Consider the following 55163-nt stretch of genomic DNA (forward strand, 5'->3'; position numbering starts at 1 on the left):
TTGCATTTCAGGGCTGCTTTCACTTGAGCCGGAATCCGGCTGCGAACTCGTCCGAGCCGTGAAAGCCCGAGCTCAACCCCTCCTTGTCATCGGAGGCGACCTCGCCGCCACGAAATCCTGATTGGGGCAAACTTTCCAATGGGGCGAACGAAGCGGGAGGATGCCGGGCTCGAAGCGAGTCCGGAACATCCATCGGTCAGGTGGCTGATCAGGATTGGGCGCAATGGGCGAGTGGACCGGAGAATGGCCAGGAACCACGATGTTCTTTGGCCACAACGGTGAAGCAGAAACACTGAAATATCTGGCTGATGCGGGATTGAGCGTTCGCAATTCTTCTGTCGAGAGGCAGGACAACGAGGAAGCCGCGGTTCTTTGGATCGAGGCAGTCAAAGACTGCTAACCACCTCACCCGACAAAGACATTCAGAGAGCCGGTCTCCAACCACTCGTCGTTATGGCACGACGGTTGAGATCCAGCCGCAAAGCGGACGTTCCGCAGGGCGGGCTTCACTGTTGATGCCGGAGCGCGGCAGCCGTGGATGTTCTGGCTGCAGCGACGTAAAAGGCGCCCAGCTACAGAGGAGCGTTGGCCGTGCTCGCGCGGGCTCAGGGCTTCCGACCGATAGAAATCGAGGAACTACCATGAGTGAATGCAGCCAGCTTTGGAGGGCGCCTCTACAGGGCGGCGGCCGCTGGCAATACGAAGGCAATGTTGAGATCGCTCACGGTGCCTGGGTTGGCAAAAGCCCGGATGGCCAAAGGCGGAGTGGTGTTACCGTTCGCGGGGTTATGGCTTCCGGAGGGGGCAATTCAAAGGTTGTTATGCAGATCGGCACCGATGACTTCCTGAATCTGTTCCGAGCTATGTGCGCCGAAGACCGAGAGGCAACGATCATCGCCTTTTCCCAGGCGATTAAAGAGTGCGTCAGCCCCGGAGAGACAGAAGCTTAACCGCTTCGTCCCGGGCCAAGGCGCCCGCTTGGGCGTAGAAACAGTCCAAAGGCAGCGCCTCGCCGCTTGGCGAACTCTGATTTCCACACGTCTCGGTCGTTCGGCGTCAGAAGCGGCCGAGTTCCGGCCCGCGCCACCTGCCGACATTGGGACATTGCCGGGAAGCAGACATTGCCGAAGGCGGGCCTGACTTCTGCTCCCGCCCCGTAGCGGACTGGAGGCGTGTGCCATGAGGAATTGGGTGCGCGGCTGGTCGGTTGCGGCGCTCCCAAATCGCTACATTTTACGGTCGCCACGTGATCCGGCCATGTCCCCATAGCGGTCAGTTGGGACTCTGCTCCGGCCGCAGGCTGATGTCGCGGAGGTCACCAGGTGCGAGTCGAGGACTGGGCCGCATGCTGGCGCGACATAAGTCCGGATGCGGGCGGCTCACACCGAACCGCAGGGTTTGGCGCGAGATGGCAAGACTTGCCTCCGTGAGCCGATGCGAGATGGCGAGACGGAAGCGCTGTCGCCGGGCGCTGCTGTGGGGCCGTCGGCGACGGGATCGATTTCCGACCGACTATCCCAAAGAGACGGGCATCGACGTTACGGCAGCCGCCCGGTATCAATGTGGCGTAACAATTATCTCCGACCATACTGATGCGCGGGCTGGGTGAGGCACCGCATCCTGAATTGCGACAGAGGATGAAAAACCATGAAACGCTACCTGAAATTGGCCGGCGCTACTGTGGTCGGTGCCCTCGCGCTGCCCTCTGCCGCTGCCGTCGCACAGGTTCCACAAGACACCGTTCGATCTCTTGGCGCGCCCGATACGGCACAGACGCGCATCGGCACGCTGGAGTTCAAGGACGGTGCACCGACCGCCGAAACTGCTCGCAAAGTATATGACACGCTCGATTTCACCCGCGCGCTCAACGTCTACAACAACAGCTTCCGCGGCGCCTCGGCCTTGGCGATCGTCAAGGGCTTTGAAAGCCTCGGCGTCAAGCCAGGCGACGTCGCCATCTTTTCCGATCTCATGGATTCGAGCTCGCTGTTCCTGACAGCGAATGCCGACACGATCTACTACCTCACCGCGCTCGATCTGAGCAAAGGCCCGGTGGTGGTCGATCAGCCGCCGAACGCCGTCGGCACCATCAACGATATGTGGTTCTCCTGGATCATCGACATCGGCACGCCAGGTCCCGATCGCGGCCTCGGCGGCAAATATCTGATCGTGGGTCCCGACTACGACGGCCCGCTGCCCCAGGGCGGCTACTTTGTCGCCCGTTCGAAGACAAACCACGCGCTCTATGCGGCCAGAGCCTATCTCGTCGACAGCGACCCCAAGCCCGCCGTCGAGAACGTCAAGCGAAACCTGAAAATCTATCCTTACAAGCCGGGCTCCTTCGGAACGAGCATTGCGCAGGCCCTCGAGGGCAAGGCGCACATCGCCGGCGAGCCAAAGATCCCCGAGATGAAGTTCATCGAGGCCAGCGGGCGATCGTTCAACACGATTCCGCCGAGCGGCTACGACTTCTTCGAACTGATCAATGAGAACGTCCAGAACGAGCCCGCCACCAGTTACGACATCGAGCTGGCAGGACAGCTTGCCGCCATCGGCATCGTGCATGGGAAGAAGTTTGCGCCCGACGAGCGGATGAAGAAGATCCTGTCGGACGCGGCCGTTGTCGGCCAGGCGACCGGTCGGGCGCTCAATTGGCGTTACGCGATGAAACACCCGGATTGGGCCTATTACGAAGGTTCGCGCTGGGGCAGCATGCTTTGGGAAGGCGGCGCGTTTTTCGAGACTCCTCCGCCTATCTTCAAGGACGGCATGTTCAAGCCGCTAGCGCCGACCGGCGCGCGCACGCTCGACTCTCGCACCGCCTTCTACTACGGCTACACGCTCGATTCGCCCGGCATGATCATGCGCATTCCGGGGGTGGGCTCGCAGTACCTCATGAGCTTCCTCGATACCGAGGAAGCTCCCTTTGACGGTGCAAAGACCTACAAGGTGACGTTGCCCAAGGGCATTCCCGCGGAGGCGTTCTGGTCCTTCACGCTTTACGACAACCAGACGCGCTCAATGCTGCAAACGCCGCAGAAATACCCCCGTGCCGGCAGCCAGAGCTATCCCTCACCCGCCGCCGAGGCAGCTGCCGATGGCACGACCACGGTCTATTTCGGCCCTGCCCAGCCGAAGGGCGTGGCACGCGGCAACTGGATCCAGACTGACCCCGGCAAGGGCTGGTTCACCATCTTGCGCCTGTACAGCCCGTTGCCGTCGTTCTTCGACAAGAGCTGGCGGCCAAGCGAAATCGCACTGGTGAAGTGATCAAAGGCCGGCCTGCGATGTTCCGCAGGCCGGCTCGCCGGTTCTGTCCGCGCCCGCGGCGGCACTCTGACGACATGGAGATGCGCGACTGGTTGAAGGCGCTGGCAAGCGACGCCGTCGGTTGGGCCACAGGTCCCATGGACGACCGCGTGATTGTCGAACGCCTTGATGTTGCTCTTCCGGATCGCCTACATCAGACAAGGGGCGGAAGCTGTCATGGACAATCCCGGCCAGCTGTCTCCCTGCATTCTTGGAGAAACGCTATCATCGCGTCCAACGTCTCCGAAGGCAAAATGACCGGATAGCCGTCGAGATTGCCGCCCATTTCGTCGGCGCGAGGCATCATAAACACCAGTTTCGTATCACCTTTTAGGCGTACCAAATGAACTAACAGTCCTCCAAAGTATCGTTTAGTGATGATCTCAGCGCTATGGAGTGGATTTAGAAAACCAAGAATGCGACTAAGCATCGAATGACCTCCGCCCAACTCGGGCGCCTTGGCAAAGGGCGGGCCGGTGCAAAGATCTTCTGCAACGACAGGTTAGGGTGGCGAGCAGGCGTTTGAAACTGCGGGCCGGCAGCATCAGCGTCCCGGTGGAGCCCCCGCCATCATTCCCTTCGCTCTGTTGAACCGGGCGGCACCAAGGGGAACACGGTGCGCTGTGTTGGCGCGCGCGCGTTCCAAAGCAACCAGAACAGGCCGCACACGACTACGACAAGAAAGAAGCCCGCTGTCCAAGCAAGTGGCACCCACCAACCGTAGTCGTAGGTGCTACCCAATTCTTCGGCTCTACTGCGGCTTATGCCAATGCCACGCGCAGCAGCAGGTGAGCTAAACGCCAGCACAATAGATTGTGTCGAGGCCCGGACCATCGCTGTCTCCCTGGCGCGCCTAAGAATTGGCTTGCTGATATGCTTTCGGCAATAGGGAGAGAGGGCAATGTCTGAGATGGGTCGACGCCGGAAATAGCGATGACGCGCCGCCGATGTCTGAGTTGGGTGGAGAGCGACACGAGCGATCTGCCAGTAATCGGACATCATCTGCCTGCCGGCTCGCAATCAGCCGCGGTACGTAGCCAGGCAGGCGCCCCAAAACAGGCTGGAAAAGAACCATGTTGGCGGCCCAAACCCGGCAGCCTCCAGCAAAGCAGCGATCTCGTTCTCCGACACGGGCGGATCGGCGCCCTGCAAAATCTTGGTGCGCTTCGCCTCGACTTCGGCGGGCTTGGCTCCGTGCATGCGCCAGCGCTCCGCCCAGGCCGCCAGCAGCAGAGGTTCGGCGGCGTAGGCAAAGCGATTGCCGGCAAGAATGAGGGGAGCGCCTGGCTTCAGCCGTGACGCAATGGAGGCAAGAATGTCGTCCTTGGCCTGCCTTCCCGGGAGATGATGCAGCACGCCGATCAGCGTCGCGGCGTCGAAATCGCGCCCGCCGGGAAGCTCCTCGACATAGCCGATCGCGATCTCCGTCCGCTCGAGGAAGCCGAGTTGCTGCAACCGCCCCGCCGTAACATCCATCATCTCTGCGGATGGGTCGACGGCAACAAATCTCCAGCCCGGTTCAAGAGATGCGGCGCTGACAATCTCCTGTCCGCCGCCACCAGCCCCAACGGCGAGCACACGAGCGCTGTTGCCCGGACCCAGCGTCGCCGCCAGCATGCAGGCCGAAAGCTCATGACAAGCTTCGTAACCTGCCAGCGCAATGCGGCTCTGGATGAGGTACTCCCCGGCGCGGTCGGCGTCGAATTTTGCGACGGAGATGGACGTCGGTTCAGCAGAGGCCATGGCTACCTGGCGAAGTCTTGCGAGTGCACGCGCAGGGTCAGGGTGACACGATGCGCTGCGGCTTCAATTACTCATGCAGGCCGCCACGGCAAGATTTCGACAGCCAGGGGCCGGGCGCGTCGTGCGCATGGCGCTTCTGCCTGAGAGCGGACGCCGGCAATGCCCGAGATGGGTCGCCAGCGATGGTGCTCACCCCGTCTGCGAATGTCCGTTTGCGGGCAGGGCGCCAGTCGGCATTGGCGATCGGCTCGCACTTCGCCGATCACGCACGAAATCGATCATGCGCCGTCAGCCGCACCGTCAGCGGCTCGGCCTCTGCCCAGCCATAGATGTCGGTGCGGAGATAGCGGAGCTCCTCGTCATGGAGCTCTTCGTCGATTTCGATCCACCAGGCCCTGGGCCGTCCGTCGCTCCCATCCGACCATCGGTAGCCTCGCCCCTTGAGGTGATCCTTCATGTCGAAGGGGGCATTTTCCGCGTAGATGCGGATTCTGCTGCGCGCGCTCGAGCGCAACAGCTCGGAGAACGGTCGGGTTCCACTGGCTCCCACCGGTCGCGCCAGGACCTCCAGGAGGGCATTGCAGTCATCGGTTGCGCGGTGGCCGTCGTGGAACAGTCCGGACTGACCGACGAGATATCCCAGCTTGTTGCCTTCAAACCCCAGATCGGCCCAGCGAATTTCCCTGACGGAGCAGGCCCAGGCTTTCGAGGCGAAGACTGGCGACAGCCGCTCGCAAAACGGGCGATCGAACCCGGCATTATGAGCGATGACGAGATCGGCAGGTTCGATGAAGGCATCGAGCGCCGCGATATCGATGTCGTGACCGGCAACCATCTCATCGGTGATGCCGGTCAGCCGCGTAATCTCCGCGGGGATGGGCAGCGATGGCTGGCGCAAGCCGCTATAGATGCCGACAACATCCCCGATCACGCCCTCATCATCATAGGTGAAACCAACGGCGCCGATTTCGATGATCTCGTCCCGGGCATGCTGCAGGCCCGTCGTCTCCGTATCGACCAGCACCGCGAGGTGCGGGAAGGCGCTCTGCGCGCGCGGGACGATGGGGCGAGGCACGAGCTTTCGCAGCACCTTGAACCGGCCGGTCTGCTCCAGCCTTCGGGCAGCCTCTTCATCATTGCCGCCGGACGGCAGCGGAACGATCTCTGGCTTGCGCTTTCTCGGTGCCGGTCGTGGCGTCTGCCGGTATCCCGGCGCGTCATCGAACAAATCAAACTGGGAGGATGCCATCTTCATGCCGCGACCCTAGCCGTCTTCTTCGTCGCCGACTGCCCACCAGTCGTTCACCAGGATACAAAACCTGGTGACAGGGAGCCACCGGGGCTCGCAAGACCCGGTTCAATGTCCACCGCTTTGACGAGCGGGAGGTCACCGGAAGCGGGTATATTTCGACATTTGGGAGCCGGCTGGCGTGCCAGCGTCGCAAGCCTCCGGTGGCCGCCTTGTTTGGTGCTGAGTGCAATGCGCCAATGTCCTCAATGGCGCGTTGCGACTGCCGCGCGTTGAGCGCCGCTCAGCGCGCGCAAGGCCCGGACCATCGTCGCAGCCCGCCGCAGCGTGGTCACGGCAGCTCCTGTCGCGATCAGCCAGAGCGCGAAGACCAGGACCTCGTTATGGCCGCGCCAGAGCGGCTCCAGCGGGGAGAGCACGGCCGCCGCGGTGATCACCGCCATGCGGTGCTGCTTGGCCATCGGGCCCGAGAAATCGGCCGGCAGCCCGCAGGCGCGGCCGAGCTCGCGCGTGTAGGCGGTCAGCACCGCAAGGCCGGCCGCCGCCCAGCCCAGGGCCGGGACCCCAGCCCCGTAGCCGGCGCCGACGAGAATGAGGATATCGGCGATGCGATCCGGGAACTCGTTCCAGAACGGCCCGTCGGGTGCCTGCTTGCCGCCCTCGATCGCCACCATTCCGTCGAAGAGCTTGCAGAGCAGCCTGTGCTGGCAGAACAGGGCCGCCGCCAGGAGCAGGGCGGCGCGCAGCCCGGCATCGGCCAGGCCCGCGAGCCAGAAGCCGGCGCCGGCACATGCCGCCATCGCCATGCTCGCCATCGAGATCTGGTTCGGCATGATCGCGGCAAGGAGATAGGGTGCCACATCGCGTCCGGTCGGACGCACGGCGATCGATCGTCCCGGAGCCGTTCCGGAATCGATGGTGCTACTGGTTGATCTCGGGCTCGACGAGTTTCGCGAGCTTGCGCAGGGATTCCTGCCAGCCGAGATAGCAGGCCTCGACGGGGATCACGTCCGGCACGCCCTGTTGCTCGATGGTCACCTCGGTGCCGACAGACACAGCCTTCAAATTCACCGTGACCTTCATTTCCCCCGGCAGGTTCGGGTCGTCGAACGTGTCGGTGTAGACGAGGCGCTGACCCGGAACGAGCTCCAGATAGACGCCGCCGAAGGAGTGGCTGTGTCCCGTGGCGAAGTTCCGGAATGACATCCGGTGATGGCCACCGACCTTCGCATCCAGCTCATGGACGGTGCAGGTAAAGCCGTATGGGGGGAGCCAGCTCGCAATCGCATCCGGTTCGAGGAACGCGCGATAGAGCTTCTCGGGCTTGGTGGCGATGACGCGGTGCAGACGGATGGTGCTCGGCATGGATCTCTCCTCCTGGTTCGGTTTGGAGTGGTTCTCTCCTGGCAGGCGGCGTTTCACCTGGCCACATCTACGACGAACGGGCTGGTGAGAATTCGACAGCGCACCGGAAAAAAATCCAGAGCACCGGCCCGCCTAGTCATCGCTTCGCTATCGCCCGGGATATTCAAGCTGCATCGCGACGACATCGGTGGTCCGCGCCTGGCGGAAGCCTTCGAACGCCGCTTCGGCGTCGCGCCGCGACTGTTCCGCGACATGCACGCCGAATCTGAGCGCTCACAGGCAGCGCTTCGGCATCGGCCCGAAAAGTGGATTGCGGTTTTCGGGGCAAGCCGATGCAAGCACAAAGGGTCAGAGCATCGGACCGGATACGATTTCCCGTCCGATGATCCAGCATCGGCCCGGCGAATGAAGGCTCAGCCTGTCGCTTCGCCGATCGCGTCGGCGAGCCCGCCCGGATTGTCCCACGCCATCGAATGGCCCGCTTCGGGCACGATCGCGACGTCGCATCCCGCATCTGCCAAGCCATCGAATTCAGGGCTGGGCAGCGAGCGCTCTCCGACGAGGACCGTCTTTGGGATGGTCAGGCCGGCGAGCATGTTACGCCATGTCGGCTTGCATCCCGCGACCAGCGAAGCTGCTTCCCGGTGGACTGCGAATGGGGCGCTGACCGCCAATGAGGCAGCCCAGACCGTATTGCCTGCTGCCCTTGCTGCCGCGACGGTCGCCGCATGGCCGCGCGCGACAAACTCGGCCTCGGACATGTCGGCGATCGCCTTGCTGAAGACGCCACCGCCCGGCTCCAGATTCGGTTCGCTAAGGACGAGCGCTTCGACCTTCGCCCCCAGCAGCGCAGCCGTGGTGATGGCCACGGCCCCTCCCATGCTGTGACCGAAGATGCTGACAGGCCCCTCGCAGACGCTCCCGATCAGCGCGGCGACCAAGCGAGCATGGCCTTCAATGGAATAGCAGAATGCAGAGGGCCTTTCGCTGAAGCCGGAGCCCAGCAGGTCGACCAATATCGCCCGTCGTCCGGCCAAGGCCGTATCCGCGATCACACGCGGATAGTCACAGGATGAAGCGCAGCCGAGACCGTGGATGAATGCCAGGGGCGTGCCGGCCCCCGGAATGTCCTGATACAGGATATTGGCGGACGCCATCTTCGCCCAGAAAGCCTTCACGCTGCACTCCATCGCATGCCGAACAGATCCGCTAATCGACTGTGCCGCTGCACCATGTCAGCATCGGCTTTGCCCCGAAAACCGCATGCCACGTTTCGGGCCGATGCCCTAGCCGTGCCCGTGTCATCCGCCCTGCGAATGCCGGCTTGCGCCTGGTCAGTCACGGTCGGCTTCTGGCGCGCTGCGACTGCCTGGATCGTAAGCGCGCTCAGCGCGCGCGCAACGCCCGGACCGCCGTCGCAGCCCGCCGCAGCGTGGTCACGGCAGCTCCTGCCGCTATCAGCCACAGCGCGAAGACCAGGACCTCGTTATGGCCGTACCAAAGCGGCTCCAGCAGGGAGAGCACAGCCGCCGCGGTGATCGTCGCCATGCGGTGCTGCTTGGCCATCGGGCCCGAGAAATCGGCCGGCAGCCCGCAGGCGCGACCGAGTTCGCGCGTGTAGGCGGTCAGCACCGCAAGGCCGGCCGCCGCCCAGCCCAGGGCCGGGACCCCAGCCCCATAGCCTGCGCCGACGAGAATGAGGATATCGGCGAGGCGATCCGGGAACTCGTTCCAGAACGGTCCGTCGGGGGCCTGCTTGCCGCCCTCGATCGCCACCATTCCGTCGAAGAGGTTGCAGAGCAGCCTGAGCTGGCAGAACAGGGCAGCCGCCAGCAGCAGGGCGGCGCGCAGCCCGGCATCCGCCAGGCCCGCGAGCCAGAAGCCGGCGCCGGCAAAGGCCGCCATCGCCATGCTCGCCATCGAGATCTGGTTCGGGGTGACCGCGGCCGCGCTCAGCCGGCGCGCGATGGAGCGGGCCCAGCCAGCATTCCGGCTGGCGAGCGGGCGTCGATTGTCGTCCTGCGCCACCGTTCAGGCCCTTCTGCTGCGCCAGAGCGAGAGATTGTAGAGAGCCGCATAGCTGGTCGCGACGGTCCATGGCACCGCGATCGTCCTGACGATTTCCGGCGTGCCACCAAGCGTATGGATCACGGTGAGCAGGCTCGCCGAGACAAGCCCGGCGATCACGGGCGGAGCCAGGAGGGCTGCGAGGCCGGAGAAGCGCCTGGCCAGTTCCTCGATGCCGCGTTTCAGGAGCAGCGTGATGAGCGCCGACAGCGCGCCCTGGATCAATCCGGCCTGGAGCGGCGCCGGCATCGGATGGGCGCGGTTGGCGAAGGCCGCCCAGCTCCCCATCGCGACAAAGGCGAAGGCGATATGCACGAGGCTGCTGCGCATCAGGCTGGTGACAGGGAGGGTCATGTGGCCGACCACCCCCAGCGGACCAGGTGGAAGAAGATCGGAGCCGAGAACACCACGGAATCGAGCCGGTCGATGAAACCGCCATGGCCGGCGATCAGGTGGCCCCAATCCTTGACGCCGCGATCGCGCTTGATCGCCGACATGACGAGCCCGCCGAAGAAGCCCATCAGGACGATGACGAGCGACAGGAACGCCGCCTGGAGCAGCGTGAACGGTGTCATCCAGGACAGGGCCGCCCCTACGGCCACCGCGCTGAGGCCGCCGCCGACGAACCCCTCGACGGTTTTCGACGGCGACAGGTTCGGCGCGATCCGGGTGCGGCCGAGAAGCTTGCCCCAGACATATTGCAGGACATCGCTCATCTGCACGACGATGACGAGATAGGCGATCAGGAGCACGTTGCGCCCCTCAAAGCCGGGAATGTCGAGGCTCAGCAGCGCCGGCACATGCGAGGTGCAGAAGACGCAGATCATCAGCGCCCACTGCACTTCGGCGATGCGCACGAGAAAATCGTCGGTATCACCGCGCAGTGCCGCGATGATCGGCATCAGCAGGAAGGCGTAGACCGGGATCAGGATCGAGAAGAGTCCGTACCAGTCGATCCAGATGAGATAATATTGCAGCGGCAGCACGACGAAGAAGGCAACGGCCAGCGCCCAGTGGTCGGCGCGGTGCGTGGTGGTCAGCGTGATGAATTCACGGAAGGCCGCGAAGGAGCAGAAGGCGAAGAGCAAGGTCACGCCGGTCTTGCCGCCGATCAGCGCCAGCCCCATCAGCACGATCATGACCCACCAGGCCCGGATCCGGTGGTTCAGGTTCTCGACCACGGCATGCTTGCCATCGGGCGACAGCCTGCGCTCCAGCGCGTAGCCGATCGCCGAGGCGACGACGAGCACGCCGAGCAGGCCGGCCAGCACGGCTACGAGGTCGGGATGCGGCATCGTCATGGCGCGCCAGCCTTCGGTGAGAGGGCGAGCAGGGCCGCTTCCGCCCGCGCCAAAAAATCCCTTTTGGTCTCGCCCTCGGCGATCTGGAGCGCGGCCCCGAAGGTGACCGTGCAGATCAGGGGGATCGGCACGAACTCGCCCTTCGGCATGACGCGGTTGAGATTGTCGATCCATACCGGCACGAGGTCGACCTCCGGCCGGGCGCGCGCCAGGTGGAAGAGCCCGCTTTTGAAGGGCAGGAGCGGGGCAGGGGTGCTGTTGCGCGTGCCTTCCGGGAAGACGATCAGGGAAGAGCCGGCATCGAGCGCATCCGTCATCTGGCTGATCGGGTCGTTCGTCCGGCTCGGACGCTCGCGGTCGATCAGGACGGCGTTGAAGACATCGCGGCCGATGAAGCGCCGAAGGCGGCTCTTCAGCCAGTAGTCGCTCCCGGCGACGGGCCGGCTCGCCAGGCGCAGGCGGCGCGGCAGCACCGTCCAGATCAGCACGAAATCGCCATGGCTCGCGTGATTGGCGAAGTAGATCCGCTGCTCGTCGCTCGGCGCCACGCCGTGCCATTGTCCGCGGACCGCGGTGAGGAAGCGGGCAAACAGCAGAATGAGCGTGCCTGCCAAGCTTATCCCAGCTCCGCGCATCTCAATTCCCAACCACGTCTTCGTGCTGACGTAGCGCTCAATTAAGCCCCTGTCGACGGCCGGCTTCGATCGGGCGGGGCTGCCGCTCGCTCGCCAAGGCCCGCGAAGGGGAGGGCTAACCGATCGGCAACAGGCATCCTCGGGATTCGTGCCGATGTCGGCTACGGTCATGTCCTGTCCGGAGCCTGATCCATGATCGGACAAAATCCCCTGCAATGGCGGCACGGATGGATCTCGCATGGCACCTGACGTGAGCACGTCTCCTCGCCGCGGCGCCACGGGCCTGCGCCAATTCCTGGATCTCGAGGAGCAGCGCAATTGGATAGAGGGCAAGACCGACCTGCGCGACAGCGACGAGCGCTCGGATTCCCTCGAACTGCGGTTCAAGTACGTCACGCGATTTCAAAAGCTGCTGCGTCGCCCGCAGGCACAGGACGTTCTGGAGATTCTCAGGCTCTACGGCCAGACCTGCATCCCCATCCCGCGCCAGACCGAGCGTCGCTACTGGTCGGTGTCTTGTCTGCCGTCGACATCCGACAAACCGCTCGTCCGCGTCAATGCGAGCTGGATGGAGCTTTTCACGCTCTATGCAGACGGCGACGGCATCCGTGCGAGATTTTTGGTGCATCTTTCGGATTTCGCCACGGACCAATCTCCCGCACAGGGCCATGTGGACGAGCTTTTTCTCGAGCACTGCGTCACGACGCCGGACGATGTCAGCTATTTCTTCCCGCGTGGCGCAGACATGTTCGGCATCAATGTGCGGGGCTCCGCCTCGATCCGCAGTTTCCTTGCGGCGCGCCGCTTCCTGGCTGCCATTCGAACCTTCAATCTGACGCACATGAACCGAGGTCGAAACGCCTACCAGGCGAGCCACTGCTACGGCCTGGCGGATTGGATGCTGGCAGGTTGAGTGGCTCTCGGAGGGCCGCCAGCCTGGCGCGGCGACCGGAACGCTCCGAGATTGCGGCCGCAATCCACGCGCGGGCTGATGGCGACAGGCTGACCAGCCGAGAGGGCGCGCCACGGCGGCGCAACGGTGAGCCAGGGCCGAGCCACGGTCACGCCATGAGAACGAAGGCAAGGTGGGACGTCGAAATGGCATCGCGCGTCTGCCAGCCTCCTTCGTCGACCTGGCGTGTGCGCAGTGGCAGGTGGCGGCTCAGGCCGCGCGTTCCCAATAAATCGGAGATGGCCCGAACCGTGCGGGCTCAGCATGGAGCGGCGAGCGTCCGCTTCCGGATGATCATCCGGCGTCCGTAACTGGCGCGAGGTTGACGGGCCGCTGCGATGCGAGCGCAACGACCGAGATGGGTGGGGAGCGGTCATTCAGACTTCTGTCGAAAGATGGGCCGACGCCTCCAGGTCGAAGCCAAACCGCCCGATTGCTGTGACGACTTCGTTTGGCACGAGCAACGAGGCGGTCATTCGATCCCCTCCGATGAGGAAGGCCGTCGAGAGACGGTCGCCCAATCTCTCGTGGCTGGACGTGCTTCTGCAGCACCGGACCAATTCGCTCAACCAAAGCAATCACGTCTGCCCAATCGCCGTCCTCTGGAATATTGATTTGGGCATAGTTGGCCATCCAGGCCGGACGCCTCAAAGCGATCCAAAGGTCCTATCGCCGCCTCTAACGACGCCCGTGGCAGGGCGACCTTGGGGACGCGAAGCACGGCATTGATGGAGAAGTTCGAGAGCGTGGCCATCCGCACACTTTCGACCAGATGATCTCGGTCAGCAACGGGGGTTGAAAGCTGACATTCCGGGCGCAACGAGCGGCAGCGGGCCACGGCGCGAGATAGGCCAAAGTCGACCTTGTCCGACTCGATCAGAATCGGTCACGCTGCGTCACTATGGTCGGCGACAAGCTCTCGAATCAGGGGCGGCCGACCGAAACGAAGGACCGGGGCACCATGTCGAGATTGGGTTGGGCGAGGCGCGTCGCTCTAGGTTTCGTGTTTGCCGCCACAATGGCTGGCTGCGTGACCACTCCTCCGCCGATCTCCGTCGACGAAGCAAGAACTTGGAAGGTCGTCTCGGTTGAAGGCGCGTTGGCGCAGGTTGCTTCGTCGGCCTGGATTTCGGTCAAGCACGATTTCATGAAAGCCAATGGGCTTGAGGACAAAATCATCGAAAGCGGTGACCGAGACACACCTCGGCGCGTTATCGAAGCTGAACTGCCTCGCGAACAGTTTCGCACATACATCGCCGCCCAGTTTTCGGATCGCGTGAAGCAGTCCTTCACCGCGAAAATGCAGCGCGAGTTCACCGGCAATCGCCCGGTGAAGATTGTCGTTACCATGCACCACGCTGTGATCCTTGATCCCGGGCGGCGCTTCTTGGCGATGCTGGTTGCCGGACAGTCCGGAGATCAGAACACGCTTACCGCCCATATTGATGTGATAGACGCCCGCTCTGGCCAGATACTGGTCTCGTACCCCCGCACGGTAGTGACCGGAGTTGGTGGTGGAGCGAGCTTCGATTTCAGCGGCGGCCCCATTATCGAGAACGACCCGATGTTGCGGATGGTGAATCAGCTTCGGGAGCAGTTTTTGCGATGGATTCTCCGATCAGCGTAGCCCGCCGCGAGCGCCCTGTTCCGGCGTATGTCCTCTTCGGGTCGACTCCGGAAATAGCGATGACGCGCCGCCTATGTCTCGGTGGGAATCGGGCATCCGGCATGCGATGGAATCGGCCAGGATCAAAATCTGACCGAGGCAATCAATGTCCCTAAGCGCTCGTCTGGTCGGCATTCGGATGCCCGCGGTCGCTCTGCGTTCAACAACGGGGCGAAAGGTCGATCTGGCGTCACTGCCTGGAGGACGCACGGTGATCTATTGTTACCCTCGGACGAGTGAACCGGGGAAGCCTGCGCCTACTGGCTGGGATGCCATTCCCGGCGCTCGCGGCTGTACCCCGCAGGCCTGCGCATTTCGTGACCATCATGATGACATGGCTCGTGTTGGAGCGACCGTGTTCGGTCTCAGCACCCAAGCAACCTCCTATCAGCAAGAGATGGCGACACGTCTGCACCTACCCTTTGAAGTGCTGAGCGATGAGGGCTTCCTGTTGACGGATGCGCTGTCGCTTCCAACTTTCGTCGCGGACGGAATGCGCCTGATTGAGCGGTTGACCCTGGTCGTCAAGGACGGAGCGATCGAACACGTCTTGCATCCGGTGACCAGGCCCGAAAAGAGTGCGGAGGACACGCTTGAATGGCTGTCAGCGCATCAGGCCTAGTTTCGCCTTGGGTCGGGAACCGAAGTCAGGCGAGACCCTTGGCAAGGTCAGCTTCCGGGCGACTTGCCAGGGGCCGCTTGTTGCGCGGTCGGGAAAAGTCCAACGGCAAAGGCGAGGAGCAGGAGGCCACGCCGCTCCGGCTGCAGGCGCCCAGCCCTAAACCCCCAGCAACTCATCATACGGAATGATCCGCAGCATCTGCTTCACCCGCATGGCGTCGAAGCGCAGTTCCTTCGGCGGGTTGTACTGGGAGACGACGATCGTCTTGGCGCCGCGTGAGACCAGGGTCTTGACATAGACCGGGCCGGGCTCGCCATCCTCGTCGGAATAGAGCTCGAGCAAAACCTCGTCGCCGATCTCGGGGCGGCGGCCGTCCTCGTCGGCATAGATCTTCTTTCCCGCGCGGTAGAGCGGGTACATGCTGTTGGTGATCAGGTTGACCGCAAAGGCGCGCTTGCGCCCGGCCAGCGCCGGCGGCCGCGTCGTGCGCTCCAGCACATCGCCGTTCAGCCGGAAATCGCCGTCCTCCTCGCTGCCGCCCACCGCCGTGCCCATCACGGGCAGGTCGCGCGCGCCGCCGAGCGGCTTCAAAAGCTCCGGCTGGCCCGCGATCGCGGCATTGGGCTCGGGCTCGTCATCCCCGCCCATCAGGGCGCCATCCAGGATCAGGTGCTTCAGCCCGACGGCGGCGAGCACGCTGGTCAGATGCTTTGAGCGCCGCGTCTGGCCGTCCTCGATCTTCTTGATCGCGACCTGGGAGACGCCGACGCGCCGCGCCAGCTCGGCCTGAGACCAGCCAAGCGCATTGCGGGCATCCTTGATGAGCGGGCCGAGTTCCATAGGCCAATCAATAACTTAGGATATCACGGCCGTCTCGATAACTTTTGTGATTGACTAAGCATAACTTAAGTTATCAATATGGCTCATGACATCACTTGATCTCCCGACCCCGGCGGCGCCAGCCGTGCCAGCGACGTCAGTCGTGCCAGCGACGTCAGTCGCGCCAGCGACGTCAGTCGTGCCAGCGACGTCAGTCGTGCCAGCGACGTCAGTCGCGCCAGCGACGTCAGTCGTGCCAGCGACGTCAGTCGTGCCAGCGACGTCAGTCGCGCCAGCGACGTCAGTCGCGCCCGCGATGCCAGCCGCTTTGCTGACACCGGCTGAGCTGCTGCGCCGCGAAATCGACCGCGCCGGCTCCGAGGCCCGGCTCGCTGCGGCCGCCGGCTGTTCGCAGGTCGCGATCAACAAGGCCAAGCGCGCACCTTCAGTCTCGCCCTGGATGGCGCTGCGGTTGGAGGTCGCGACCGGCGTGCCGCGGCAGCACTGGCGGCCGGATCTCTGGCCGGCGGAGGGCGTGGCCCACACAGCGCCGGAGCCGGCTCCCGCCGCGCCCTGCGCCCGCCCGCATCCCGGCCGCAGCGCCCGGTTTCGCCGGGAGTGCGCGGCACAACTGACCTTTCCGCTGGAAGGAGCGCGGTCATGACGTCACTCCCGATCAAGGGCTATGCCAGGGAGTATGGCAGCGCCGAAGAGATGCTGGCGGCCTATCGCGCGAGGCAGGCCCTCCCGTGGAAACAGGCGGCAAAGCCCGAGGAGCCGGCGCCGGTCATGGTGGCCGCACGGCCGGAGCGCGAAGCCCGCGCCCAGCCCGCGACAGGTGTCTGCGAGGCCGTCACTAGCGCGGCGGGTAAGTCGCAGGACGAGGCCCGGCCCGGCGCCGTGCCCTGGGCGGTGGTGCGCAAGCAATACCGTCTGCACTATGCCAGCACGCCGCTGCGCGGGAAGACGCAGGCTGGCGCGATCATCGCGGCCGTCGCGTCCGAGACTGGCATCGCCATCGATGCGCTCAAGGGCGAGCAGCGCGTCGCCCGCATCGCGAGAGCGCGCCAGCTCGCGATCTGGCGGGTGGCTGATGAGACCGAACTGTCGCTCTCCGAGATCGGGCGGCTGTTCCACCGCGACCACACCACGGTTCTTCACGCCATCCGCGTCACCAATCAGCGCCGCGGCGCCGATGTGCGCGGCTATGGCGGCATTCCCGTTGCCCGGAGCGAGGGCAAGACGGCGGCGAACCGGGCGCCCGAGCGCGGAGGCCCGCGATGAGCCGGGCCTGGATGCCGCTCTATGTCGCCGATTATCTTGCCGATACCGGCCATCTCAGCGCGGCCGAGCATGGCGGCTATCTCCTGCTGATCATGCATTACTGGCAAAATGGCGGGCTCCCCACCGAGGACCGCCGGCTTGCCCGCATCGCCCGGATGTCGCCGGCGGAATGGGGCGCGAGCCGTGACACGCTCGCCGAGCTTTTCGGGGGGGCTTGGGTCCATAAGCGCATCGATGCCGAACTGAAGTCCGCCGCCGAGGCCAGCGGGAAGGCCAGGGCCAAGGCCGTCAAGCGCTGGCAGGGCCATGCTGCGGCAGATGCCGGGGCAGATGCTGCGGCATGTGCTGGAGCAGATGCTGCAGCAGTGCCGGGGCATGTGCCGGAGCCATGCAAATCACAATCACAATCACAATCACATAAACAATCACCCCCAGCCCCCAGGGGGACTGGGCGCGCCAGGGCGCTCCCCGAGTACCGGGAGATCGAAGCTGCGCTGGAAGGCGTGCTCTCGCCGGAGCGGGCTCAGGCCGTCATCGCCCATCGGCGGACGCTGAAGAAGCCGCTGACGCTGCATGCGGCGAGACTTTTGGCGAACCAGCTTGCCCTGGCCGCCGAGCCGGACCGCGCCGCCGATCTGATGATTTTGCGGGGCTGGCAGGGCTTTGCGCCGGAATGGGGCGTTAGTGCCGGGCTCGCGCTTGCAGTCCAGTCGGGCCAGTCGGGCGCCGATCCGCCGTCCGGCGTCAGGATCTCGCCGGTCGACGATCCAGTAGCCTGGGAGGCCTGGCGGCAGGCGAGGGGCGGCAGGCCGCTTCCGACCGACAAGACCGGCTGCTGGACCGTGCCCAACCGGCTTCCCCCGATGACCCCGCAGACGAGCGAGCCAACAGCATGACCGAGACACAAGAACCGCCGGCGCTTCCCGGCACGCCGGCCGCACCAAGCGCCCAAACCCGAGCAGAGAAAGACGAGACGATGGCACGCGCAGGACGCAAACCCCGGATGGATGTCGGCCGCTACCGCAACGGCCGGATCAGGAATGCCGAACGGGGCGAGCGCCCCGAAAAGATCATGGCGGTGGCGCTGGCACAGCCGCACCGCAAGGGGAATGCCTCGCCGATGGCCGGCTATGCCTTTGGCCGGATGTTTCTGGGCGGGATGATCGACCGGCGCCAGTTCGAGGCGGCCGAGACGGTGACGCGCCGCTTCGTGCGCTATCACCGCCACATCACCGACAGCCTCCCCAAGCTGCCGAGCATGGTCGCCGAGCTGGTCGCGGGCACGACAGGCGAGGGGCCTGAGCTCGACGTCGAGAGGATCGCCAAAATCCGCTCGGAGTATCGCGAGCTGCAGGATGCGCTGGCCGATTCCGGCCTGCACCATGACGGCAACGCCATCCTGATGCGGGTCTGCGTGCTCGACCGCGACATCACCGACCACGCCACCATGGGCATCTTCCGCTGCGCGCTGAACGTCATCGCGCATCGGCTGCGCCTGAGCTGATGCCGTAATTCGGCGGCGCGTGGCGCCCGGGGCCGGGATGGCCCGGGGCGCTTTCGCGGTTAGCCCCGGATCATCCAGGCGAGATCGAGCGCGTCGGAGCGCACCGAGGCCGCGGCCAGCGTGGGGTTTTCCTTGCAGACGGCGCATTGGAGGGACACGCGCTCCATCGCCGAGGACGCTCTAAACGGAACGCAGCGTGAGCTAGGCCTTGTGGACAGAGGTTCCGTCCGGACGATGCATGGATTTGCCTGGGAGCGCGATTTCGCCACGGAAAACGGTTGCGACCCGGCCCGTCAGCCACACGCCGCTTCCAGGCTTCCAGGAAACACCTACGCTTCCACCATCACAGATGACCTCGACTTCGTTGTCGACAAGTCCACGGCGGATGGCCGCCACGGCCGCGCCGCAGGAGCACGATCCTGATCCCGCCGGCACCGCTCCGCCTCGCTCCCAGATCCGCAGCCTTATGCGCTTCCGGTCCAGCACTTGAACGAAATGGACGTTCGTTCTTTCAGGAAACAGAGGGTGGTGTTCGATCTTCGGCCCTGCCGACCAAGGGTCGATCGCCGAGAGATCATCAACGAAAAACGTGCAGTGCGGATTGCCCATGCTGCAAGCGGCAGGCTCGCCATCAAGCGGCAATCGCAATGTGTCGCAAGGCTCGGCCAGGGGGATGTCGCGCCAATCGAGCAGAGGTGCGCCCATGTCGACGCTGACAGGCCCGTCTTGTGTCGACAGGCAGCGCAACACGCCTCGCTCGGTGCGTAAGGTTGTTTCCTGGCTCGCGGCCTCTTTCATCATCAGGTGAGCGACGCCGCGCGTTGCACTGCCACACGCACCCAGGGGCGTGCCGTCTGGATTCCAGAAGATGAGCCGCGCGGCAGCATCGTCGCAGGGAAGCACCACCGCCAGTTGGTTGAAGCCGACGCCACAGTTCCGGTCGCCAAGGAATCTCGCGACATCGGCATCAACCGGATTGGGGCTCGTGCGTGCATCGACGACGAGAAAGTCATCACCGTTGGCATGCATCTTTACGAAACTGAGATTCATGCGCTTTCCACTGCGTCAGATCCGACGGTGCAGCCATGCGCTGCGCAGGCCACGGCATTGAACGTGGGCTGCCTGCCCAAGGCAATGACGGTGCGTATTGACGCACAGCTGACATGTCGATTCAACGCGTCTTCCAGATGCAGGTCTTCGTGCTCGACCGCGACATCTGCGGGCGCCTTTCGCGTTTCAGGCCGTCAGCCCCGGATCATCCAGGCGAGGTCGAGCGCATCCGAGCGCACCGAGGCCGCGGCCACCGTCGGGTTCTCCCTGCAGACGGCGCACTGGAGCGAGACGCGTTCCAGCGCCAGGGCGTGAAGGGTGTCGACCTCCTCTTCCTCGGCCCCTGTCTCGATCTCCAGCACGGCTTCCGGACACAGGCCGAATTCCAGGGCAAGATCGTCCTGGCTCAGCCCGCAGGCCTGGCGAATACAGGCGAACTCGGCACGGGTCATCGGGCAACCTCGCTTAGGGCGGCAGATTCCGGGCAGCGCTGCGGCCGGGGAGGCGACCGCCCGGCCGAAGCAGCATACGAAAAATCCGCCGATCCGTCAGGCGATCAGGCGGATCATGCGGGCGACAGGAGTGCGCGCTGGAGCGCGATAGGGCTTTTGCGCGCCGATGCCGGCCCCGCGCCGATCGCGGGGGGCCCGGCGAGATCACCAATAGCCCAGGAGCTTCCACCAGATGCCGCCGATGACGGCGAAGATGACCAGCTCGAACAGGCACATCACGAGGCCGACGCTCCACCAGCGGCCCATGCTGACATAGCCGCTGCCGAAGATGATCGGCGAGGTGCCCGTCGCATAATGGGTCAGCGTCATCATGATCGCCGAGGCCGCGATCATCATCAGCACGAAGAAGCCCTGATACGCGGCCGGGATCAGCGCGATGCCGACGGCCAGGAAAGCCAGCATCATCGCGCTGATATGCGCGGTGGTCGACGCGAAGGCGTAGTGGCTGAAGGTGAAGACCAGCACCAGAACCGCCGCGGTCAGCGCCCATCCGAGGTTCGCCGACGCGATCATGCCCTGCATCAGGCCGGAGAACCACGCGACCACGCCCAGGCTGTTCAATTGCCCGGCCAGCATGACAAGCGCCCCGAACCAGATCAGGGTGTCCCAGGCGCTGCGCTCGGCCAGGACGTCGTTCCAGCTGATCGTTCCCGAAATCAGCAGGACGAAGAGGCCGAGCAGGGCGACCGCCGTCGGATCGAGCTGGAAGGCCGGCCCGAGGATCATGGAAGGCACGTTCGCCCAGAGCAGCAGCAGCAGGGCGAAGGTCAGCAGCATCACGATCTCCTTCGGGTGTAGCGGCCCCATCGCGTGCAGCTCGCCCCGCGCGAAGGCCACCGCATCCGGCGTGTGCTTCAGCGCGGGCGGCGAGACGAGGTAGATCACGAGCGGCATCAGGAGCAGGCAGACGAGCCCGGGCACCAGCATGGCGAGCGCCCACGCCCCCCAGGTGAGATCCACCGCGCCGCCGGTCGCCTCGGCCACGAAACTGCGCACCAGCGGGTTCGGCGCGGTCGCGGTGATGAACATCGCCGAGGTGATCGGGTTGGCGTGATAATTGACCAGCGCCAGATAGGTGCCGACCTTGCCCTCGGTTCCCTTCCCGGGGTCTGAATCGAAGGCGCCGGCGATCGATTTCATGATCGGATGGATGATGCCGCCGCCGCGCGCGGTGTTGGACGGCGTCACCGGGGCAAGCAGGAGCTCGCACAGGGCAAGCCCGTAGCCGATTCCGATCGTGCGCCTGCCGAGCGCCGCGATGAACATCATGCCGAGCCTGCGTCCGAGCCCCGTCGTCCGCAGGCCGATCGAGATCAGGATGGCGGTGACGATCAGCCAGATCAGCGGGCTGGAGAAGCTCGAGAGCGCGTCCGTGACCGCGCCGCTCGAAGTCTCGGCGGTCACCTCCGAGAAGGTCAGGATGACCATCGCCATCAGGGCCATCACCCCGATCGGCATGACCTTCAGGATGATCGCGACGATGGTCGTGAGGAAGATGGCGAGCATCGCCTTGCCGTCGGGCGTGAGCCCCTGCGGCACCGGCAGGGCGAGCAGGATCACCAATACGGCGGTCGTGATGGCGGCCGGGACGATGCGGAACGGGATCGACTCCCGGAGATAGGCGAGGAAGTTCCCCATGCGCGTTCACGTCCGGTCCTGAGGGTCCCAGTGCCAGGAATGCACCTGCCGCAACGCAGATTCAACGGGTGGTGGCAACGCCCCTGCGCATGCCGCCGATGCGCAGGCGCAGGCGGCGCCCGGCGCCCCAGAGCGTCGGGGCCCCAGGATGTCGGCGGCCCAGGATGTCAGCGCCCCAGGAACTCAGCGCCCCAGGAACTTAGCGCCCAAGGAAGACCGTGATCGCGACGACGTTCACGAGGTCGACGAAAAACGCGGAGACCAGCGGCAGGATGACGAAGGCATTGGGCGAGGGCCCGTAATGCTTGGTCACCGCGGTCATGCTTGCGATCGCGGTCGGGGTCGCCCCGAGCGAGAGGCCGGTGAAGCCGGCGCTGAGCACGGCCGCCTGATAGTCGCGCCCGAGCAGCGGCGCCGGCCAGGGCAGTTTCAGAAAGAGCAGGGGCATGCCTCGCGCGTGTCGCTCCCTGCACCGCCCGGGGCCTATCACCAGCGCGGAGGGAGGCAAAGTGGTCGGGGGCGAGGCTCGGGACGTTGATCGGAGCCGGACGCAAGCCGGCCGCAGCGATACAGATGGCCGCGAAGACCGCGCGGGCGCAGCGGCCGTAGCCTGGCGACGCGTCGACGCCCTCCGCGACGGCGATGGCAGTGACTCGTCAACCAGTTTCAGTGGCATCACAAGCAATGCGACGCGTACGGGCGTGCACGCGGTTGCATGATCACTGCTTGGGGGTGAGGACGTAGCCTCTCCGGGCCATGCACCCGACATACACATCCGTCATGAGCTGGGTGGCGTAGATCACCGGTGCTGTAAGCTGCGCCTTGCTGAACTCTCCCCTGCATACCGTCAGATCTTGCTGCGCTTGCTGCGACAGAGCCGGATTGCTGCCGATGGTCTTGCCGTCAGCCCGGTACATGACCAGCGTCGTGCTCGGGACGCATGCAGCGAGAGGGGCGATGGCGGCGATGGCAAGTCCGATACGGAACATGGGAAGGCCCTCCCTGATGCTCGTGGATCGCGCGTGAGAAAGCCGCCTATCATAGCACTCGACGTGCCGCCGAGCACGGGATGCATGCGGCAAACCAGGTCCTCGGCGCGATGCCCGGTCCCAAAAACCGCGGCCGGCTTTACCGCTGATCTACCCTCGCAGACCAGCGCGGCCGGACCTTCCGCCCCTCGGTTTCATCAGGAGGCTGCCTACCCGAAGGTGAACACGACCCGACGCCGCCCGAATGTCGCGGTTCCGCCGCTGCCTTTCCAGCCGGACGACACAAAGCTGAACGGAGCTCTGCGACCATCGTCGCAGTAGAGTGTGCCGGCGCCCTGGTGGAATGTCGTGTAAACGAATCTGCCGCTGCACGCCGTCCTGTTGGACCGGACGGCAACCTGTCCCGTGTCGTTGAAGTAGCCGGTTGCCATTCCGGTAAAGGTCTCGCCAGTGCCTTCGACCACGCCGTGGATCGGACGCGAAAGCGAGCAACCGCCAGCGGCGAGCAAAAGTGCAATTGCGGCGACTGATCTCATCATAGCCTCCTATTGCGCGACTGGAGCATTCTATCCCGGACGGCGGTCGTTCTCAGCTTGCCGCGCGTCTCCGTCCAATGTCGGTCCCACATGCGTGTTGGTGATCACCGCATGCCTTACGGGCAAGCTTGATTTGCGACACTCGGATTGGCCAAATCTTTGGCAATAATGGCGAGTGATCCACCCCCGTTGAATTGGTCCAGCCTGAAGTATGTCTTCGGGCTTATTGGGCCTGCCCCCGATGCTGGACCGGCCTGCTGGCCGCTTCCAGCGGGGTCGATCATCACGATTTTGAAGGAGAAGGAATTTGGGGTCCCGGTCGCAAATCTCTGCCGTAGGCAGGGTGTGAGCGATACGAGCATCTACAAGTGGAAGGCTAAGTTCTGCCGGAAGGCAGTTCCAGATCCGCAAGGCGATCTTGGCTAGGCTGCCAGAATCCGCATTTGGCGCACGGCTGAATGCGCGGGCGGCGTGATCGAAACCGAGGAGCGGGAGGACATTCTCTCGGCGCTGGAAGAGATGGCGCATCTGGCTCGCCGGAGGGGTCAAGAAATCGACGGTTGGCGCAACTGGTGTGCGGGATGAGCCAATACGGCGGTCGTGATCGCGGCCGGGACGATGCGGAACGGGATCGACTCCCGGAGATAAGCGAGGAAGTTCCCCATGCGCGTTCACGTCCGGTCCTGAGGGTCCCAATGCCAGGAATGCACCTGCCGCAACGCAGATTCAACGGGTGGTCGCAACGCCCCTGCGCATGCCGCCGATGCGCAGGGGCAGGCGGCGCCTGGCGCCCCAGGGTCTCAGCGCCGCAGGACGTCAGCGGTCCAGGATCTCAGCGCCCTGGGAACTCAGCGCCCCAGGAACTCAGCGCCCAAGGAAGACCGTGATCGCGACGACGTTCACGAGGTCGACGAAAAACGCGGAGACCAGCGGCAGGATGATGAAGGCATTGGGCGAGGGCCCGTAATGCTTGGTCACCGCGGTCATGCTTGCGATCGCGGTCGGGGTCGCCCCGAGCGAGAGGCCGGTGAAGCCGGCGCTGAGCACGGCTGCCTGATAGTCGCGCCCGAGCAGCGGAAAGATCGCCAGCAGGATGAAGGCCACGGCGAGCACCGCCTGCATCGCGACGACGACGAGAAGCGGCCCGGCGATCTCCGCCAGCGTCCAGAGCTGCATGCTCATCAACGAGATCGCGAGGAAGATCGACAGCGCATAATCGGAGATCAGCGACAGCGAGGGCGAGCGCGCCGGCCAGGGCAGTTTCGGAAAGAGCAGGGGGACGGTGTTCGACAGCACGATGCCCATGATCAGGCAGGGGACGAACAGCGGCAGCTTGACGCCCGTCGCCGTCAGGGGACCGTGAACGAGATAGCCGAGGATCACCGCGCTGTTCACCACCAGCAGGGCCTGCATGATGCTGAACTTGTCGATCGGCGCCGCATCGGCCTCAGCGGCGATGCGGCCCTGGCCTGCATCCGTGGCCTCAGTGACGAGCTTGCCGCGTTCGATCAGGAATTTTGCAATCGGGCCACCGAGCAGGCTTGCCGCGACCAGGCCAAGCGTCGCGACCGCGGTGCCGGTTTCCATGGCGGCCGGGAAGCCATGCTCGGCAGCAATCGCCGGCGCCCAGGCGATCGTCGTTCCGTGCCCGCCGACGAGCGCGACCGACCCCATGATCACGCCGGCGGCCGATGGCAGGCCAAACAGCGACGCGCCGAGCTGGCCGACCAGGTTCTGCAGGAACACGAAAAGCACCGTCAGCACGCACAGGATGATCAAGGTCCTGCCGCCGGCCAGCAGGTCCGACAGGCGCGCGTTGATGCCGACGGTGGCGAAGAAGATGACCAGCAGCCTGTCGCGCGTCACCATCTCGAAGATGAAATCGAAGCCGGTCGCCGCGTGGAGGGCCCAGATCGCGAGCGCGGCGAGGATGCCCCCGGTCACCGGCTCCGGAATGTTGTAGTCGCGCAGCAGCGCGACCCGGCGCGTCAGGAGCGCGCCGAGGAGGTAGACGACGATGCCAAGGGTCAGCGTCAGGAAATCCGGCGCCACCAGCGCGTGAGAGGTCTCTGTCATCGAGCACGGCCTCCGCAGGGCAATTCAAGGCCGGGGCATGCCTCGCGCGTGTCGCTCCCTGCACCGCCCGGGACCTATCACCAGCGCGGCGGCAGGCAAAGTGGTCGGGGGGCAGGCTGGGGACGTTGATCGGAGCCGGACGATGCCGGCGGCAGTGATACAGATGGCCCCTGACACCGCGCGGGCGCAGCGGCCGTAGCCTGTGGCGACGCGTCGACACCCTCCGCGACGGCACGTTTTTTCAGACCTTGCGACGGCCGGTCGCGACTATCCGCGATGGGTGGGACGCCGCCATTGCCAGCAAGGCCTCCGGCCTGATCAACCGAGCTCCCATGGCAGCAGCAGCGGGTATGCCGTGTTGCGCGGCGAGAAGGCTTCCTGCGGCGCGCAGGCGCGCGAGCTGAGCGCGAAGAGGCTGCTCTGGATTAGCGGGCGCGCCGGTAATGCATGGCGACGGCGCCGCTGCGGAGCGGTGTGGCCGAGATCAGCTCGAGCCGTCGCGTGCTGGGCAGCCCGCTCTGGTAGAGGGTTGGGCCGTGGCCGGCGATCCTGGGGTGGACGAGGAGCTTGTACTCGTCGATCAGATCCAGCCGGTCCAGCTCGGTCGCGAGCTTGCCGCTAGCCAGGAGCACGCCGGCCGGGGTCGCGTCCTTGAGCCTCTGCACGCCCGTGCGCAGGTCGCCGGCGATATGGTGGCTGTTGTTCCACGGGAAGGCCTTTCGCGTCGACGACACCACGTATTTCGGCTTGGCCTCCAGCTTGACCGCCCACTCGCGTATCGCCGGCGGCGCCTCTTCGTCGCCGCGGGCGACTGCCGGCCAGTAGCTCTCCATCATCTCGTAGGTGACGCGACCCCACAGCATCGCCCCGCCCTCGTCCATGAGGCGGGTGAAGAAGGCGTGCGTCTCGTCGTCGGCAATGCCCTCCTGGTGGTCGACGCAGCCGTCCAGGGTGACGTTGATGCTGAAGGTCAATAGTCCCATGCGGCCAGTCTAAGCCATACAATGGAGAACATGTAGGCCAATTGTTCGTGGTTGATATCGAACTTCCGGCATGGGTCGGAAGCGGACACTATCCGCTGGGCTACGCTGGCAGCGCTGGCAACCCGAGAGACGGCTCGCCAAGCCCACTGACTGCGCGGCCGTGGCGCTCTCGGGCAGCCAACAGGTGCGCGTGGGCCGCTTGCATCGCCGGGCCTGCGGCTTGAACCTGATCGACCCCGCAGATCGATATCGACTTGGGACCTTCCGGCCAGCCGATTTCCAATCTGCACACGCTGTCGTCCGCTTCCTCCTCCGGCCGGAAGAAGCGGCATTCCACGTCGTGCCCGTCTCCGACAATCAGTCGCTTCACGAATGGTTCGGACGCCATGTTCAACCCTTCAAGGGCCGGCCGCATCTGGCTCGCCAGAGGGGGCAAGTCATCGACCGTTGGCGCAATTGGCGAGCGGGATGAGCCAAGGCGGCCTCGACTCATTCACGAGGCACAAGAAGGCGGCCGAGCGCGAGGCCGCTGGGACTCATCGAAACAAACACGTTATAGTTACGTTAAGGAATTCATCGAGTTGCCGCGCGGATCAGGTCCGTCAGCCGCGCGTCAGCACTACAGCGGCGGCCAGCGATACAGGTGACGTCATGAAGATGCTGCTTGCGCTCCCTGTTGCCGCTCTGATTGGCGTCGGCAGCCTCGTCTTCACCGCCAATGATGCCGAAGCCCAGCACCGAGGTGTCGGCGCAGGTGGTGGTTACCGAGGTGGTGCCGTTGGCGGTGGCTACCGAGGTGGCTATGGCGGCGTGTATCGCGCTGGATACCGGGGCGGATACCGTGCTGCCTACCGCGGGGCGGCATATCGCGGCCGTTACTACGGCAACCGTTATTACCGTGGCCGGGCGCTTGCAGCTGGTGTCGGTGTTGCAGCAGGTGTCGGGCTTGCAGCGGGTGCCGCCTATTACGGCAGGGGCTACGGTGGTGGCTATAGTTACGCCGCCCCAGTCGCATATGGCTATTATGGGAATGGCGGCTATGGCAATGCGTACTATGGCGCCACCACTTTTCCTGGCGGTGAATATTGCTATCCCGGAACCGTCGGAAACTATCCGCCAACCGTCTACTACAACACCCCGCCCTCCATATCCTATGGCGGGGGCTACTACGGCGCAGGCTACTATGGCCGGCCTCTCGCTCGTGCGGCATATTACAGTAGCCGACCAGTCGCCTGGCACTATGGCCGGCGCTGGTAAATCTCCAGGCCGTGCGGGCATCGGCGCATCAAGCGTGCTCCTTTCAAGCGGCCAGGGACCCTGACGGAGGGTTGTCCGCTTGTGCATTTTTGACGCTCGGCAACCGATCGCTTCGACAGCCTGATGCATGCACGAAAGGCGGCTAAAGACGATCGCTTCGCTGTAATCCGAAAGGTCGGCCAAGGGTTGTCTTGAGACGTTGCGACGACCGATCGCAGATGTCCGCGATGGGTGGGGCGCTGACGCTCCAAGCGCGTCACCGTGCTCGCGACACTGAACGATCGCGCGCTTATGGGGGCCACCACAGCCCAGCTCGCGTCGCCTTCATGCCCTGAGAACGACGCCAGGCTGGGCAAGCGCGCTGATGGCGCCAGCGGCCATGAATCCGCGGCCATGAGTCCGCGGCCATGAGTCCGCCAACCTGTCGCATCACCGTCATCTGCGGTGGCTGGCCTTAGGTCCGAGCGAGGACGTTGTGGAATCTGTTGTCACCATACTGACGTTGCTTTCGGCCGTGGTGGTGAGTGGATCACTGGCGCGCTGGACGAAGTTGCCGCTCCCCTTCGTTCAGATCGGGCTCGGAGCGATCATTGCGCTCTCCGTCGTGCCAACGGTCTATCTCGACCCGGATGTGTTCTTCCTGCTCTTCCTGCCGCCGTTGCTGTTTCTCGACGGATGGCGGATCCCGAAGGCCGACCTGGTCCGGGACAGGCGCATCATCCTCGAACTGGCGCTGGGGCTTGTGCTGTTCACGGTCTTAGGCGTGGGGGTGTTGATCCACTGGCTCATCCCACCGATGCCCCTTGCGGTTGCTTTCGCGCTCGCCGCCATCGTCTCGCCAACCGATCCCATCGCGGTTTCAGCGATTGCGTCTCGCACCAAGATACCCAAGCGCCTGATGCGTATCCTTGAGGGCGAAGCGCTGCTGAACGATGCCTCGGGGCTTGTCTGCATGCGCTTTGCCGTTGCCGCGGTCCTGACGGGGGCATTCTCGCTTCAGGCCGCGTTCGTCACTTTCGCATGGCTCGCCATCGGTGGAATCCTCATCGGGGTCGGCCTGACCTGGGGCGTCTCGATGGCAAAGCTATGGATCACGCGCCGCGTCGGGGAGGACACGAGCTCGCAGATCCTGATCAGCCTGCTCATCCCGTTCGGCGCCTATCTCGTCGCGGAGCATTTCCATTGTTCCGGCATTCTGGCGGTCGTCGCGGCGGGAATCACGATGAGCTTCATCGAAGGCACCGGCCAGGCCTTGGCCGTCACGCGCATTCGCCGGGCTGCCGTGTGGGACATGATTCAGTTCGCGGCCAACGGCGTCATCTTCGTTCTCCTGGGAGAGCAGATGCCGGGCATTTTTTCGGGCGCGGTCGAAGCCGTGAAAACGACCGGCCATCGCGAGCCCTGGCTGCTGACCTATTATGTTCTTGCGATCTCTCTCGCGCTTTGCGTGCTGCGCTTCATCTGGGTCTGGGTGTCGCTGCGCCTCAGGATGTTCAGGGCGACGCGAAAGGGGGCTCCCGTTCCGCACGTCGGATGGCGCCTCATCGCGGCCACTTCGCTGGCAGGTGTCCGGGGCGCAATCACATTGGCCGGCGTGCTGACATTGCCATTTGCGCTTCGCGACGGCTCGCCATTTCCCGCGCGCGACCTGGCCATATTCCTGGCGGCAGGCGTCATCGTGGTTTCGCTGGTCGTCGCCAGTATCGCGCTCCCTCCGCTTTTGAAGGACCTGAAGCTTCCTCCCGAGGATTTCGATCAGGAGGAGATGGACAACGCGCGCGACAAGGCTGCCAGAGCCGCCATCCAGGCCATCGAACGAACGCAGCATCAAATGGCGGCAGGACGATCGGACGCGGATCTGTTCGCGGAGGCGTCGTTGCGCGTGATGGAGGCTTACCGGCCGCGGCTCGAGGGGCGTCCCCAGAATGTCGAAGGCACTTTCCACGGACGGCGCCTGGAGGCGATCGAGCGGAAGCTTCGCATTGCAGCGCTGAGAGCTGAAAGGAGCGAGATCTTCCGGCTGCGGCGACACCGGGAATTGAACGAGGAAGCCGCGCAAAAGCTGATCCGGGACATCGACCTGCTTGAAACGCGATATACGGGGTAGCGACGGCTGGAGACGCTATCGGGGCATGGCCCGGAAGCGGCGTCCGGGGCCCCCCAAAGGGCCGCTCCCGGCCGGCCTGATTAAGCCCGCATCATCCGGAGAGATGATGCCGCAAACCGCCGGTATGATAGAATTTCGGGTCGCGGAACGGGAGGAGCAGGCCGGCCGGCGGAGAGCCCGCTGGAACCACAGGAGAGACGTCATGGATTCCATTTCACGTCGACAGATGCTCGCAGTGACCGCTGCGGGAGGCCTCCTGACGACAACGATCGCTGCGGACGCGCAGGCTCGCCTGGCGTCGTTCAAGCCGGGGGATGGAGGATATGGGCGGCAGGCCGTCGAGCTGCCTCCGGGCGACAAGGTCGCCTATCACGACCCCAAGGATATCGGCGAGATGCCCGATTTCCGCTTCTCGCTCGACGGCAACACGCCCAAGGTGACGTCCGGTGGCTGGGCGAAGGAGGCGACCGTCCACCAGTTCCCGATCAGCAAGGGGATTGCCGGCGTGCACATGTTCCTCGAGCCCGGCGCCTCGCGCGAGCTGCACTGGCACGCGATCGCCGCCGAATGGGCCTATGTCATCGATGGCCGCTGCCAGACGGTGCTTCTCGACCCATCGGGAGCGAGCGAGATCAACAATTTCGAGCCGGGCGACCTCTGGTTCTTCCCGAAGGGCCATGGTCACGCGATCCAGACCATCGGCGACAAGCCCTGCCACTTCATCCTGTCCTTCGACAATGGCGCCTTTTCCGAGCACGGCACCTTCTCGATCACGGACTGGATCGACGTGACGCCCAAGGATTTTCTGGCGCTCAATTTCGGCGTGCCGAAGGATCTGTTCGACGCCTTTCCCAAGGGCGAGACCTATATCCAGGCGGGCGCCGTGCTGCCGGCGTCAGACGCGCTCGATGCGCCCTGGCCGAAGGATTCGACGCATAAATTCGCCCTGCTGCACGACAACCGGGCGGTGCGCGACTTCGACGGCGGCAGCTTCCGTCTTGCGACGGTCGACGAATGGCCCGTCTCGAAGGCCATGTCTGGCGGCGTGATGACCATCAAGCCGGGCGCCATGCGCAAGCTGCACTGGAACGTGAACGCGAACGAGTGGCACTACTACCTGCGCGGCAAGGGCCAGGTGGCGCTCTTCGGCTCGGGCGGGCGCGGCAAGGTGGCCGAGTTCAAGCCGGGCGACGTCGCCTATATCCCGCAGGGTTTTGGGCACGCGGTCAAGAATGTCGGCGACGACGATCTCGAGATCGTGCAGACCTGGGACAATGGCAAGTTCGAGGAGATCGACCTCGACCGCTGGGTGCAGTCCAGCCCGCGTTATCTCCTGGCCAACAACTTCGCCGGGGTTCTCGCGGCAACGATCACCAAGCTGAAGCAGCGCTGAGCGGGGCTCCCGCCGCCAGGGGCCTGGACCCGCAAGCTGCCGATCATGGCTGGCGCTCCCGGGCGGCCCCCGGGAGCGAGGCCACGACAGACGTCACGGCGCCTCACGGCACAGCGATCAGGTGGATGAGGCCAAGCGAGATCGCCGCGAGCGCCAGCAGCGAGAGGATGACCGCGGCTGCGACGCGGGGGCCGGCCCTGGCGACGGAGCGAATGTCGACGCCGAGCCCGAGCGCCGCCATCGAGACGATGGTCAAAAGGTTCGCGATGGTGGCGAGTGGCGCAAGCAGGACCGCCGGAAACAGCCCGGCCGAGCGCAGCGCCGCCAGCACCAGGAAGCCGAGGATGAACCAGGGCACGATATGATGCGGCGCGATTCCGCGCGGGGCAGGGCGATCGCCAGCCGTCACATGGGGAGCCAGCGCGTCCGTTTCCGCGCGCAGCCGGCCAGACAGCAGCGAGAGCACGAGGATGACGGGGCCGAGCATCAGCACGCGCACCAGCTTGACCAGGGTTCCGATCTGGACCGCAGCCTGGCCGGCTGGCGCCGTCGCCGCGAGGACCTGGGGCACGGCATAGACCGTCAGGCCCGACAGGATTCCGAACTGGTGGACGCTGAGGCCGAGCGCCGGGATCAGGAGCGGCAGGCACAGCACGACCGCGACCCCGAGCACCGCGGTAAACGCGATCGAGGCGGCGACGTCCTCGCCATCGGCGCCGATGACCGGCGCGGTGGCGGCGATGGCTGAATTTCCGCAGATCGAATTGCCGCAGGCGACGAGGATGGCCATGCGCTGCGGCAGTCCGAGCAGGCGGCCGATGCCGTAGCTCAGCCCGATCGCGATGAAGACCACGGCGGCGATGCCAAGCAGAAGCGGTGCGCCGGCGGTGGCGATCGTGGCGGCGCTCAGGGAGGCCCCGAGCAGCACGACCGCGACCTCCAGCAGCGTCTTCGCCGAGAACGTGATGCCGGCGCGCCAGCGGCTGGCGGGGCTCCAGAGCGACCGGACCAGGGTTCCCAAGAGAATGGCCAGGACGAGCGCCTCGAGCCAGGCGCGCTGGAAGAAGGCGGCCTCCAGATGCTCGACGGCGAGAGCCGCCCCCGACACGGCCAGACAGAGCAGAAGGCCAGGTCCAAGGCGCTTCAGGCTGCCGGGGATCCGGCCGGCCGAGCTTGTCTGATCGTGGCTTTGCAGCGTCATGACGGCACCTGGCAGTTCGATGCGCCGTGCCTGGGCTCTTTCGTTAGAGCAATCCAACATGTTGTTTGTCTTGTTTCGATCGATAAAATCGATCATTCCTACCACGGGCTTCTTTCCGGCCCGCGCAACCCCCTGACGGCTCATGACGCTCGAACAGCTTCGCATCTTCGTCGCGGTCGCCGAACGCGAGCATGTCACGCGCGCAGCGACCGAGCTGAACCTGACGCAATCGGCGGCGAGCGCCGCGATCGCGGCCCTCGAACAGCGCCATGCCGTCAAACTGTTCGACCGTGTCGGACGCCGGATCGCGCTGACCGATGCAGGCCGTCTGTTCCTGGGCGAGGCGCGTGCGATCCTGGCGCGTGCCGCCGCGGGCGAGCAGGTCCTGGCTGACCTGGCCGGGCTGAAGCGCGGGCGGCTGTCGATCGCGGCGAGCCAGACGATCGGCAATTACTGGCTGCCGCGGCGGCTCGTGGCGTTTCGCGCCCGGCACCCCGGCATCGAGACGCCACTGGCGATCGGCAATACCGAGACGGTCGCGGCTGCCATCCATGACGGGCTTGCCGATATCGGTCTTGTCGAGGGCGAGATCGACGATCCCCATCTGGCGCAGGAGGCCATCGCGGTGGACGAGATGACGATCGTCGTCGCGCCCGGTCATCCCTGGGCGGGGCGGGGCCGCGTCGACGCGGCGGCGCTCGGTGAAAGCCCCTGGGTCCTGCGCGAGCCGGGTTCAGGCACGAGGCAGCTTCTGGAGACCGTTCTCGCCGGCGCCGGACGCGCGCTCGCCGCGCTCGAGGTCGTGCTGGAACTGCCCGCCAACGAGGCCGTGCGCGCCGCCGTCGAAGCGGGCGCCGGCGCCAGCCTGATGTCGCGGCTCGTCGTCTCCAACGCCCTGCAATCGGGCGCGCTCGTCGAGGTCGCAGCCGAGATTCCCTCCCGCCGCTTCATCATGCTCAGGCACAAGGAGCGCTATTCCGGCCGGGCCGCGCAGGCGTTTCGCGCGCTTCTCGCAGACGAGCCCGCCGCAACAGGGCGCGCGCAGCCGCGGGGATGACGAGGGAGCGCGCACCAGGGCGCCCGTTGAAGGCCCCTGCGGCCTATGCTCTGTCTGGCGCAGCAGGGAGAGTTTCATGCTTCGCCATGCCGCAATCATCGTCTCGCTGGCACTCGCCGGGAGCAAGGTTGCCGCCGCCTCTCATCGAAGCGTCCGTTGACGACTGCTCTTTCAAAGCGCAGTCGCGGGTGGCGTCTTCCGACCTATCAGTCTGATCGGAAGAGGTCCGGGTTGCTCACCCGACAGGCCGCCCGGGAAGCACAAGGTCCGCGACCCTGTAGATGTGAAATTCGCTTTTCGAGACGGTGTCCAGCCGCTTGAACTTTTCGGCGAAGACCGGATCGGAGAAGAACTCGTCGACATTGTTCTCGTCGCGGATCGCCTCGATGTTCACGACGGTCTTGCCGTCCGTGCTTTTCGACAGGTTGCTCCAGAGAAATCCCTCCTTTCGCTCTGCGACATAGTGCACGACATCCTGGATGATCCTGAAGGCCTCCTCCTGCTTGCCGGGATGGGCATGGATGACGTTGACGACGAAGACGGTGGGTTGAGGCGCGATGGCGAATTCGGCCTTGGGGGCGTGTTCTGCTTCAGGGGCAAGGTTAGCTTTTGGGGAATCAGTCACGGGATCTCCGATCGGGAAGGGCCGGCGGACGATGCCGCCGTCGCCAGGGATAGACCGCGACACAGGGCGGAAAAAATGGGCTATGGCTCCGGAGATAACGGACATCCATGTCCGCAATGGAGGCTTGGACCGTGGATACTGTCGGTGCGTTGAATGCGTTCGTCGTGACCGCCGAGACCCGCAGCTTCGTGCGCGCCGGAGAGGCGCTGGGTGTGTCCTCCTCGGCCATTGGCAAGACGATCGCCCGCCTGGAGAAGCGTCTCGGCGTCCGTCTCTTTCACCGCAACACCCGCAGCATCGCGATCACGGCCGAGGGCGCCATGTTCCTGGAGCGCTGCCGGCGCATCTTTGCTGAGCTGGAGGCGGCGGAACAGGAACTGTCGCAGAGCATGGCGGCCCCCCGCGGCAGGCTTCGCGTCAGTCTGCCGCTCGCCGGCATGCTGTTCATGCCGACGATCACAAAATTCATGCAGGCCTTTCCGGAGGTCTCGATCGACCTCGATTTCACCGATCGCCTGGTCGATGTGATCGAGGAGGGGTTTGACGTGGTGGTGCGCACGGGCGAGATCAGCGATAGCCGCCTGATGATGCGGACGCTCGGCAAATTCTCGCATCGCATCGTTGGATCGCGGGAGTATTTCGCCCGCTTCGGCACCCCGCAGACGCCGCAGGACCTGTCGGCGCATATCTGCCTGCACCACAAATATCCCTCATCGGGCAAGCTCGAGCGCTGGCCGCTGCGCAACCACGCGGAGGCGGGACAGCTCGAGCTGCCGATCTCATCCATGGCCAGCACGCTGGAGCCCTTGATCAGCATGGCCGAGGCCGGGCTCGGCCTGGCCTGCCTGCCGCTCTTCACGGTGGGGCGGCAGATCGCCGAGGGGAGGCTCGTGTCCGTCCTGGCCGATCATGTCGAGGATGTCGGAGAGTTCCGCATCCTGTGGCCCTCCAGCCGCCAGCTGTCCCCCAAAATTCAGGCCCTCGTCACCTTCATGGCGGAGAATCTGTTTCGCTCGTGACGGCAGTCTCCGGGCCTGATGTGAGTGCGACGGAGATCGCGAATGCGGCAGCAGGGGAAGGGGTAAGTGCAGCGAGATCGCCCCTCGGCGCCGCTTGAGTTGGTCAGGGAGGGCGGGCTGGCAAAGCTGTTCGAATGACCGCAGCACGTCCGGGCCCGGAACGGATGCCGCAGCAGGCAGCACCCGGCCGGAGGCGCAAAGAAGCGCAGAGCGCGTGAGAGCAGCTTCGTTGAGCCGTCGACGTGAAGCAGGGGGGCTCACCCGCGCTTGACTGCGAGAGATGGGTGCAGTCCAGCCCGTACTATCTGCTGGCAAACACCTTCGCCGGGGTTCCCGAAGCAAAGATCACCCGGTTGACGCAGCGCTGAGCGGCGCGGCGCTGCCGCCGTGAGGGGCCTGAGCTATCTGCGCGGTTTCCCACAATACGGGGGCTCTGCCGAAAACGCCTGGTGAGATCGCAGCGGAACTTGCCTTCCCCACAGGTAGGGCTGCAAAGTAGAGCGGGCTGGGGAGTAGATGATGTCGTTGGGAAGACTGTTTGCCGTTCTGGCAAGCTGCGTCAGTGCTACGAATGTTGCGGCGCAGGGAATGGAAGGCATCTTCGGGGCTGTCGGGGGGCTGATGGCCGCGGCACAGATGCAGGCAGCGCGCGATGCCTGGTCCCGGGAACCGGAGCAGAGGCTTTATTGCCTGCAACGTCTTCTGTCCCGCGAGGGGGTAAACCCTGCGCGCCTCATCCAGGCCGGGATCGCGCCTGGGGATCCGCGACTTTCCTCCATCCGCTCCCAGTGCATTCGCCTTGATCCATCAAACCTGCGGACCGGCTATCAATGCACCGTGGCAGACGAGACGGGCGCGCCCGTGGCCACGATGTGCGATCAGGCCCTTGGCCGCCGCGACAGCAGCGGGAAATCAGTGGTCGTCGATGGGCGCGCCGCGGTTGACCTGCATCTCACGGGTACGCCCATCGTCATCGTCGATGTCGAAAGCCCGGATGGGCGCCAGCAGCGACTGGCCCGCGTGGAAGGTCGTCAACGCCTTGTCGAACTCGCCCGCCTGCGAACCGAGGTTGAACCATACCGGGATTCACGATCCGATGTGGTGCGTGCGCAATCGCAAACGCTTCTGCGGCGCGTTTCAACTGCAGGAACCGCCGACAATCCGCCGTCGCAGGAGGCTGTCGAAGCGTTCCGTCGCGAGCGACTTCAACTCGCCCAGATCGAGCAGGTGGAAATGGGCCGGCTCGCGGCGCTCGACAAGCTGTCCTCGCTGAAAGCACGGGTGGAGCAAAGGGCCGCCCTTGCCGCGACCGAGCTGCGCGGCGAAGCCGCCGGTCTCGAAGCGGAATTTGTCGCAATCGTCAATCAGCCGCTGCCGAAGCCAAAGCCCGTTGCGCCCGCAAAGATCGAACCGTCATTCGACTGCGCGAAATCCAAGCTGCCGATCGAAAAGGTGATTTGCGGCGATGACGGGCTGAAGCGGCTCGATCTCGAAATGTTCCAGCCCTACTACGTTCTCCGGCATCTCATTCCCGCTCAACGCGAAGAGCTCAAGCAGGAGGCGTTTGACCAGAGCCGGGTCGCCAAGGAACGGTGCGGCGTGCCTGAAAAGGGCGCGGTGCCTCCGAAGCGTTTGGCGGGTGCAGTCTCTTGCCTGACGGGCGAATACAGGCGCAATCGCGACTTCTGGAGAGCCCGGGTTGAGCGCGAGTTTCCGCTGACCGCGCGCGAAGAAGCATCGCGATCCGTTGTCGACCATCTCCGTTTGCAAGGCTTGCTGCAGACAGCGGGCTACATCCCGGCATCGGACACGGTCGATGGAATCTATGGGGGCGGCACGCGCGTCGCCATCGCAGCCTTCCAGACAGCGGAAGGGTTGCCGTCAGACGGTGTGATGTCGTCTGCGACGGCCAGTCGGCTGGACCAGCGCATCCCGGATGCGGCGAGCTCAGGCAAGGCGGCCTGGGATAGCGGAACCACGACACGAATTGTCGCGCTTCACGCCAGGTACACGGCGCTGCAAGCGAAGTTCGACCGGGCAGACGCTGCTCTTGCTCGTCGTCAGCAACAATTGGCTTCGTTGGCAGAGGCGCGTCGCACCATTGATGGCGCGTTGGCCTTGCCGCTGCCTGCGCGCTGGCGGACCGTGGCCGAACGCTTTGGCGATGAACTGAAAACCTCCTCGTCCGAGAGCGACGATGCCACGGTCGCACGCCTTGTCGGAGAATTTGAGTCGTTGAAGGACGGGCTCAGCGAGGCGGCGACCGTAACGAAGGCGCTGACGGCAAAGAACCGGGTCCTGTTTGAGGGACCTGAGGATGACATTCTCATCCTTCACAACGATACCGGAAACGCTCCCTCCGTCGTGAGAAACATCAAGGGGGATCTCGTTTTCGAGAGCACCAGGACGATCGCCTGCCAGCCCCATCCCGGAGCTCTGGAGGCCTCAAGGGTCCGCGCGCTCAATGCGACGTTGAAGGACTGGAATCAGTCACTCAAGTTCCCGATTCCGCGCTGCGATCTGCGCATGATCACCGCCAATGACCTGGTCATTGTGGCGCGTGGCCAATGGCTGAAAGAAAAGGGGGGCGATATCGTCACGCTGCTCTCCGCGCTCGACTCAGGCTTGCTGGCGGTGATGGCGACCTCGACGGCGAGCCAGGCCCAGGCCTTGGTGCAGGCGGAAGCCGTGCGTGCGCTCGAAGTTGAAGCTGCTGTCGAGAAGGGCAGCCAGCCTGGCTTTGCCCTTGCCCTGCTCGAAACGCGGTCTTCCGTCATCTGCATGGCCGGCGTTGATCCGAGAGAGGCGCATGAACAGGTCTTGCGCGCCCACGCCCCGCAATTGACCGAGGAACTCAAGGGTCCCCCGACCTTTGTTGCAACCTCGGTGGAGGCCTCGTTCATTGCAAGCAAGCGAGGACAATGCGGCGCGGTCTATGCCAGCGGCACGGAGCTGCAAACCGTTGCGGCAGCGCTGCGCCGGGACAACCTGCCATTCCGCTATTTCCCGGTCTGGGTCTCTCCCGTCGAGGTGGAGGCCAGCCAGAAAGCGTTGGCCGATGCCAAGGCGCGCGACGTTCAACAGGAAGCCGATCGTCGCCGACGCGTGGACGACGAAAAGCGCCTCGCGTCCGAAAGGAACCAGGACGAGAAAACGCTCAAGGCTCAGCGACAGGCTGACCTCCAGCGCGAGCACGGTGCCCTGGCGCGTGCATTCGAGGGCGCTCTCGGCAATGAGATGAAGGAATTCGTCGAGGGACGCTCGGAACGGGCCGGCGTCAAATATCCCGCATTGGCCCTCTGGCTCCGCAGCCAGCTGCAGGATCGTTGGGAATTGATGACCGTCGAGACGGAACTCGTCGATTACGGGGTTTCCGAGTTCAAGGGGCGATCGCTGGAAACGGCCTTTGCGCGAACGAACCTCAAGATGCGCAACCGAATTCTTGGAGAATACCGCACGCATTGTTTCGTGACGGCGTTCGTATCCGACAAGGAGTTCTCGATGGATCGAGAGCCCTTCGTGGAGGCCTGTGACCAGGCAGAGAAATCGATCCTGACCTATCGGCAAGGCCAGAGGTTCACGAGCCGTTGGCTTGTTCCTTGAGGGCGGCGCGAACGTCTTGCGTTCCTGGCGCAGGATCGACAGGGCGTGCCGGCAGGTCCCGGCGCGAACGACAGCGCGTTCAAGGCCCACAACGCGGCGCCGGTCTCCGTGAAGGCCTGGTCGCGCACCTCAACGCCCCGGAAACGCCCTCAGCGGCAGCGTCCGCCGCGCGCCCAATGCCAGAACCTAACGGCTCAGGTTGAGCTTGTGCACAAGAATCGCATGCGTGGGGTTTACATGCGTTTTTTGTGCATGCTATGCCGTTATTCAAGGTGGTGATTTGCGCCCGGGCCAGGGATGGCCGGGCGCTTCCGCGTTTCAGGCCGGCGCAGTCACGGTCGGCCGGAAGCCAAGCCCCTTCATCGGGGGCCACTCAGCTAGCCATCATTCAATAGGCTGCTACGACTTGGCGACCGCCTCTACCGCGGTCGTCAGCGTGGCAGCGGGATTCGCTTTGCAATAGTCAGCGATCTTCTCGGCATTGGCATGCGCCTTGTCACCGTCCAGCATGGCATTGCCGGCTTTGCCATGGACATAGCCGCTCACCCACATGGCGACGGCAATAGTCCGCGCGGCAGGCATAGCGCCGACCTCCTTGCAAGTGAGCTTCGACATGTCCACTTCCGCCGCCATGACTTGGCCTGTCAAAACGATCGTTGAAGCGGCGAGTGCGATCGGAAAACGGAGTTTCATGGTCACGACCTCCTTCTAGAAGTCCCCCGCCTTGCAAGAAGCGCTGGTGCCCTGTTGGAAGTATGACAATCACGCCAAATTTATCGGGACAGCCTTGTGGCTCCAGCGACGATCGCTTCAAGCCGAGCCCTGTCCGAAGCCGTAATGTCGATGCTGATACCAGTACGCATCCCGCAATGTCGGATGCCGCAGCGGCGCGGGGAATGCCAAACAGGTCTCTTCCGTCTCGATCAATCCACCAGGGGTGCGTCCGACTTGCGTTAGATGTCATGGCGAACAGGTCGCGCATGACATGACGAATTACGTGATCGGCGCCTTCTGCGTCATCAATCTGATCGCGGTCCAATATTACTGGCAGACGACCTTTGGCGCGTTTTCCTTCGTCGCAGGGCTATCCGTCGTCGCGTTGACGATCATCGCGGGCCAGGCGATCGCAGGTCGGCTTTGCCCCCGAGCGGTGATCCGCAGGCGCGATGCACCAGCGACCTCCGCGGTTCCCGTCATCTCCCGCCCCGCGCGGGTTTCTCTATTGGGTGATAAGCGTCAAGGCGCCCGTCGCGGTAAATGTTTCGGCAGGGGGAGCCAACGGTCTATCGAGGTATTGGAACCACATCCTGGGGGCGCGCTTTTTGCCACTCCGCCGCGAAATTCGAGCATTTAGGAATTCGCAACGCCGCCCCATCGCTCGAGCGTTCGATAGCGCACTCCTTCCCGTCGATCTCGACCTGCGCGCGGCCTCATAGCTTTCACCCGAGGTGCCGTGCATCCCTGAAAAATAAAGGCGTCCTCCTTTTAGAAAGCAGAACGCGGAATAGATTATCCCTACGCGTTTGATCACGTGAACCTCTGTCTGCCAGCAGCCAAGGCCGTCGATGCGCTTGGGCTGTTCGGCTCTCACTGGGGCAGCCAAAACGAGCAGGAATGCGCTAGCGAGCGTGGCTGGCCTATAGGGGAGCATGATGCACCAATTGGGAAAGCAAGCATCAAGAGAGCAACATCCGACGGACTTCCGCAACGGCTCATGATCTCTCCTCTAGCGGAGGTTCTCCAGTGCGCTAAGCTGGCTCCATGGATGAAGAATGGCTGTCTCGCTTGGAACAACGTCTGATTGGAAGGTGCGGCTCGATTGAGCGCCGGGAATGGGACTGGGCGCTCAACCTTGCTGGCGGTGGAGTGATCTCTCTGCCGATCCCTTGGCGAATTGTAGCGAACGGGCGAATTGCGTTCGCTGGTGGGGACGACGGTCAGCAATTTGGCTTGCCAGCCCCCGTGGATGGGGAAGCCCTCGTCAACGGTATTCTAGACAAGAAAGTAATTGTCGGTGTCGCTGTCGACCGAGAAACGGCTGACCTCTCAATACGATTTGAGGACGCCGTCAGATTGGACGCTTTCAACTACTCTGCTGGCTACGAAGGATGGCAAGTCAACCTGCCGGCAGAGAACGGTGGCCTTTGGGTGATCGCTCTCGGGGGAGGAGATGTGGAAATCTTCGCATGATCGCGGCGTTGAACAGCCTCGACCATTACGATTCTATGGGTTCACAGCCTATAGAGGCGCGCGCGACCTTGCGTTAGATGTCATGGCGAACAGGTCGCGAATGACATGACGAATTATGTGATCGGCGCCTTCTGCGTCATCAATCTCATCGCGGTCCAGTATTACTGGAAGACGACCTTTGGCGCGTTTTCCTTCGTCGCAGGGCTATCCGTCGTCGCGTTGACGATCATCGGGGGCCAGGCGATGGAACGTCGGTACCGCCGCTGATCGGTGATGCGCCAGCGCCAGCGGCCTCCGCAGCCCCCGCCATCTCCCACCCCGCGCCCCAAGCGGGGTTTTTCATGTCCGGACCCGCTGCGATGGCGCGCTCCTTGCTGTTCACCCAAAAGCTCGCGGACATGATCTGCGAGCGCATCGCCGATGGCCAGAGCCTGCGCGCGATCTGCGCTGAAGCCGGCATGCCGACGACCGGCACGGTCTTCCGCTGGCTGGAGGAGAACGAGGGGTTTCGCGGGCAATATGCCAGGGCGCGCGAATTCCGGGCCGATACGCTGTTCGACGAAATCCTCGAGATTTCCGACGCGCCCGCCGAGGGCGAGGCGGCCAAGAGCGGCGAGGCGGGGAGGGCCGGCAAACCCGCGCCGGAGACCGCCAGGGGCGCCGACCAGCGCAAGCTCCAGATCGAAACCCGCAAATGGATGGCCGCAAGGCTCCAGCCGCAGAAATACAGCGACAAGCCGCCGCCCGCCGCTGCCCCCGGCGCGGAGGGCGCCCGCATCGAGGCCATTCGCCGTGTCATCGTCGACCCCACTGGACATTCCGACGGCTAGGGTCTTTGCCCCGCTGCTGGAACCGGCCCGCTACAAGGGCGCCCATGGCGGGCGCGGCTCCGGCAAATCGCATTTCTTCGCCGGCCTCCTGGTCGAGGACAGTTTGCGCGAACGCGGTCTGCTTTCGGTCTGCATCCGCGAGGTCCAGAAGACGCTGAAACAGAGCGCCAAGCGCCTGATCGAGACAAAACTCGCGGAATTCGGGCTCGGCCAGGCCGAGGGCTTCAAGATCTTTCGCGACACGATCCAGACGCCGGGCGACGGCGCCATCATCTTCCAGGGCATGCAGGACCACACGGCGGAATCGATCAAGTCGCTGGAAGGGTTCAAGCGCGCCTGGATCGAGGAGGCGCAGACGATCTCGGCCCGTTCGCTCAGCCTGCTGCGCCCGACGCTCCGTGCGGAAGGCTCCGAGATCTGGTGCGGCTGGAACCCGCGCCGAAGGCAGGACCCGATCGACCAGCTGCTGCGCGGCGCGAGCCCGCCGACCGGCGCCGTCGTCGTCCAGGCCAATTGGAGGCACAACCCATGGTTTCCGAGCGTGCTTGAACGGGAACGGCAGGACTGCCGCCGCGACAATGCCGAGCAATACGACCATATCTGGGAAGGCGGCTATGCCAGCATCTCGGTCGGCGCCTATTACGCGACGCAGCTCGCCGAGATGCGCAGCCAGGGCAGGCTGGGGGCCGTCGGGCCCGACCCGCTGATGACGATCCGCGCGATCTGGGACATTGGCGGCACCGGCGCCAAGGCCGATGCCTGCGCCATCTGGATCATGCAATTCGTCGGCCGCGAGATCCGCGTGCTGAACTATTACGAGGCGCAGGGACAGCCGCTCGCCAGCCATGTCACCTGGCTGCGCGCGAATGGCTATGGCAGCGCGCTCTGCATCCTGCCCCATGACGGGGCGAGCAACGACAAGGTCTATGACGTCTCCTATGAGAGCGCGCTGCGCGAGGCCGGTTTCGAGGTCACGGTCGTGCCGAACCAGGGCAAGGGCGCAGCGATGCAGCGCATCGAGGCGGCGCGGCGCCTGTTTCCCGTGATCTGGATCAACGAGGCGACGACCACGGCCGGGCTCGAGGCGCTCGGCGCCTATCACGCCCGCAAGCACGAGGCGCGCGATATCGATCTCGGCCCCGAACATGACTGGGCTTCGCACGCGGCCGACGCATTTGGGCTCGCCTGCGTCGTTTACGAGGAGCCGCGGATGGCGCGGGCCGAGCGCAAGCTCAGGCTCGCCGGCAAGTCCGGCGGATGGATGGCGGCATGAACATGACAGCCCAAGACAAGCCCGAGGCCGGCGAGATCACGGCCCACATGGGTTCCGACGACGACAAGGCCAAAATCGTGCGCGATGCGCTAAAGGTCTATGACGACTGGATGGAGCGCGAGCGGGCCAATATCGAGGCCGGCTATGACGATCTCGAATTCCGCGCCGGCAACCAATGGCCTGAAGAGATCGAAGCCGCGCGCATCGAGGAAGGGCGCCCGGTCCAGACCATCAACCAGATCCCGCAATATGTCCGCCAGGTCACCGGCGACATGCGGCAGATGCGGCCGGCGATCAAGGTCATCCCCGTCGACGACCAGGGCGATCCGGAGAAGGCCGAGGCGCTGGCGGGTGTGATCCGCTATGTCGAGAACCGCTCCGATGCGCCCGGCGTCTATTTTCAAGGCGCCGACAGCCAGGTCACCTGCGGCATCGGCGCCTGGCGCGTGAAGACCGAATATGCTGGCGAGAGCACCTTCAACCAGGAAATCCGCATCGCGCCGATCGAGGATGCGCTCGGCGTGATGTTCGATATCGACGCCGTGCTGCCGACGCGCGAGGACGCCCTGAAATGCCTCGTGCCCTTCGACATGTCGCGCGAAAAGTTCAAGGCGCTTTATCCGGACGCCACGATCACCGATTTCGCACCAAGCGGGGCGGCGGGCGCGACGCGCGGCGACTGGATCGCGGCCGACACGATCCGCGTCGGCGAATACTGGTGCAAGACGCCGGGGAAGAAGACGCTGGCGCTCTTGGATGACGGCGCGATCGAGGATCTTTCCGATGACGCGGCCCGGGCCGCGGAATTGAAGGCGGCGGGCATCCGTGTCGAGACGCGCGAATCCTTCCGGCTTTATCGCTCGCTCGTCACCGCCCATGAGGTGGTCGAGGGGCCCGAGCTCTGGCCGGGCTCGCTCATTCCGATCGTCCCGGTGATCGGCGAGGAGGTCCGCATCGGCCGGCGCATCCTGCGCCATGGCGTGGTGCGTTTCGCCAAGGACCCGCAGCGCAGCTACAATTATCTCTCGTCGGCGCAGACCGAGGTGACGGCGCTGCAGCCAAAGGCGCCCTTCATCGGCACCGAGAAGAATTTTGAGCAGTACCAGGATATCTGGGAGACGGCGAACCGCCGCAACCACGCCTATCTGCCCTATACGCCCGATGGCGCCAATGGCAGCATTCCGCCGCAGCGCGTGCAGCCGGCGGTCTCCTCGCAGGGGATTGCCGAGGGCATCGAGCGGGCGGCGCGCGACATGCAGGCCGTGATCGGCATCTACAATGCCTCGCTCGGCCAGCGCTCGAACGAGACCAGCGGCAGGGCGATCCTGGCGCGCCAGCGCGAGGGCGACACCGGCACTTACGTCTATATCGACAACTGGGCCCGCGCGATCCGCCATACCGGCAAGATCCTGGTCGACCTGATACCCAAAATCTACGATACGGCCCGGGTGCTGCGCATCATCGGCGAGGACGGCAAGACGCAGGAGATCAGGATCAACCAGCTCGGCGGCGTTGCGGCCGACGGCATGACGCCGCGGCTCTCGAATGACGTGACGACCGGCGCCTATGATGTCGCGCTGCAGATGGGGCCGAGCTATGCGACCAAGCGCGAGGAGGTCCGCGACGGCATGACCGCCTTCATCCAGGCGGCGCCGCAGACCGCGCCGCTGATCCTCGACCTCGTCGCCAAGGCCCAGGACTGGCAGCTGGCCGACGAGATCGGCGAGCGCCTGGAAACGGTGCTGCCGCCCGAAATCCGCGCGCTGAAGGCGCAGAAGGCAGGCCAGCCGCTGCCGCAGCCGATGCAGCCGCCACCGCCCGACCCGGCGCAGCAGGCGGCCCGGCAGATGGAACTGGCGACGCGCGAGGCGGAGCTTTTGGCCAAGCAGGCCGAAGCCCGCCGCAAACAGGCTGAAGCGGGGAAGGCCGAGCTTGCGCTCGAGGCTGCGATGGCGGCGCAGATGGTTTCGCGCGGGGCGGCGGAGCAGGCGGCCGAGCCGCAGGCCGAGCCGGCGCTGGCTGGGATGGCCCAGGCGATTGTCGAGCTGCAGGGCGTGGTGGGGGAGATCGTGCAGGCGCTGCAGGGGGCGGAGCTGGGTGAGGTGCGGAGTTTTGCGGGGCCTTTGGGTGAGCAACTTGCCGAGCCGGAGCCTGGGCTGATGGCAGGCCCGCCGATGGATCAACCGCCGCGCGCAGAGGCAGGTTTTCCAACGGCGGAACCGCTGGGGCGGCCCCCGCTGTACTGAGCGCTTCGGTCAGGCATATGCATGTCGCGCATAGGCCGTGAACTAGTGCGCGGGCAGCACGGTTGGAGGGACGGTGGCTAACCGAGTCGCGTAGTCGGCTTCGACATCTAACATCGCTTGGAGGAGCGGCTCGAAACGGCTGTAGTCGAGCGGCACCTTCGAAGCTGCAACGAGCTTCGTGGCGAAGGTGAACTTCGAGTAGAATTTGCCGCCGTCCTGCTCATGATTCGTCTTGTCGAAGGTCTTTCCGTCGATCTTGGTGTCGAGCAGTGACTTCTCAAAAAGGTCTTCGATCGCCGTCTCCGGAAGCCCGAGTTTCGGAACCGGAACGACATATAGGTTTGTATGAAGGTAATAAAATGGGTCATCACCGGCCACCGTCGTGCCGACGATTTTGCTCACTTCCTTGAACAGGTCGACCGCCCCGGTGTCGCAATCGGTGACAATGATCACGGGCGCCTTCGGCGTGCCCTTGAAGCCTTTCGTCCGGTGTTTGTACTGCGCCACGAGATTTTTCAGCTGCCCGTTGCCGCCCGACAGATCCTGAACCTCGCGAGTGTTCGTGGTATATTTGAAGAACGATGGGCGGATCTTGATCTTACCGTCGACGGTCTCGAAGAAGCCCGGAAATTTGGCATGGAGGGAGCGGATGGCGCTCCGCAGGTATATGCCATCCGTCTTACCTTCGCAGACGATAACGGGCTTTTCGATCGACCAAAACGCGTTGTAATTCAGGAAGCGCGCGAAAAGTCGCCGATATCCCGGAATGCCCTTCGACTTGTCCGGCTTGCCTTTGCTCTGCGTCAGTCTGCGAATGTGATAGATGAAATTCAGGCGCCCCCTCAGGCTATCGAGCGAGATCGGCTCCTTTTTACCGTCGAAAACTCGATAGGCCTGGCCGTCGACGAACAGGCGGTGGCACATCGCCCTGGCCTGCTTCCAGTATTCGACCGGGACGTTGAGGTGCCGGTTGACGATGAGGCCCGTCGTGTCCTGACGAGAGTCTCGATACTGCATCCGCGTCTTGTGGGAATTGATCTCGAAGCCCGAGGAAACGATGCGCGACGCAAGCTCGTCGCTCGGCTGCCAGGCGTTGGGGCCATCCAGAACGGCGATCCGTTCCGGAAACTCCCGCTCGTTTGTCGAGAACGTGATGTCGTCGGCGTATCGCGTGTAAGTGCAATTGCACTCACGGGCCAACCGGTTCAGCCGGTAGTCCAGGATGCTGGCGATCAGGTTGGAGATGGGTGGTGAGCAAGGGCTTCCCTGAGGAAGCGCGTTATCGTGGCACGCTAGCTGAGCCAGGATAGTGCTGGTCTTGGGGGGCAACGCGAACTGGTTGTTCGCGATGAAAAAGCCGCGAACCCTGCCGAAATTGATCGACGGGAAGAAGTCCTTCAGGTCGATATTGAACACCCATCGCTTGTTGCGATGACGGATGGCGTTCGTGATGATCGAGAGCTCTTTCTTGAAGCCGTGCGCAAGGATCGAGCTCTTGCGACGATCTCCCTCTAGCTCTTTCTCGATGCCGAGCAGCAACGTGGCGAGCTGCTTCTGGATGTATTTCAGACCGCCATGGGGAGCGCTGATCGTGCGGTTGCCACCGCGCTTTTTCGGCACCGTGAACGAGTGGTATTTAATGGCCGGCGGCATATGGTAGAGAGCATACGAAAGCTGAGCCGGCTTGACGTTCAAAAGCGAGGCGACGCCCTTGAGGTCGGTTGCTTTCTTCAAGCGTTCAAGTTCAGGCGATGGCGTAGGCATGGACGACTTGCGGATACTCTTATGCGAATTCGCATATATATTGCCGGGAATATAGTATAACGGTCGAATCTCGGAGAGCAGTCGGCCCCACGATGGTTTCAACTATGACGAAACATCATAGCAAAATCTATCCGCAAGTCGTCTCTTTGTTAAGCATGAAGACGGACGGATTGCAACTTAGACGAACGACGGGGAAGGCCCGGGTCTAAGCGGGCGCCTTCCCTTGCTGCACTACATACGTCTCGATCAGGAACGTGGCCATGTTGACTGCGAGTGCCGCGTGCCGGGCCGACGGCTTCACCGGAATCTCGCCGCCCGGAGCATGCGCGTCGGAGAACCGGTTCCTCAACGTGCCGATCTCGTTGACCAAGTTCATAGTACCGCCAAGGATCATCTTGATCGGCTCCTCCACGTGCTGATCTGGCGCCACGTTGAGCTCGCGTGCCGTTAGGCCATGCACGCTGACCAAGCAAAAAAACCGCGATGGTCGTTAGGAGCCTCGTTGAAATTGAAGTGCACCTAGCCATGATAGTGGCATAGACAAAGCGCTCAAACGCGGCACCGGGGACGCTGGCTTCATTGGCGGAGGCCCTGCGGGCAATGAAGTTAGTGGCAACGGCAAGCGCTCGTTCGCTCGTAGGTTGCGAATCTGGCGGTTGTGGGATCTATTCGGGAGCCTCCTCGCAGCTTGATCCATGCTCCTGCCCGAACCGTTCAAATGGCCCAGCCTTCGCAAGCGCGAGTTCCGTGCTCTAAGCTCCTTTGCACGGGACTGAGATGCCGGACGACAGCGCTTGCGGGCACAACGGCGATGTCATGGACGGCGATGCGTTCGCCCGTGCCCTTGCGACACTCCTAAACCCGTCCAGGATCGACAGCGTGGTGAACTGCTGCGTTCGCGCTGTCCACGACGCGGATTGGGAGGGACCGCGCACTGGCCTCCTGCACGTCCGGTTTGCAGAGGACAAGCCGAGGGTCGCGGACCTCGCTGAATTTCTCTGGCGGGAATGTATGTTCTACGCCCTCCCGAGACGTAAGCAGGAGAAGTTCCGCCGCGAAATCGCGGGGGGCGACATGACCGCCATCGCCAATTGTTACACGGCGGTGAAAAATCTATTCATAGACTTTAATGCCCGACACCCCAGCCGAGCGAGCGAGCTCGGCGAAGTTCTCGCCTATAGCTTGGTGCAGGAGCACCTCAGGGCTGCGCAGGTGGCGAGTAAGATGTCGCTGAAGACGGCAGCCAACATGCCCATCCACGGGCTGGATGGCATCCATGCCCTCTACGAGAACGGCTCGCTGACCGTCTATTTCCTCGAGTCGAAGCTTTCAGGTGACGGACGGCGGGGTGTTGCTTCTTACGCGGAGTCTGCGGCCGAGTTCCTCTCGGACCGCCGCCAATACCTCCGGGAGTACGAGATCGTCGCCGACCTCGGGAACCTAGACGCACTCGAGGGCGAGTCGAGGCAGCGCGCCCTCGACCACTTCGACGTCATAGGACATCCGGAACTTCAGCGCAGGGAACGGTTCGTCGGGGTCATCTGCCACTCGGAGCCGAGCCACTTTGGCAAGCGCCTCCCCATACGCGACGACCAGCCCCCAGACATCCACGAGCGCGACTTCGCCGACCGGTACTCCGCCGATCATGGCGCCCTGCGTCACGCCGCCCGGAAGCAGTTACTGAAGCATCGCGCGGACCCCGCGAAAGCCATCGTCTTCTTCGTGGCGGTGCCAGATGTGCGGGCGCTCCGCAGGGCGTTCTACGGGGCGATGGGCGTGCAGGAGCGGGACCTACCGCTGGACGGTGACGAAATTGATATCGACGACGACCTGGAGACGGGGAGCAAGGACCGGGCATGAGCTTCGCACTGGACCTCTCGGACCGCATGGCGGGCCACCAAGCGTTCTCCGAGATCCTCGGGCGCCTGGAGCGCTCCGGTGCCGCGCGTTCAATCGCCGCCGAACTCGAGCGGGCGTCGGAGCCTCCCTCTGACGAAGAACTGCACAAGCTCCTCTACTGCGCCGGGGTCTTCGTGCAAACCGAACATCTCGGCTATCGGCGCATGGCCCAGTCCATTGCGCTGAACGCGCTGATTGTCGCTGCCGGTAACGAAGGGGCGTACGAGCGCGGCCGCCGCATCCTGACAGACCTCGGCAACTTTCCCGCGCTGGCGCGGGTCGCCCGGCCTGGTCCGGAGACCGGATCTTCTTTCCTCGACGCACTTCGCCGGACGCTCTCCCGGGAACTGAACAGCGTACGGGTTGGCGCCGAGTGGTTGCCACTGACCGACTTCCAGAAGGACACTTGGGATGAGCTGCCCGAGGCCAGCGCGATCGCCGTCTCGGCGCCGACCTCGGCCGGCAAGTCGTTCCTCGTCATCGAGCATCTGTGCCGGCGAGTTGAGCGGGCGGAAGCCTTCTGTGCCGTCTACGTGGCGCCGACCCGGGCGCTGCTGTCTGAGGTGAGCGCCAAGATCCAGAAGCGCCTAGGAGAGGGGGCCGACATCAGGGTCTCCACGGTGCCCACGATCGACCCCGCCGCGCCGGCCCGACAGGTGTTCGTGCTGACGCAGGAGCGATTGCAGGTCCTCCTAGCCGTGTCCTCCGTCACCTTCGACCTCGTCGTCGTCGACGAGGCACAGAACCTGTCCGACGGTTCCCGAGGCATGATCCTCCAGGACACCATCGAGCAGGCCGTCCGCAGGAGTGGCGCCACCCGCCTCGTTCTGCTGGCGCCCGGCGCAAGGGGGTTCGAGACGATTGGAGCGACAATCGGTGTCCCCGACATGAACGTGGCGCGCTCCGAGCTTCCGTCCGTACTCCAAAATAGGATCCAGGTAAGGAAGGCGGAGGCCGCGAACGCGCTCGTGCTGGAGCTGCTAACGCCGGAGGGTCCGCGCCCGCTTGGCAACCTGAGGAGCGAGCGCGGATTCGACGTGCCAGAGAGCCGTCTCGCGGCCGCGGCGCTGGAGCTTGGCTTGGAGGGCGGCTCGCTCGTCTACGCTACGGGTCCGACCGACGCGGAGAAAGTCGCGAGGCAACTGGCCCACGGGAGGATGGACGACGCTAATCCCGCCTTGGCCGAGATCGCACACTTCGTGAAGGAGCACATCCATGCGGACTATACCCTCGCCGGAATGATCCGGAAGGGTGTCGCGTTCCACTACGGAAAGATGCCGACGCTCCTGCGCGAGACCCTGGAGGGCGCGTTCAGAGACGGCCACGTCAAGTTCCTCGCCTGCACCACCACGCTCTTCGAGGGCATCAATCTTCCCGCCAAGAACGTCTTCATCGACACGCCTACCAGGGGAACAGGGAAGCCTCTCGACCCTGCCGCACTGTGGAACTTCGCCGGGCGAGCGGGACGCATGTCCAAGGACATCGTGGGCAACGTGTTCCTCGTTGACTACGAGGACTGGCCGGAAAAGCCTCTCGACGCGTTTGTCGGCTACGAGGTGCAGTCATCTTTCTTGAAGACGGCATCGGACGTGCCCGACCGCCTGGTTGCGGCACTGGAGGGGGCAATGCCACCCGAGCTGCCCAACGACGACGACGCGACGCGTGTAAGGGCCGCCGCCGGCCTGCTGATCTCGAGAGCGGCCGGAGACGACGTCCAAGGATATGTCGACCGCACCCTTGGGAGTCTCGACGCAGGCCTGCGGGTCAGGCTGACCGAGGCGAGCATCGCCGCCAGCAAGCACATCGCCTTGCCCGCGAGCCTTCTCGCGACCAACTGGACCGTGGACCCCTTCGGGCTGCGCCGACTTTACGACAACATGCTGGAAAAGGTCGCCGCTGGAGAGACGCGTTCGCTGATGCCCGTCAATCCGCTCGGGAGGAGCGCCTCGACATCGTATGGGGCGATCTTCACGAGGATTCACCGGGAGGTAAACCGGGGCAGCGAAGGCTTCGCTGGCCTAGTCTCCGGCGTGGCGCTCGATTGGATGCGCGGCCTGCCGTATCCGGCCCTGCTCGCCAAAGCAGTCAGGCGTGAGGAAAGACGCAACGAGAAGAGGCGCGAGGCCAACAGGATTAAGCGGGAGCAGAACCCTCGTAGCAGAGTGAGGGATCCCGGGGAGATCGTCGTCGACGATGTCATTCGACGGGAATTCGATCTCATAGAGGACCAGGTCCGCTTCCGGTATGTCCAACTCGGCAAGGCCTATGTCGATATCCTCGCGATGGTCCTGCGCGAAACCGAGCAAGATGGGATGGTCGGCGACATCTACGACTTCCCGTTGGCGCTGGAGCTGGGCATCGCGACCAAGTCCGGCTGGTCGTTCATGGAGCTCGGCCTGTCACGGATTGCCGCCGCCGCGCTCCAGCCCGAGTTTCCCGACAGCCACCTTACGCCCGCCGCCGCGCGGAAATGGCTGGCGGGGATACCCGACGTAGGCGCCCTGCGTCTCGGCCCGGTGATCGTGGAAGAATTGCGACGCTTGCGGCTGATATCCCACCAGAGCTAATCGCGACTTATCAAACGTCAAGTTGTGTCTCTGGATTCGTAAGACCTCGTTCGAGATCGGAGTTTATGTGGACGGTCGTGCTCACGCCAAATTGCCATGGCGTCGGCCCATGCCGCATGCTGGAGGGGCAACCCCTGACCACGTTCCCTCGGTAGCGGGTCGGAACCGGCCAGCACGTCGAGCCCGTGTCAGCTAACTCAGTTTCGGTGAGGGACCGACCCGAAAACTGACACTGTCGGCGTCCGCTATGGGCCAATTCCGGTCACCCAGATCCGAATTCAAAAAGTCTCAGCCCGCGTGGATGTGCAGCGCCATCAGGATGCTGTCGCGATAGACACTCTCGTGCTTCCAGTCGCGCCGGCACCGGCCTTCGATCTGGAAGCCGAGCTTTTCATAGAAGCGCGCGCGCCGCTGCGTTGTCGTTGAGAACCAAGAGCGCGATGCGCAAGAGTCCTCTCTGGCGGCCCCGGTCGAGCGCCAGGGTGAGCAGGCGCCGGCCGAGGCCGCGGCCGCGATGGCTGGCGCGCAGGCCCATGCCCAGGGTGCCGACATGCGCACGGTCCAGGGAGGCGTCTGGGGCAATGTCGCACCAGCCGCCACGGTGACCACGCCGCTCCGCTCACTGGGGGGCGTGATCGGGAGGTGCCGCAAGCGAGCCCTGGACAAGGGCTGGTGATATGATCGCACGCGGTGGCATCCTTGATGAGGACGGGCTTCGGAGGGGCGGCGGCATGAGCGACGCAAACGGGAAGCTGCGCGACACGTCAGGCGCAGCGATACGGCCGCCGATCGCGTGGGCGCTTGCGGCGCTTGTCGGGCTCGCGCTCGACTGGCTCTATCCGCTGCCGTTCATGCCGGCGGACATCCGGGCGGGCGCTCTCGGCGGCATCCTGTTCCTCGCAGGCCTCGCCCTGCTGATCTGGGCGGCGACGACCTTCCGGCGCGCCGGCACGCAAATCCAGACCACGCAGCCGACGACGAGGATCGTCGATGCGGGGCCGTACCGCTTCACGCGCAACCCGATCTATCTCGGCATGTTCCTCGGCCTCATCGGCCTCGCCGTCGCCTTCGACAGCCTGTGGCTCCTCGTCCTGCTGGTGCCGTTTTCTCTCGTCATCCGCTACGGCGTGGTCGCCCGCGAGGAGGCCTATCTCGATCGGAAGTTCGGTGACGTCTATCTCGCCTACAAGGCCCGCGTCGGGCGCTGGCTGTAGCGACGGAGCGCGGGCGAGCCAGCCCCCAGATCCAGCGCCATCAGGATGCTGTCGGGGTAGGCGCCGTCGTGCTTCCAGCCGGTGCCGGCCTTCGATCGGGAAGCCGAGCTTTTCATGAAAGCGCGCGCCGCCGCGGGGCGGGCCTTCCAGCGGCTGGATCAAGGCAGGCGTGGTATGGTGCGTCAGGCGCGTCGCTCCGAGCGCCGTCATCAGGAGGGAGCCATGTCTGAACAGCCTCGCTCGCCTTCCCGCAAACTGCCGGCCGCTTTCGCCGTCGCCTTTGGCGCGGCGCTCGCCATCCTGGGCGGCATGGCGCTCGCCCAACAGGACAAGTACACGCTGAGCGTGCCGGGTGGGCTCGCGTTCTCCGAGTTCAGGGGATACGAAAGCTGGCAGGTCGTCGCCACCAGTCAGAATGACAGGCTGGTCGCCGTGATCCTCGCCAACCCCGTGATGATCGAGGCCTACCTGGCCGGCATTCCCGGGAACGGCAAGCCTTTCCCAGATGGCGCCAAGATGGCGAAGATTCATTGGAACCCGACGAAGAACCAGTACTTCCCGGACACGACGGTGCCGGGCACTCTCCATGACGTCGACTTCATGGTGAAGGACAGCACCAGGTTTTCAGATAGCGGCGGATGGGGGTGGGCCGTGTTCAACCATGACGCCCCGGCCAACACGTTCACGCCGGGCACGCTGACCGACCAGCCGCCGCAGGGGAACGACGCCAAGTGCGGCTTTTCCTGCCACACGGGCGTGAAAGCACGGGATTACGTTTTCACGGAGTATGGCAAGCGGTGAGGGGCGGACGGTGAATAAACCCGATCAGGCTCAGCGATTGCTGAGGACTCGGGACGATGCGTGCCGTGGCGCCTCCCGGGGCATGTCACCAGGACAGCGGTCCGGCGAGATCACTCACCACGGCACCGCACGTTCGACGCTCGCCCCAGTCCTTGGGCCCAGGCTCGCGTCACCGCCTCGGCGCAGGGCCTCTGCGGCTGCGGAAGGAAGGGGGCGGAGCCTGCTCAATGGGACGGTTTCGCGTTCCCGCGCGTGTCGTCATGGGAAAGATAGCTCAGGACGCTGACAATGGGCTGAAGCACCGAGATGCTGGCCGCGTTGCCCTTGGTATTCGCCAGGAGCTGGTCGTAGCGGGCCACGAGCTCGCCGCGCTGAACAAGACCCTTGTCGATCAACAGGTCGAGGAGGGTTGTGACAATCAGGAACTGGCTGCTGCTCAGGTCTGCCAGGACGTCAGCGTCATCGTCGTGCATCGCTCCGTCTCCCTCATTGAGCGACCAGCTGAACATGTTGAGGATGGTGCCGCAACGACGGAATGAATGAGGCGCGGCAGGGCCTGACGCTCCGGCGGCCGGCGCAGATGAGCGCGGCGGGCGTCGGCGCAGGTCGGGTTGACCGCGAAAACCGGGCCGAGCTTGTCCGCCAGGGCCTGGTTCGATGTCACTCCTTCATGAGGCGGCGTCACAGGAACACAAGGGGGGGAGCGGCCACTAAGGCGCTCCGAGATCCAGCGCCATCAGGATGCTGTCGCGGTAGATTCCGTCGCATTTCCAGTCGCGCCGGCGCCGCCCTTCGATCTGGAAGCCGAGCCGTTCGTAAAGGGCGCGCGCCGCCGCGTTGTCGTGGCGAACCGAGAGTTCGATGCGCTCCAGCCCGCGCTGACGCGCCCGGTCGAGCGCCAGGCTGAGGAGGCGCTGGCCGAGGCCCTTGCCGCGATGGCTGGCGAGCAGGCCCATGCCGAGGCTGCCGACATGGGCGCGAACAGGGGAGGCGTCCGGGATAATGTCGCACCAGCCGACCACCTCGCGCTCGACCGCCACGACCTGCGGGGCGTTGGCCTCGCGCAGGCCGGCGACGAACGCCGCGTAATGCTCGATCGGCGGCGCGCTCAGCCGCGAGAGCCAGCGCCCCTCGCGGGCGACGTCATCAAGACAGCGGTGACAGCCGGCGAGATCGCTCTCGGCGGCATCGCGTACATCCACACTCATCTCAGTCCTCAGCCTCAGGCCAGCATGTCTCGGGCAGAGTAGAGCCGTAAGCGACGACCAAAGGGAAGGGCGGCGAGGGGGCGAGCCTGTGTCCGACGCGACCCATGGCGGAGATGCCGCCACGACGACCGCACCGCCCGTGGTCGGGCTTATCGATTGGCAGGAGACAAGCAGTCCGGCGCGGTGAGTGTCTCGGTCGTGGCGTAGTCAGCCGTTGGCCTCTGCCGGATCGGCTGCTAGGTCTGGCGCTCCCGTGTTCGGCTGAGGCGAGTGATGAGCATCCAGGTGCGTTCTGCGCGGTCGGACGACGCCGGCGCAATCAGCGCCGTGATCCTCGCCGCGCTGCGCGAGAGCAATGCCAGGGATTATTCCGCGGACATCATTGAACGGGTGGAGAAAGGCTTCAGCCCCGCTGCCGTCTCGGAGCTGATGGCCAGGCGAACGATGTTCGTTGCCATGCAGGCAGAACAGCTCGTCGGCACGGCGAGCCTGGATGGGCGGGTCGTGCGGAGCGTCTTCGTGCGCCCCGACGTTCAGGGCCAGGGTGTCGGCACGCGTCTGATGGCAGAGGTCGAACAGACGGCGCGCGACAGGGGCGTCGCGGTCCTG

54 protein-coding genes and 2 pseudogenes (1 of these 56 running past the window's edge) are annotated in these 55163 nt (G+C 64.5%); 28 read left to right on the plus strand and 28 right to left on the minus strand.

Annotation, left to right across the window (positions count from 1 at the left end; genetic code table 11):
* The first annotated feature begins 223 nt into the window (after positions 1-223).
* A complete protein-coding gene (locus tag AB4099_RS31255) occupies positions 224-400 on the plus strand; it encodes a hypothetical protein (RefSeq protein WP_162768269.1) in 177 nt (58 codons plus the stop codon).
* 1247 nt (positions 401-1647) lie between these two features.
* The gene (locus tag AB4099_RS31260; protein ID WP_441480951.1) at positions 1648-3270 is read left to right on the plus strand and encodes a DUF1254 domain-containing protein; all 1623 of its coding nucleotides are present in this window, start codon (positions 1648-1650) and stop codon (positions 3268-3270) included.
* Positions 3271-3484: 214 nt separating this feature from the next.
* On the opposite strand, the gene AB4099_RS31265 is transcribed toward AB4099_RS31260, so the two are convergent.
* The 10 genes from AB4099_RS31265 to AB4099_RS31310 form a co-directional block, all read right to left on the minus strand.
* Positions 3485-3739: a hypothetical protein gene (locus tag AB4099_RS31265; RefSeq protein WP_441480952.1), complete on the minus strand. Its 255-nt coding sequence runs from the start codon at positions 3737-3739 to the stop codon at positions 3485-3487.
* 590 nt (positions 3740-4329) lie between these two features.
* A complete protein-coding gene (locus AB4099_RS31270; protein ID WP_441480953.1) occupies positions 4330-5052 on the minus strand; it encodes a class I SAM-dependent methyltransferase in 723 nt (240 codons plus the stop codon).
* Between the two features lie 262 nt (positions 5053-5314).
* The gene (locus AB4099_RS31275; RefSeq protein WP_441481002.1) at positions 5315-6301 is read right to left on the minus strand and encodes a 3'-5' exonuclease; all 987 of its coding nucleotides are present in this window, start codon (positions 6299-6301) and stop codon (positions 5315-5317) included.
* 245 nt (positions 6302-6546) lie between these two features.
* Positions 6547-7182 (minus strand): CDP-alcohol phosphatidyltransferase family protein, encoded by a 636-nt coding sequence (locus AB4099_RS31280; RefSeq protein WP_441480954.1) that lies wholly within the window; start codon positions 7180-7182, stop codon positions 6547-6549.
* A 40-nt stretch (positions 7183-7222) separates the two neighbouring features.
* Positions 7223-7666, minus strand: a complete 444-nt coding sequence (locus tag AB4099_RS31285) for an SRPBCC family protein (RefSeq protein ID WP_441480955.1) — start codon at positions 7664-7666, stop codon at positions 7223-7225.
* A gap of 413 nt (positions 7667-8079) precedes the next feature.
* A complete protein-coding gene (locus tag AB4099_RS31290; protein ID WP_441480956.1) occupies positions 8080-8844 on the minus strand; it encodes an alpha/beta fold hydrolase in 765 nt (254 codons plus the stop codon).
* Positions 8845-9052: 208 nt separating this feature from the next.
* Positions 9053-9694 carry a CDP-alcohol phosphatidyltransferase family protein gene (locus tag AB4099_RS31295; RefSeq protein ID WP_441480957.1) on the minus strand — a complete coding sequence of 214 codons (642 nt, stop codon included), beginning with the start codon at positions 9692-9694 and terminating at the stop codon, positions 9053-9055.
* A 3-nt stretch (positions 9695-9697) separates the two neighbouring features.
* Positions 9698-10087 carry a hypothetical protein gene (locus tag AB4099_RS31300; RefSeq protein WP_113516704.1) on the minus strand — a complete coding sequence of 130 codons (390 nt, stop codon included), beginning with the start codon at positions 10085-10087 and terminating at the stop codon, positions 9698-9700.
* Positions 10084-11034: a phosphatidate cytidylyltransferase gene (locus AB4099_RS31305; RefSeq protein ID WP_113516705.1), complete on the minus strand. Its 951-nt coding sequence runs from the start codon at positions 11032-11034 to the stop codon at positions 10084-10086. Before AB4099_RS31305 ends, AB4099_RS31300 begins: the two co-directional genes overlap by 4 nt.
* Entirely contained in the window at positions 11031-11648 is a 618-nt protein-coding gene (locus AB4099_RS31310) for a lysophospholipid acyltransferase family protein (protein WP_441480958.1), read from the minus strand. Before AB4099_RS31310 ends, AB4099_RS31305 begins: the two co-directional genes overlap by 4 nt.
* Positions 11649-11907: 259 nt before the next feature.
* Between AB4099_RS31310 and AB4099_RS31315 the strand changes: the two genes are divergently transcribed.
* The 3 genes from AB4099_RS31315 (at position 11908) to AB4099_RS31325 (ending at position 14909) form a co-directional block, all read left to right on the plus strand.
* Positions 11908-12582, plus strand: a complete 675-nt coding sequence (locus AB4099_RS31315) for a hypothetical protein (protein ID WP_441480959.1) — start codon at positions 11908-11910, stop codon at positions 12580-12582.
* A gap of 940 nt (positions 12583-13522) precedes the next feature.
* Positions 13523-14248: a hypothetical protein gene (locus tag AB4099_RS31320; protein ID WP_113516708.1), complete on the plus strand. Its 726-nt coding sequence runs from the start codon at positions 13523-13525 to the stop codon at positions 14246-14248.
* 178 nt (positions 14249-14426) lie between these two features.
* The gene (locus AB4099_RS31325) at positions 14427-14909 is read left to right on the plus strand and encodes a peroxiredoxin (RefSeq protein ID WP_441481003.1); all 483 of its coding nucleotides are present in this window, start codon (positions 14427-14429) and stop codon (positions 14907-14909) included.
* A gap of 156 nt (positions 14910-15065) precedes the next feature.
* Here AB4099_RS31325 and AB4099_RS31330 read toward each other — a convergent pair whose 3' ends face one another.
* Entirely contained in the window at positions 15066-15749 is a 684-nt protein-coding gene (locus tag AB4099_RS31330) for a helix-turn-helix domain-containing protein (RefSeq protein WP_113516710.1), read from the minus strand.
* Between the two features lie 295 nt (positions 15750-16044).
* Between AB4099_RS31330 and AB4099_RS31335 the strand changes: the two genes are divergently transcribed.
* From AB4099_RS31335 to AB4099_RS31350, 4 genes are read left to right on the plus strand one after another with little or no spacing between them, the layout of a single operon-like run.
* Positions 16045-16392, plus strand: coding sequence for a hypothetical protein (locus AB4099_RS31335; protein WP_113516711.1), 348 nt, complete (start codon positions 16045-16047; stop codon positions 16390-16392).
* Positions 16389-17012 carry a helix-turn-helix domain-containing protein gene (locus AB4099_RS31340; RefSeq protein ID WP_441480960.1) on the plus strand — a complete coding sequence of 208 codons (624 nt, stop codon included), beginning with the start codon at positions 16389-16391 and terminating at the stop codon, positions 17010-17012. Before AB4099_RS31335 ends, AB4099_RS31340 begins: the two co-directional genes overlap by 4 nt.
* Entirely contained in the window at positions 17009-17908 is a 900-nt protein-coding gene (locus AB4099_RS31345; RefSeq protein ID WP_441480961.1) for a YdaU family protein, read from the plus strand. The genes AB4099_RS31340 and AB4099_RS31345 overlap by 4 nt, the downstream gene beginning before the upstream one ends.
* The gene (locus AB4099_RS31350; protein WP_441480962.1) at positions 17905-18516 is read left to right on the plus strand and encodes a hypothetical protein; all 612 of its coding nucleotides are present in this window, start codon (positions 17905-17907) and stop codon (positions 18514-18516) included. The genes AB4099_RS31345 and AB4099_RS31350 overlap by 4 nt, the downstream gene beginning before the upstream one ends.
* 201 nt (positions 18517-18717) lie before the next feature.
* Here AB4099_RS31350 and dapF read toward each other — a convergent pair whose 3' ends face one another.
* From dapF to AB4099_RS31380, 6 genes and pseudogenes are all read right to left on the minus strand, one after another.
* Positions 18718-19566 (minus strand): diaminopimelate epimerase, encoded by an 849-nt coding sequence (gene dapF, locus AB4099_RS31355; protein ID WP_441480963.1) that lies wholly within the window; start codon positions 19564-19566, stop codon positions 18718-18720.
* Positions 19567-19760: 194 nt separating this feature from the next.
* Positions 19761-20018 carry a hypothetical protein gene (locus tag AB4099_RS31360; protein WP_441480964.1) on the minus strand — a complete coding sequence of 86 codons (258 nt, stop codon included), beginning with the start codon at positions 20016-20018 and terminating at the stop codon, positions 19761-19763.
* A 204-nt stretch (positions 20019-20222) separates the two neighbouring features.
* Complete coding sequence (locus tag AB4099_RS31365) at positions 20223-21716, minus strand: DASS family sodium-coupled anion symporter (RefSeq protein WP_441480965.1); 1494 nt, start codon at positions 21714-21716, stop codon at positions 20223-20225.
* A gap of 199 nt (positions 21717-21915) precedes the next feature.
* Positions 21916-22128 (minus strand): annotated as a pseudogene (locus tag AB4099_RS31370) (sodium/glutamate symporter); the annotation flags it as partial.
* Positions 22129-22435: 307 nt separating this feature from the next.
* Positions 22436-22705 carry a hypothetical protein gene (locus AB4099_RS31375; protein ID WP_113518972.1) on the minus strand — a complete coding sequence of 90 codons (270 nt, stop codon included), beginning with the start codon at positions 22703-22705 and terminating at the stop codon, positions 22436-22438.
* Positions 22706-22914: 209 nt separating this feature from the next.
* Positions 22915-23241, minus strand: a complete 327-nt coding sequence (locus tag AB4099_RS31380; RefSeq protein ID WP_441480966.1) for a hypothetical protein — start codon at positions 23239-23241, stop codon at positions 22915-22917.
* A gap of 279 nt (positions 23242-23520) precedes the next feature.
* Between AB4099_RS31380 and AB4099_RS31385 the strand changes: the two are divergent.
* A pseudogene (locus AB4099_RS31385) lies at positions 23521-23625 on the plus strand (transposase); the annotation flags it as partial.
* 480 nt (positions 23626-24105) lie between these two features.
* Here the strand turns inward: AB4099_RS31385 and gltS are convergent.
* The 3 genes from gltS to AB4099_RS31400 form a co-directional block, all read right to left on the minus strand.
* Positions 24106-25317 (minus strand): sodium/glutamate symporter, encoded by a 1212-nt coding sequence (gltS, locus tag AB4099_RS31390; protein WP_441480967.1) that lies wholly within the window; start codon positions 25315-25317, stop codon positions 24106-24108.
* Positions 25318-25742: 425 nt separating this feature from the next.
* A complete protein-coding gene (locus AB4099_RS31395; RefSeq protein ID WP_441480968.1) occupies positions 25743-26300 on the minus strand; it encodes a dihydrofolate reductase family protein in 558 nt (185 codons plus the stop codon).
* A 100-nt stretch (positions 26301-26400) separates the two neighbouring features.
* Positions 26401-26793, minus strand: coding sequence for a DUF6968 family protein (locus tag AB4099_RS31400; protein WP_441480969.1), 393 nt, complete (start codon positions 26791-26793; stop codon positions 26401-26403).
* A gap of 164 nt (positions 26794-26957) precedes the next feature.
* Here AB4099_RS31400 and AB4099_RS31405 point away from each other — a divergent pair, with 164 nt between their 5' ends.
* The 3 genes from AB4099_RS31405 to AB4099_RS31415 all read left to right on the plus strand — a co-directional run bounded on the left by AB4099_RS31405 (position 26958) and on the right by AB4099_RS31415 (position 31057).
* Positions 26958-27557 (plus strand): hypothetical protein, encoded by a 600-nt coding sequence (locus AB4099_RS31405; protein ID WP_441480970.1) that lies wholly within the window; start codon positions 26958-26960, stop codon positions 27555-27557.
* A 475-nt stretch (positions 27558-28032) separates the two neighbouring features.
* Complete coding sequence (locus AB4099_RS31410; protein ID WP_441480971.1) at positions 28033-29664, plus strand: Na+/H+ antiporter; 1632 nt, start codon at positions 28033-28035, stop codon at positions 29662-29664.
* Positions 29665-29866: 202 nt separating this feature from the next.
* The gene (locus AB4099_RS31415; RefSeq protein WP_441480972.1) at positions 29867-31057 is read left to right on the plus strand and encodes a cupin domain-containing protein; all 1191 of its coding nucleotides are present in this window, start codon (positions 29867-29869) and stop codon (positions 31055-31057) included.
* A 103-nt stretch (positions 31058-31160) separates the two neighbouring features.
* Here the strand turns inward: AB4099_RS31415 and AB4099_RS31420 are convergent, their stop codons facing one another.
* Positions 31161-32258, minus strand: coding sequence for a YeiH family protein (locus AB4099_RS31420; RefSeq protein ID WP_441480973.1), 1098 nt, complete (start codon positions 32256-32258; stop codon positions 31161-31163).
* 142 nt (positions 32259-32400) lie between these two features.
* On the opposite strand from AB4099_RS31420, the gene AB4099_RS31425 reads away from it, so the two are divergent.
* A complete protein-coding gene (locus tag AB4099_RS31425; protein WP_441480974.1) occupies positions 32401-33315 on the plus strand; it encodes a LysR family transcriptional regulator in 915 nt (304 codons plus the stop codon).
* Positions 33316-33550: 235 nt separating this feature from the next.
* Here AB4099_RS31425 and AB4099_RS31430 read toward each other — a convergent pair whose 3' ends face one another.
* Entirely contained in the window at positions 33551-33940 is a 390-nt protein-coding gene (locus AB4099_RS31430) for an antibiotic biosynthesis monooxygenase (protein ID WP_441480975.1), read from the minus strand.
* Positions 33941-34071: 131 nt separating this feature from the next.
* Here AB4099_RS31430 and AB4099_RS31435 point away from each other — a divergent pair, with 131 nt between their 5' ends.
* Both AB4099_RS31435 and AB4099_RS31440 read left to right on the plus strand, forming a co-directional pair.
* On the plus strand, positions 34072-34959 hold the full coding sequence (locus AB4099_RS31435; RefSeq protein WP_441480976.1) for a LysR family transcriptional regulator: 888 nt from the start codon (positions 34072-34074) through the stop codon (positions 34957-34959).
* Between the two features lie 837 nt (positions 34960-35796).
* Positions 35797-38562 (plus strand): peptidoglycan-binding protein, encoded by a 2766-nt coding sequence (locus AB4099_RS31440; RefSeq protein WP_441480977.1) that lies wholly within the window; start codon positions 35797-35799, stop codon positions 38560-38562.
* A 399-nt stretch (positions 38563-38961) separates the two neighbouring features.
* Here AB4099_RS31440 and AB4099_RS31445 read toward each other — a convergent pair whose 3' ends face one another.
* Positions 38962-39255, minus strand: a complete 294-nt coding sequence (locus AB4099_RS31445) for an HdeA/HdeB family chaperone (protein WP_441481004.1) — start codon at positions 39253-39255, stop codon at positions 38962-38964.
* A gap of 292 nt (positions 39256-39547) precedes the next feature.
* Here AB4099_RS31445 and AB4099_RS31450 point away from each other — a divergent pair, with 292 nt between their 5' ends.
* The 6 genes from AB4099_RS31450 (at position 39548) to AB4099_RS31475 (ending at position 45101) form a co-directional block, all read left to right on the plus strand.
* The gene (locus AB4099_RS31450) at positions 39548-39916 is read left to right on the plus strand and encodes a hypothetical protein (protein WP_441480978.1); all 369 of its coding nucleotides are present in this window, start codon (positions 39548-39550) and stop codon (positions 39914-39916) included.
* Positions 39917-40323: 407 nt separating this feature from the next.
* Positions 40324-40752: a hypothetical protein gene (locus AB4099_RS31455; protein WP_441480979.1), complete on the plus strand. Its 429-nt coding sequence runs from the start codon at positions 40324-40326 to the stop codon at positions 40750-40752.
* Positions 40753-40857: 105 nt separating this feature from the next.
* Complete coding sequence (locus AB4099_RS31460) at positions 40858-41019, plus strand: hypothetical protein (protein WP_441480980.1); 162 nt, start codon at positions 40858-40860, stop codon at positions 41017-41019.
* Between the two features lie 74 nt (positions 41020-41093).
* Complete coding sequence (locus AB4099_RS31465; RefSeq protein WP_441480981.1) at positions 41094-41582, plus strand: terminase small subunit-like protein; 489 nt, start codon at positions 41094-41096, stop codon at positions 41580-41582.
* Positions 41545-42855: a PBSX family phage terminase large subunit gene (locus AB4099_RS31470; protein WP_441480982.1), complete on the plus strand. Its 1311-nt coding sequence runs from the start codon at positions 41545-41547 to the stop codon at positions 42853-42855. Before AB4099_RS31465 ends, AB4099_RS31470 begins: the two co-directional genes overlap by 38 nt.
* Entirely contained in the window at positions 42852-45101 is a 2250-nt protein-coding gene (locus AB4099_RS31475; protein ID WP_441480983.1) for a portal protein, read from the plus strand. Before AB4099_RS31470 ends, AB4099_RS31475 begins: the two co-directional genes overlap by 4 nt.
* 42 nt (positions 45102-45143) lie before the next feature.
* On the opposite strand, the gene AB4099_RS31480 is transcribed toward AB4099_RS31475, so the two are convergent.
* Both AB4099_RS31480 and AB4099_RS31485 read right to left on the minus strand, forming a co-directional pair.
* Positions 45144-46835 carry a retron Ec67 family RNA-directed DNA polymerase/endonuclease gene (locus AB4099_RS31480; protein ID WP_441480984.1) on the minus strand — a complete coding sequence of 564 codons (1692 nt, stop codon included), beginning with the start codon at positions 46833-46835 and terminating at the stop codon, positions 45144-45146.
* A gap of 235 nt (positions 46836-47070) precedes the next feature.
* Positions 47071-47325 (minus strand): abortive infection family protein, encoded by a 255-nt coding sequence (locus AB4099_RS31485; protein ID WP_441481005.1) that lies wholly within the window; start codon positions 47323-47325, stop codon positions 47071-47073.
* Between the two features lie 317 nt (positions 47326-47642).
* On the opposite strand from AB4099_RS31485, the gene AB4099_RS31490 reads away from it, so the two are divergent.
* Together AB4099_RS31490 and AB4099_RS31495 are read left to right on the plus strand one after the other, a co-directional pair.
* Complete coding sequence (locus tag AB4099_RS31490; protein ID WP_441480985.1) at positions 47643-48725, plus strand: HamA C-terminal domain-containing protein; 1083 nt, start codon at positions 47643-47645, stop codon at positions 48723-48725.
* On the plus strand, positions 48722-51331 hold the full coding sequence (locus AB4099_RS31495; protein WP_441480986.1) for a DEAD/DEAH box helicase: 2610 nt from the start codon (positions 48722-48724) through the stop codon (positions 51329-51331). Before AB4099_RS31490 ends, AB4099_RS31495 begins: the two co-directional genes overlap by 4 nt.
* A gap of 391 nt (positions 51332-51722) precedes the next feature.
* Here AB4099_RS31495 and AB4099_RS31500 read toward each other — a convergent pair whose 3' ends face one another.
* Positions 51723-51866, minus strand: coding sequence for a GNAT family N-acetyltransferase (locus AB4099_RS31500; protein WP_441480987.1), 144 nt, complete (start codon positions 51864-51866; stop codon positions 51723-51725).
* Between the two features lie 15 nt (positions 51867-51881).
* Between AB4099_RS31500 and AB4099_RS31505 the strand changes: the two genes are divergently transcribed.
* The 3 genes from AB4099_RS31505 (at position 51882) to AB4099_RS31515 (ending at position 53346) form a co-directional block, all read left to right on the plus strand.
* Positions 51882-52007 (plus strand): hypothetical protein, encoded by a 126-nt coding sequence (locus AB4099_RS31505; protein ID WP_441480988.1) that lies wholly within the window; start codon positions 51882-51884, stop codon positions 52005-52007.
* A 55-nt stretch (positions 52008-52062) separates the two neighbouring features.
* Positions 52063-52545: a methyltransferase family protein gene (locus tag AB4099_RS31510; RefSeq protein WP_441480989.1), complete on the plus strand. Its 483-nt coding sequence runs from the start codon at positions 52063-52065 to the stop codon at positions 52543-52545.
* Between the two features lie 222 nt (positions 52546-52767).
* Positions 52768-53346, plus strand: coding sequence for a cytochrome P460 family protein (locus AB4099_RS31515; RefSeq protein ID WP_441481006.1), 579 nt, complete (start codon positions 52768-52770; stop codon positions 53344-53346).
* A gap of 224 nt (positions 53347-53570) precedes the next feature.
* Here the strand turns inward: AB4099_RS31515 and AB4099_RS31520 are convergent, their stop codons facing one another.
* Both AB4099_RS31520 and AB4099_RS31525 read right to left on the minus strand, forming a co-directional pair.
* Positions 53571-53819 carry a hypothetical protein gene (locus AB4099_RS31520; RefSeq protein WP_162768336.1) on the minus strand — a complete coding sequence of 83 codons (249 nt, stop codon included), beginning with the start codon at positions 53817-53819 and terminating at the stop codon, positions 53571-53573.
* A gap of 237 nt (positions 53820-54056) precedes the next feature.
* Positions 54057-54554 (minus strand): GNAT family N-acetyltransferase, encoded by a 498-nt coding sequence (locus tag AB4099_RS31525; RefSeq protein ID WP_441480990.1) that lies wholly within the window; start codon positions 54552-54554, stop codon positions 54057-54059.
* Positions 54555-54827: 273 nt separating this feature from the next.
* Here AB4099_RS31525 and AB4099_RS31530 point away from each other — a divergent pair, with 273 nt between their 5' ends.
* On the plus strand, positions 54828-55163 hold the 5' portion of the coding sequence (locus AB4099_RS31530) for a GNAT family N-acetyltransferase (RefSeq protein ID WP_441480991.1). 141 nt of this gene lie beyond the right edge of the window; the window shows 336 of its 477 coding nt (coding positions 1-336); the start codon lies at positions 54828-54830; its stop codon lies beyond the right edge, outside the window.

It is taken from the genome of Allobosea sp. 2KB_26, from assembly GCF_052115715.1.
Classification (GTDB): domain Bacteria; phylum Pseudomonadota; class Alphaproteobacteria; order Rhizobiales; family Beijerinckiaceae; genus Allobosea.

Bases quoted from the DNA above. Each gene is read 5' to 3' on its own strand.
- AB4099_RS31460 (WP_441480980.1), top strand. From the start codon at position 40,858: ATGACGAATTATGTGATCGGCGCCTTCTGCGTCATCAATCTCATCGCG.
- AB4099_RS31490 (WP_441480985.1), top strand. From the start codon at position 47,643: ATGCCGGACGACAGCGCTTGCGGGCACAACGGCGATGTCATGGACGGC.
- AB4099_RS31420 (WP_441480973.1), bottom strand. From the start codon at position 32,258: ATGACGCTGCAAAGCCACGATCAGACAAGCTCGGCCGGCCGGATCCCC.
- AB4099_RS31380 (WP_441480966.1), bottom strand. From the start codon at position 23,241: ATGAGATCAGTCGCCGCAATTGCACTTTTGCTCGCCGCTGGCGGTTGC.
- AB4099_RS31505 (WP_441480988.1), top strand. From the start codon at position 51,882: ATGCGCACGGTCCAGGGAGGCGTCTGGGGCAATGTCGCACCAGCCGCC.
- AB4099_RS31345 (WP_441480961.1), top strand. From the start codon at position 17,009: ATGAGCCGGGCCTGGATGCCGCTCTATGTCGCCGATTATCTTGCCGAT.
- AB4099_RS31450 (WP_441480978.1), top strand. From the start codon at position 39,548: ATGACGAATTACGTGATCGGCGCCTTCTGCGTCATCAATCTGATCGCG.
- AB4099_RS31525 (WP_441480990.1), bottom strand. From the start codon at position 54,554: ATGAGTGTGGATGTACGCGATGCCGCCGAGAGCGATCTCGCCGGCTGT.
- AB4099_RS31285 (WP_441480955.1), bottom strand. From the start codon at position 7,666: ATGCCGAGCACCATCCGTCTGCACCGCGTCATCGCCACCAAGCCCGAG.
- AB4099_RS31475 (WP_441480983.1), top strand. From the start codon at position 42,852: ATGAACATGACAGCCCAAGACAAGCCCGAGGCCGGCGAGATCACGGCC.
- AB4099_RS31350 (WP_441480962.1), top strand. From the start codon at position 17,905: ATGACCGAGACACAAGAACCGCCGGCGCTTCCCGGCACGCCGGCCGCA.
- AB4099_RS31320 (WP_113516708.1), top strand. From the start codon at position 13,523: ATGGTCGGCGACAAGCTCTCGAATCAGGGGCGGCCGACCGAAACGAAG.
- AB4099_RS31400 (WP_441480969.1), bottom strand. From the start codon at position 26,793: ATGAGTCGAGGCCGCCTTGGCTCATCCCGCTCGCCAATTGCGCCAACG.
- AB4099_RS31360 (WP_441480964.1), bottom strand. From the start codon at position 20,018: ATGACCCGTGCCGAGTTCGCCTGTATTCGCCAGGCCTGCGGGCTGAGC.
- AB4099_RS31305 (WP_113516705.1), bottom strand. From the start codon at position 11,034: ATGACGATGCCGCATCCCGACCTCGTAGCCGTGCTGGCCGGCCTGCTC.
- AB4099_RS31405 (WP_441480970.1), top strand. From the start codon at position 26,958: ATGCTGCTTGCGCTCCCTGTTGCCGCTCTGATTGGCGTCGGCAGCCTC.
- AB4099_RS31520 (WP_162768336.1), bottom strand. From the start codon at position 53,819: ATGCACGACGATGACGCTGACGTCCTGGCAGACCTGAGCAGCAGCCAG.
- AB4099_RS31300 (WP_113516704.1), bottom strand. From the start codon at position 10,087: ATGACCCTCCCTGTCACCAGCCTGATGCGCAGCAGCCTCGTGCATATC.
- AB4099_RS31365 (WP_441480965.1), bottom strand. From the start codon at position 21,716: ATGGGGAACTTCCTCGCCTATCTCCGGGAGTCGATCCCGTTCCGCATC.
- AB4099_RS31265 (WP_441480952.1), bottom strand. From the start codon at position 3,739: ATGCTTAGTCGCATTCTTGGTTTTCTAAATCCACTCCATAGCGCTGAG.
- AB4099_RS31500 (WP_441480987.1), bottom strand. From the start codon at position 51,866: ATGGGCCTGCGCGCCAGCCATCGCGGCCGCGGCCTCGGCCGGCGCCTG.
- AB4099_RS31330 (WP_113516710.1), bottom strand. From the start codon at position 15,749: ATGGAACTCGGCCCGCTCATCAAGGATGCCCGCAATGCGCTTGGCTGG.
- AB4099_RS31425 (WP_441480974.1), top strand. From the start codon at position 32,401: ATGACGCTCGAACAGCTTCGCATCTTCGTCGCGGTCGCCGAACGCGAG.
- AB4099_RS31255 (WP_162768269.1), top strand. From the start codon at position 224: ATGGGCGAGTGGACCGGAGAATGGCCAGGAACCACGATGTTCTTTGGC.
- dapF (WP_441480963.1), bottom strand. From the start codon at position 19,566: ATGAATCTCAGTTTCGTAAAGATGCATGCCAACGGTGATGACTTTCTC.
- AB4099_RS31270 (WP_441480953.1), bottom strand. From the start codon at position 5,052: ATGGCCTCTGCTGAACCGACGTCCATCTCCGTCGCAAAATTCGACGCC.
- AB4099_RS31495 (WP_441480986.1), top strand. From the start codon at position 48,722: ATGAGCTTCGCACTGGACCTCTCGGACCGCATGGCGGGCCACCAAGCG.
- AB4099_RS31395 (WP_441480968.1), bottom strand. From the start codon at position 26,300: ATGGGACTATTGACCTTCAGCATCAACGTCACCCTGGACGGCTGCGTC.
- AB4099_RS31340 (WP_441480960.1), top strand. From the start codon at position 16,389: ATGACGTCACTCCCGATCAAGGGCTATGCCAGGGAGTATGGCAGCGCC.
- AB4099_RS31445 (WP_441481004.1), bottom strand. From the start codon at position 39,255: ATGAAACTCCGTTTTCCGATCGCACTCGCCGCTTCAACGATCGTTTTG.
- AB4099_RS31260 (WP_441480951.1), top strand. From the start codon at position 1,648: ATGAAACGCTACCTGAAATTGGCCGGCGCTACTGTGGTCGGTGCCCTC.
- AB4099_RS31275 (WP_441481002.1), bottom strand. From the start codon at position 6,301: ATGGCATCCTCCCAGTTTGATTTGTTCGATGACGCGCCGGGATACCGG.
- AB4099_RS31335 (WP_113516711.1), top strand. From the start codon at position 16,045: ATGCCAGCCGCTTTGCTGACACCGGCTGAGCTGCTGCGCCGCGAAATC.
- gltS (WP_441480967.1), bottom strand. From the start codon at position 25,317: ATGACAGAGACCTCTCACGCGCTGGTGGCGCCGGATTTCCTGACGCTG.
- AB4099_RS31510 (WP_441480989.1), top strand. From the start codon at position 52,063: ATGAGCGACGCAAACGGGAAGCTGCGCGACACGTCAGGCGCAGCGATA.
- AB4099_RS31465 (WP_441480981.1), top strand. From the start codon at position 41,094: ATGTCCGGACCCGCTGCGATGGCGCGCTCCTTGCTGTTCACCCAAAAG.
- AB4099_RS31455 (WP_441480979.1), top strand. From the start codon at position 40,324: ATGGATGAAGAATGGCTGTCTCGCTTGGAACAACGTCTGATTGGAAGG.
- AB4099_RS31515 (WP_441481006.1), top strand. From the start codon at position 52,768: ATGTCTGAACAGCCTCGCTCGCCTTCCCGCAAACTGCCGGCCGCTTTC.
- AB4099_RS31415 (WP_441480972.1), top strand. From the start codon at position 29,867: ATGGATTCCATTTCACGTCGACAGATGCTCGCAGTGACCGCTGCGGGA.
- AB4099_RS31325 (WP_441481003.1), top strand. From the start codon at position 14,427: ATGCCCGCGGTCGCTCTGCGTTCAACAACGGGGCGAAAGGTCGATCTG.
- AB4099_RS31315 (WP_441480959.1), top strand. From the start codon at position 11,908: ATGGCACCTGACGTGAGCACGTCTCCTCGCCGCGGCGCCACGGGCCTG.
- AB4099_RS31375 (WP_113518972.1), bottom strand. From the start codon at position 22,705: ATGTTCCGTATCGGACTTGCCATCGCCGCCATCGCCCCTCTCGCTGCA.